Source organism: Pseudomonas sp. N40(2020), assembly GCF_014472415.1.
GTDB lineage: Bacteria > Pseudomonadota > Gammaproteobacteria > Pseudomonadales > Pseudomonadaceae > Aquipseudomonas.
This window is the reverse complement of the sequence record NZ_JACSZV010000003.1, coordinates 1-57,327: the sequence shown is the minus strand read 5'-3', so window position 1 is coordinate 57,327 and position 57,327 is coordinate 1. Positions and strand designations below refer to the sequence as shown.

55 protein-coding genes (1 of these 55 only partly in view) are annotated in these 57,327 nt (G+C 57.3%); 45 read left to right on the top strand and 10 right to left on the bottom strand.

The genetic code is table 11. The features are described from left to right. Positions 1–46: the end of a peptidoglycan DD-metalloendopeptidase family protein gene (locus tag IAI51_RS03095; RefSeq protein ID WP_187677151.1), read on the top strand. Its footprint begins 851 nt before the window's first position; the window shows 46 of its 897 coding nt (coding positions 852–897); the start codon falls outside the window, past its left edge; it ends in the stop codon at positions 44–46. 48 nt (positions 47–94) lie between these two features. On the opposite strand, the gene IAI51_RS03090 is transcribed toward IAI51_RS03095, so the two are convergent. From IAI51_RS03090 to phoB, 3 genes are all read right to left on the bottom strand, one after another. Further along, positions 95–1,435, bottom strand: coding sequence for a hemolysin family protein (locus IAI51_RS03090; RefSeq protein ID WP_150593411.1), 1,341 nt, complete (start codon positions 1,433–1,435; stop codon positions 95–97). Positions 1,436–1,558: 123 nt separating this feature from the next. Further along, the gene (phoR, locus tag IAI51_RS03085; protein WP_222944015.1) at positions 1,559–2,845 is read right to left on the bottom strand and encodes a phosphate regulon sensor histidine kinase PhoR; all 1,287 of its coding nucleotides are present in this window, start codon (positions 2,843–2,845) and stop codon (positions 1,559–1,561) included. 74 nt (positions 2,846–2,919) lie between these two features. After that, positions 2,920–3,609, bottom strand: a complete 690-nt coding sequence (gene phoB / locus IAI51_RS03080) for a phosphate regulon transcriptional regulator PhoB (protein ID WP_007896474.1) — start codon at positions 3,607–3,609, stop codon at positions 2,920–2,922. 151 nt (positions 3,610–3,760) lie between these two features. Here phoB and IAI51_RS03075 point away from each other — a divergent pair, with 151 nt between their 5' ends. Continuing rightward, positions 3,761–4,144, top strand: a complete 384-nt coding sequence (locus IAI51_RS03075) for a hypothetical protein (protein ID WP_187677149.1) — start codon at positions 3,761–3,763, stop codon at positions 4,142–4,144. Positions 4,145–4,194: 50 nt separating this feature from the next. On the opposite strand, the gene ubiA is transcribed toward IAI51_RS03075, so the two are convergent. Next, positions 4,195–5,085: a 4-hydroxybenzoate octaprenyltransferase gene (gene ubiA / locus IAI51_RS03070; RefSeq protein WP_187677148.1), complete on the bottom strand. Its 891-nt coding sequence runs from the start codon at positions 5,083–5,085 to the stop codon at positions 4,195–4,197. After that, positions 5,085–5,645 carry a chorismate--pyruvate lyase family protein gene (locus IAI51_RS03065; protein ID WP_187677147.1) on the bottom strand — a complete coding sequence of 187 codons (561 nt, stop codon included), beginning with the start codon at positions 5,643–5,645 and terminating at the stop codon, positions 5,085–5,087. Before IAI51_RS03065 ends, ubiA begins: the two co-directional genes overlap by 1 nt. A 200-nt stretch (positions 5,646–5,845) precedes the next feature. Between IAI51_RS03065 and IAI51_RS03060 the strand changes: the two genes are divergently transcribed. From IAI51_RS03060 to IAI51_RS03050, 3 genes are all read left to right on the top strand, one after another. Next, the gene (locus IAI51_RS03060) at positions 5,846–6,013 is read left to right on the top strand and encodes a rubredoxin (RefSeq protein ID WP_003437744.1); all 168 of its coding nucleotides are present in this window, start codon (positions 5,846–5,848) and stop codon (positions 6,011–6,013) included. A gap of 20 nt (positions 6,014–6,033) precedes the next feature. Next, entirely contained in the window at positions 6,034–7,182 is a 1,149-nt protein-coding gene (locus IAI51_RS03055; RefSeq protein WP_187677146.1) for an NAD(P)/FAD-dependent oxidoreductase, read from the top strand. Between the two features lie 190 nt (positions 7,183–7,372). After that, positions 7,373–7,648, top strand: coding sequence for an HU family DNA-binding protein (locus IAI51_RS03050; protein WP_003213368.1), 276 nt, complete (start codon positions 7,373–7,375; stop codon positions 7,646–7,648). A 96-nt stretch (positions 7,649–7,744) separates the two neighbouring features. Here IAI51_RS03050 and IAI51_RS03045 read toward each other — a convergent pair whose 3' ends face one another. From IAI51_RS03045 to tssI, 3 genes are read right to left on the bottom strand one after another with little or no spacing between them, the layout of a single operon-like run. Further along, positions 7,745–8,821, bottom strand: coding sequence for a hypothetical protein (locus IAI51_RS03045; RefSeq protein WP_187677308.1), 1,077 nt, complete (start codon positions 8,819–8,821; stop codon positions 7,745–7,747). Between the two features lie 13 nt (positions 8,822–8,834). Further along, positions 8,835–9,503 carry a DUF2931 family protein gene (locus IAI51_RS03040; RefSeq protein ID WP_187677145.1) on the bottom strand — a complete coding sequence of 223 codons (669 nt, stop codon included), beginning with the start codon at positions 9,501–9,503 and terminating at the stop codon, positions 8,835–8,837. Then, entirely contained in the window at positions 9,496–12,855 is a 3,360-nt protein-coding gene (gene tssI / locus IAI51_RS03035) for a type VI secretion system tip protein TssI/VgrG (protein ID WP_187677304.1), read from the bottom strand. The genes IAI51_RS03040 and tssI overlap by 8 nt, the downstream gene beginning before the upstream one ends. Positions 12,856–13,567: 712 nt before the next feature. On the opposite strand from tssI, the gene tssA reads away from it, so the two are divergent. The 30 genes from tssA (at position 13,568) to IAI51_RS02885 (ending at position 47,124) form a co-directional block, all read left to right on the top strand. Continuing rightward, positions 13,568–15,130, top strand: coding sequence for a type VI secretion system protein TssA (tssA, locus tag IAI51_RS03030; RefSeq protein ID WP_187677144.1), 1,563 nt, complete (start codon positions 13,568–13,570; stop codon positions 15,128–15,130). A gap of 32 nt (positions 15,131–15,162) precedes the next feature. Next, complete coding sequence (gene tssB / locus IAI51_RS03025; RefSeq protein WP_042561805.1) at positions 15,163–15,666, top strand: type VI secretion system contractile sheath small subunit; 504 nt, start codon at positions 15,163–15,165, stop codon at positions 15,664–15,666. A gap of 26 nt (positions 15,667–15,692) precedes the next feature. Next, complete coding sequence (tssC, locus tag IAI51_RS03020; protein ID WP_187677143.1) at positions 15,693–17,168, top strand: type VI secretion system contractile sheath large subunit; 1,476 nt, start codon at positions 15,693–15,695, stop codon at positions 17,166–17,168. Positions 17,169–17,177: 9 nt separating this feature from the next. Next, positions 17,178–17,585 carry a type VI secretion system baseplate subunit TssE gene (tssE, locus tag IAI51_RS03015; protein ID WP_187677142.1) on the top strand — a complete coding sequence of 136 codons (408 nt, stop codon included), beginning with the start codon at positions 17,178–17,180 and terminating at the stop codon, positions 17,583–17,585. A gap of 11 nt (positions 17,586–17,596) precedes the next feature. Beyond that, positions 17,597–18,097, top strand: a complete 501-nt coding sequence (locus IAI51_RS03010) for a PAAR domain-containing protein (protein ID WP_187677141.1) — start codon at positions 17,597–17,599, stop codon at positions 18,095–18,097. A 14-nt stretch (positions 18,098–18,111) separates the two neighbouring features. Next, complete coding sequence (locus tag IAI51_RS03005; protein WP_187677140.1) at positions 18,112–18,936, top strand: hypothetical protein; 825 nt, start codon at positions 18,112–18,114, stop codon at positions 18,934–18,936. After that, the gene (locus IAI51_RS03000; protein ID WP_150694286.1) at positions 18,926–19,270 is read left to right on the top strand and encodes a hypothetical protein; all 345 of its coding nucleotides are present in this window, start codon (positions 18,926–18,928) and stop codon (positions 19,268–19,270) included. The genes IAI51_RS03005 and IAI51_RS03000 overlap by 11 nt, the downstream gene beginning before the upstream one ends. A 22-nt stretch (positions 19,271–19,292) precedes the next feature. Further along, positions 19,293–19,700: a hypothetical protein gene (locus IAI51_RS02995; protein WP_262410284.1), complete on the top strand. Its 408-nt coding sequence runs from the start codon at positions 19,293–19,295 to the stop codon at positions 19,698–19,700. Between the two features lie 22 nt (positions 19,701–19,722). Further along, a complete protein-coding gene (locus tag IAI51_RS02990; protein ID WP_187677139.1) occupies positions 19,723–20,097 on the top strand; it encodes a hypothetical protein in 375 nt (124 codons plus the stop codon). Then, a complete protein-coding gene (locus IAI51_RS02985) occupies positions 20,097–20,513 on the top strand; it encodes a hypothetical protein (RefSeq protein ID WP_187677138.1) in 417 nt (138 codons plus the stop codon). The genes IAI51_RS02990 and IAI51_RS02985 overlap by 1 nt, the downstream gene beginning before the upstream one ends. Then, a complete protein-coding gene (locus IAI51_RS02980) occupies positions 20,506–20,931 on the top strand; it encodes a hypothetical protein (protein WP_187677137.1) in 426 nt (141 codons plus the stop codon). The genes IAI51_RS02985 and IAI51_RS02980 overlap by 8 nt, the downstream gene beginning before the upstream one ends. Before the next feature lie 27 nt (positions 20,932–20,958). Beyond that, complete coding sequence (gene tssF, locus IAI51_RS02975) at positions 20,959–22,746, top strand: type VI secretion system baseplate subunit TssF (RefSeq protein WP_187677136.1); 1,788 nt, start codon at positions 20,959–20,961, stop codon at positions 22,744–22,746. Then, positions 22,710–23,717, top strand: coding sequence for a type VI secretion system baseplate subunit TssG (tssG, locus tag IAI51_RS02970; RefSeq protein ID WP_187677135.1), 1,008 nt, complete (start codon positions 22,710–22,712; stop codon positions 23,715–23,717). The genes tssF and tssG overlap by 37 nt, the downstream gene beginning before the upstream one ends. Before the next feature lie 11 nt (positions 23,718–23,728). Continuing rightward, a complete protein-coding gene (gene tssH / locus IAI51_RS02965) occupies positions 23,729–26,386 on the top strand; it encodes a type VI secretion system ATPase TssH (RefSeq protein ID WP_187677134.1) in 2,658 nt (885 codons plus the stop codon). Between the two features lie 10 nt (positions 26,387–26,396). Then, entirely contained in the window at positions 26,397–27,917 is a 1,521-nt protein-coding gene (locus IAI51_RS02960) for a sigma-54 interaction domain-containing protein (protein ID WP_187677133.1), read from the top strand. 93 nt (positions 27,918–28,010) lie between these two features. Then, positions 28,011–28,151 carry a hypothetical protein gene (locus IAI51_RS02955; RefSeq protein ID WP_003229566.1) on the top strand — a complete coding sequence of 47 codons (141 nt, stop codon included), beginning with the start codon at positions 28,011–28,013 and terminating at the stop codon, positions 28,149–28,151. An 18-nt stretch (positions 28,152–28,169) separates the two neighbouring features. Then, on the top strand, positions 28,170–29,366 hold the full coding sequence (gene tagH, locus IAI51_RS02950) for a type VI secretion system-associated FHA domain protein TagH (RefSeq protein ID WP_187677132.1): 1,197 nt from the start codon (positions 28,170–28,172) through the stop codon (positions 29,364–29,366). Positions 29,367–29,371: 5 nt separating this feature from the next. After that, positions 29,372–29,872: a type VI secretion system lipoprotein TssJ gene (gene tssJ / locus IAI51_RS02945; RefSeq protein ID WP_187677131.1), complete on the top strand. Its 501-nt coding sequence runs from the start codon at positions 29,372–29,374 to the stop codon at positions 29,870–29,872. A gap of 2 nt (positions 29,873–29,874) precedes the next feature. After that, positions 29,875–31,206, top strand: a complete 1,332-nt coding sequence (gene tssK / locus IAI51_RS02940; RefSeq protein ID WP_187677130.1) for a type VI secretion system baseplate subunit TssK — start codon at positions 29,875–29,877, stop codon at positions 31,204–31,206. A gap of 5 nt (positions 31,207–31,211) precedes the next feature. After that, complete coding sequence (gene icmH / locus IAI51_RS02935) at positions 31,212–32,087, top strand: type IVB secretion system protein IcmH/DotU (RefSeq protein ID WP_095187890.1); 876 nt, start codon at positions 31,212–31,214, stop codon at positions 32,085–32,087. Between the two features lie 13 nt (positions 32,088–32,100). Further along, a complete protein-coding gene (gene tssM, locus IAI51_RS02930; RefSeq protein WP_187677129.1) occupies positions 32,101–35,640 on the top strand; it encodes a type VI secretion system membrane subunit TssM in 3,540 nt (1,179 codons plus the stop codon). After that, on the top strand, positions 35,640–36,368 hold the full coding sequence (locus IAI51_RS02925) for a PP2C family protein-serine/threonine phosphatase (protein ID WP_187677128.1): 729 nt from the start codon (positions 35,640–35,642) through the stop codon (positions 36,366–36,368). The genes tssM and IAI51_RS02925 overlap by 1 nt, the downstream gene beginning before the upstream one ends. After that, positions 36,365–37,366: a serine/threonine-protein kinase gene (locus tag IAI51_RS02920; RefSeq protein ID WP_187677127.1), complete on the top strand. Its 1,002-nt coding sequence runs from the start codon at positions 36,365–36,367 to the stop codon at positions 37,364–37,366. The genes IAI51_RS02925 and IAI51_RS02920 overlap by 4 nt, the downstream gene beginning before the upstream one ends. Before the next feature lie 28 nt (positions 37,367–37,394). After that, the gene (locus tag IAI51_RS02915; RefSeq protein WP_187677126.1) at positions 37,395–39,443 is read left to right on the top strand and encodes a type VI secretion system tip protein VgrG; all 2,049 of its coding nucleotides are present in this window, start codon (positions 37,395–37,397) and stop codon (positions 39,441–39,443) included. Between the two features lie 11 nt (positions 39,444–39,454). Then, positions 39,455–40,486: a sel1 repeat family protein gene (locus IAI51_RS02910; RefSeq protein WP_187677125.1), complete on the top strand. Its 1,032-nt coding sequence runs from the start codon at positions 39,455–39,457 to the stop codon at positions 40,484–40,486. Then, positions 40,483–43,596, top strand: coding sequence for a hypothetical protein (locus IAI51_RS02905; protein WP_187677124.1), 3,114 nt, complete (start codon positions 40,483–40,485; stop codon positions 43,594–43,596). Before IAI51_RS02910 ends, IAI51_RS02905 begins: the two co-directional genes overlap by 4 nt. Beyond that, entirely contained in the window at positions 43,571–44,158 is a 588-nt protein-coding gene (locus IAI51_RS02900; RefSeq protein ID WP_187677123.1) for a hypothetical protein, read from the top strand. The genes IAI51_RS02905 and IAI51_RS02900 overlap by 26 nt, the downstream gene beginning before the upstream one ends. Positions 44,159–44,434: 276 nt before the next feature. Continuing rightward, entirely contained in the window at positions 44,435–45,385 is a 951-nt protein-coding gene (locus tag IAI51_RS02895; protein WP_187677122.1) for a PoNe immunity protein domain-containing protein, read from the top strand. Between the two features lie 448 nt (positions 45,386–45,833). Then, positions 45,834–46,346 (top strand): hypothetical protein, encoded by a 513-nt coding sequence (locus IAI51_RS02890; RefSeq protein ID WP_187677121.1) that lies wholly within the window; start codon positions 45,834–45,836, stop codon positions 46,344–46,346. Between the two features lie 166 nt (positions 46,347–46,512). Then, positions 46,513–47,124, top strand: coding sequence for a hypothetical protein (locus tag IAI51_RS02885; RefSeq protein ID WP_187677120.1), 612 nt, complete (start codon positions 46,513–46,515; stop codon positions 47,122–47,124). A 57-nt stretch (positions 47,125–47,181) separates the two neighbouring features. Here IAI51_RS02885 and IAI51_RS02880 read toward each other — a convergent pair whose 3' ends face one another. Beyond that, positions 47,182–47,568: a DUF6124 family protein gene (locus IAI51_RS02880; RefSeq protein ID WP_187677119.1), complete on the bottom strand. Its 387-nt coding sequence runs from the start codon at positions 47,566–47,568 to the stop codon at positions 47,182–47,184. A 511-nt stretch (positions 47,569–48,079) separates the two neighbouring features. On the opposite strand from IAI51_RS02880, the gene IAI51_RS02875 reads away from it, so the two are divergent. From IAI51_RS02875 to IAI51_RS02830, 10 genes are all read left to right on the top strand, one after another. Continuing rightward, positions 48,080–48,505 carry a hypothetical protein gene (locus IAI51_RS02875; RefSeq protein WP_187677118.1) on the top strand — a complete coding sequence of 142 codons (426 nt, stop codon included), beginning with the start codon at positions 48,080–48,082 and terminating at the stop codon, positions 48,503–48,505. Between the two features lie 9 nt (positions 48,506–48,514). After that, positions 48,515–48,976, top strand: a complete 462-nt coding sequence (locus tag IAI51_RS02870) for an XAC2610-related protein (protein ID WP_187677117.1) — start codon at positions 48,515–48,517, stop codon at positions 48,974–48,976. A 20-nt stretch (positions 48,977–48,996) separates the two neighbouring features. Further along, positions 48,997–50,355 (top strand): lysozyme inhibitor LprI family protein, encoded by a 1,359-nt coding sequence (locus IAI51_RS02865; RefSeq protein WP_187677302.1) that lies wholly within the window; start codon positions 48,997–48,999, stop codon positions 50,353–50,355. Between the two features lie 67 nt (positions 50,356–50,422). Then, positions 50,423–51,817, top strand: a complete 1,395-nt coding sequence (locus IAI51_RS02860) for a TIGR01777 family oxidoreductase (RefSeq protein ID WP_187677116.1) — start codon at positions 50,423–50,425, stop codon at positions 51,815–51,817. Between the two features lie 9 nt (positions 51,818–51,826). Then, the gene (locus IAI51_RS02855) at positions 51,827–54,277 is read left to right on the top strand and encodes an alpha/beta fold hydrolase (protein ID WP_187677115.1); all 2,451 of its coding nucleotides are present in this window, start codon (positions 51,827–51,829) and stop codon (positions 54,275–54,277) included. A gap of 44 nt (positions 54,278–54,321) precedes the next feature. Then, entirely contained in the window at positions 54,322–54,819 is a 498-nt protein-coding gene (locus IAI51_RS02850; protein ID WP_187677114.1) for a hypothetical protein, read from the top strand. 259 nt (positions 54,820–55,078) lie between these two features. Beyond that, on the top strand, positions 55,079–55,678 hold the full coding sequence (locus IAI51_RS02845) for a lysozyme inhibitor LprI family protein (protein WP_187677113.1): 600 nt from the start codon (positions 55,079–55,081) through the stop codon (positions 55,676–55,678). A 4-nt stretch (positions 55,679–55,682) separates the two neighbouring features. Further along, the gene (locus tag IAI51_RS02840; protein WP_187677112.1) at positions 55,683–56,126 is read left to right on the top strand and encodes a hypothetical protein; all 444 of its coding nucleotides are present in this window, start codon (positions 55,683–55,685) and stop codon (positions 56,124–56,126) included. Between the two features lie 228 nt (positions 56,127–56,354). Next, on the top strand, positions 56,355–56,888 hold the full coding sequence (locus IAI51_RS02835; RefSeq protein ID WP_187677111.1) for an N-acetyltransferase: 534 nt from the start codon (positions 56,355–56,357) through the stop codon (positions 56,886–56,888). A gap of 37 nt (positions 56,889–56,925) precedes the next feature. Beyond that, positions 56,926–57,087 carry a hypothetical protein gene (locus IAI51_RS02830; protein WP_187677110.1) on the top strand — a complete coding sequence of 54 codons (162 nt, stop codon included), beginning with the start codon at positions 56,926–56,928 and terminating at the stop codon, positions 57,085–57,087. A 106-nt stretch (positions 57,088–57,193) separates the two neighbouring features. Here IAI51_RS02830 and IAI51_RS02825 read toward each other — a convergent pair. Then, the coding region (locus IAI51_RS02825; RefSeq protein WP_187677109.1) for an integrase core domain-containing protein at positions 57,194–57,327 on the bottom strand (134 nt) is incomplete at its 5' end.

The window sequence follows — 57,327 nt, the reverse complement described above, 5'->3', positions numbered from 1 at the left end:
CCAGCCGCTGGGGGCGTTGCCCAACTTTGCGTTGGGCAAGCAGTGAACCCTTAAAGCAAAAGATCGCAGGCAATGCGGTTTTCCCGCATTGCACTCAATCCAGCATCAACACCTTGGCCAGCACAATCTTCGGCCCTTTCATCTTCTTGATGATGATCCGCAGGCCTTCGACTTCCAGCACTTCTTCCTCTTCCGGCACCCGTTTCAGGGTTTCGTATACCAGCCCGGCCAGGGTTTCGGCTTCGATGTGGTCAAGGTCGATACCCAGCAGGCGTTCAACCTTGAACAACGGCGTGTCGCCACGCACCAGTAGCTTGCCCGGTTGATAGGCGAGGATCCCGCGTTCAGCCTTGCGGTGTTCGTCCTGAATGTCGCCGACCAGCACTTCCAGCACGTCTTCCATGGTCAGGTAGCCGATGATGTTGCCGTCAGCCTCCTCGACCACGGCGAAGTGCGAGCCGCCCTTACGGAACTGCTCCAGCAACTGCGACAGCGGCATGTGCCGCGACACGCGCTCCAGCGGACGGGTCAGTTCAGCCAGGTTGAACGACTCGGGAATGTGATCCAGCGCCGCCAGTTCCAGCAGCAGATCCTTGATGTGCAGCAGGCCGACGAACTCCTGACGTTCGCTGTCGTACACCGGATAACGGCTGAACTTGTGGCGACGGAACATCGCCAGGATTTCTTTCAGCGGGGCGTTGAATTCCAGAGTGATCAGGTCTTCCCGGGAGTTGGCCCAGTCGACCACTTCCAGTTCACCCATTTCCACCGCCGAGGCCAATACGCGCATGCCTTGGTCGCTCGGGTCCTGGCCACGGCTGGAGTGCAGGATCAGTTTCAGTTCTTCGCGGCTGTAATGGTGTTCGTGGTGCGGGCCGGGTTCACCTTGGCCTGCGATACGCAAAATGGCGTTGGCGCTGGCGTTGAGCAGGTAAATCGCCGGGTACATCGCCCAATAGAACAGATACAGCGGCACCGCTGTCCACAGCGACAGCAACTCGGGTTTGCGGATCGCCCATGACTTCGGTGCCAGCTCGCCGACGACGATGTGCAGGTACGAAATCACGAAGAACGCAGCGAAGAACGACACGCCTTTGATCACTTCGGGCGACTGCACGCCAACGCTTTCAAGCAATGGCTCGAGAATGTGCGCAAACGCCGGTTCACCAACCCAGCCCAGCCCAAGAGAGGCGAGGGTGATGCCGAGCTGGCACGCCGAGAGGTACGCATCGAGCTGACTGTGCACGGTGCGCAGGATGTGCCCGCGCCAGCCGTTCTTGTCAGCGATGGCCTCGACCCGGGTCGAGCGCAGTTTGACCATGGCGAATTCCGCCGCAACGAAAAAGCCGTTGAGCAAAACCAGGATCAGAGCAAAAAGGATCATGCCGAAATCGGCGAAAATTGTAGCGAGGGACAAGCCAGGGGAAGGGTCCATGATGGAGTTTTGCGGGTTCCGTGTGATTCGTAAGAGAGAAGAAGTCGCGCCTGAAAGGCAGGCGCAAGTCCGCCAATGTAGCGGCTGACTGGGCGATTGCCTAGTGGCGCGTGCCGGCCGGTATCACTCGGCGGCGCTGATCGCCCGTGCCTGAGCCACCTGAGCCGGGGCGAAATGGCAGGTGAACGTGCTGCCATGACCGGGCACGCTGCTGATTTCCATGCGTGCACGGTGGCGCAACAAGACGTGTTTGACGATGGCCAGGCCTAGGCCGGTGCCTCCGGTGTTGGAGTTGCGGCTGGAGTCGACGCGGTAGAAGCGCTCGGTCAGGCGCGGCAGGTGTTTGCTGTCGATGCCGATCCCCGAGTCCTGCACGCTCAGGTGCGCGCCATGTGCGTCACCCCACCAGCGAATGCGGATATTGCCCTCGGCCGGGGTGTACTTCACCGCGTTGAACACCAGATTGGAGAACGCACTGCGCAGTTCCGCCTCGCTGCCCTTGAGCAACAGGCTGGCGTCGGCTTCAAGAGTGATGCGTTGGTTTTTCGACCCGGACAATTGCTGCGCGTCGCTCGTGATCGATTGCAACAGCGTGTCGATCTGTATCGGTTGGTTGTCGGACGGATAATCGGTGGCTTCCAGCTTAGCCAGCAGCAACAAGTCATTGAGCAGCGTCTGCATGCGTCCGCCCTGTTGCTGCATCTGCTGCAAGGCGCGGCTCCAGCGCGGGTTCACTTCCTCGACGTTGTCGAGCAGGGTTTCCAGATAGCCGCAGATCACCGTCAGCGGCGTGCGCAGTTCGTGGGAGACGTTGGCGATGAAGTCTTTGCGCATCTGTTCCAACTGATGAATACGCGTGACGTCGCGCACCAGCATCAAGTGTTCATTGTTGCCGTAGCGGGTCAGGTACAGCTGAATTCGAACGCGATCGTTGGTTGGCGAGGGGATTTCCAGCGGCTCGGCATAGCTGTCCTGTTCAAAGTATTCCTTGAAGCGCGGATGCCGTACCAGGTTGGTCACCGGTTGGCCGCTGTCTTGCGGGGTCTTGAGGCCGAGCAGGGTTTCGGCGGCGCGGTTCCACCATTCCAGATTGCCGTCGCTGTCGAGCATGATCACCGCGTCTTTCAGCGCTGCGGTGGATTCCTGCACCCGGTCGATCACCGCTTGCAGGCGTCCGCGCACCCGTTGGTCGCGGCGTTGCAGGTGATAGATGCTGTCGAACACTTCGCCCCACAGGCCATAGCCATCGGGCGGAGCTTCATCGGGTTGGTGTAGGCGCAGCCATTCGTGCAGACGCAGCAATTGCTTGAGCGTCCAGGCCAGGTAAATACCCAGGCCCGCCGCGAGGCTCCAGCCGTAATAGCCGGTGATCAGGCCGATCACCAGACAGGCGGTGACCAGCAGCAGCATGTGGCGAATCAGGGTGCCATGCCAGTTTTGATTCACGGAAATTACAGTCCTTGTCAGCGAGTCTGGCGGTCGGGTCAGGCCTTGGTGGAAAACCGGTAGCCAGTGCCGCGCACGGTTTGTACCAGATTTTCGTAGGCGTCGCCGAGAGCCTTGCGCAGGCGTCGGATGTGCACGTCGACGGTGCGCTCTTCAACGTAGACGTTGCCACCCCAGACCTGATCCAGCAACTGGCCACGGGTGTAGGCGCGTTCCTGGTGGGTCATGAAGAATTGCAGCAGACGGTATTCGGTCGGGCCCATTTCGGCAGGCTTGCCGTCGATGGTCACGCGGTGGCTGATCGGGTCGAGCAGCAGGCCACCGACTTCGATCGGCGCTTCGCCATCGGTCGGACCGGCGCGGCGCAGCACGGCTTTGAGGCGTGCAACCAGTTCACGCGGGGAAAACGGTTTGGTGATGTAGTCGTCGGCGCCGACTTCCAGGCCCTGGATCTTGTTGTCCTCTTCGCCCTTGGCGGTGAGCATGATGATCGGGATATCACCGGTCAGCTCATCACGCTTCAAGCGGCGGGCCAGCTCGATGCCGGAGGTGCCGGGCAGCATCCAGTCGAGCAGGATCAGGTCCGGTTTGCGGTCGACGATGATGGCGTGCGCCTGCTGCGAGTTCTCCGCCTCGAGGCAGTCATAGCCGGCCATCTCCAACGCAACGGCGATCATTTCGCGAATGGGCGCTTCGTCGTCGACGATCAGAATGCTCCTGCCAACCATGCCTTAATCCTCTTGTCATTTAACTGTCTTGCGCCGCATTAGATAACGGAATTATTGCAGTCGTGTGACAGTATTTTAGTCGCCCGGCGGTGGGAGGGATCCTGAACTAAGCTTTAAGTCCGAATCCTGACAACCACAAAAGAAGGTTTCCATGACTCAATACACGCAGTCCCTTAAAGCCCTGATGCTGGCAACTGCCCTGTCTTTGCCGGCAATGGCCTTCGCGGCTGAGCCGGCGATGATGAAGGGCGGCATGTTCACCGATCACAAGGGCATGACCCTCTATACCTTCGCCAAAGACTCGGCCGGCAAGTCGGTGTGCTATGACAAATGCGCAACGAACTGGCCACCGTTGATGGCTGCTGCGGGTGACAAGCCCATGGGTGACTGGACGGTGATCAAGCGCGACGACGGCTCGATGCAATGGGCTTACGATGGGATGCCGCTGTACACCTTTGTGATGGATAAGGCGGTTGGTGACAAGACCGGTGACGGCAAAATGGATGGTGCCTGGAAAGTCGCCAAGGCCAAGTAAGCGCAATTCCCTGTGGGAGCGAGCCGGCTCGCTCCCACAAGTTTTGCGGATTAGCGCAACGCGTAATCCAGCACAATCCCCACAAAAATCGCCAACCCGGCCCAGTGGTTGTGCAAAAACGCCTGGAAGCAACGCATCCGGTCCTTGCTGCGGGTGTACCAGAACTCCCACGCGTAACAACCGGCGGCCACCAGCAGACCGAGATGGAACCAGATCCCCAGTTCGAAATTCGACCCCGCCAGTAACAGACAGCCCAGCGACAGCGCCTGCAAGGTCAGGATGATCACCCGATCAGCCTCGCCGAACAGAATCGCCGTGGATTTCACGCCAATCTTCAAATCGTCATCACGATCAGTCATCGCATAATAGGTGTCGTAACCCACCGTCCACAGCAGGTTGGCGATCCACAGCAACCACGCAGCGGCGGGCACTTCGCCGGTCTCGGCGGTGAACGCCATCGGCATGCCCCAGGAAAACGCCGCGCCCAGCACCACCTGCGGGTAATAGGTGTAGCGCTTCATGAACGGATAGGTGAACGCCAGCGCCAGGCCGCCCAACGACAGCCAGATCGTCGGCGCGTTGGTGCACAGCACCAGCAGGAAGCTCACGCCCATCAGGATGGCGAAGAACACCAGCGCCTCTTTCGAGCTGATCTTGCCGCTGGCCAGCGGCCGTTGCGCGGTGCGTTTGACGTGGCCGTCGACCTTGCGATCGGCCCAGTCGTTGATCACGCAGCCACCGGCACGGGTCAGCACCACGCCGAGAACGAAAATCACGATGTTGGCCAGCGACGGCGAACCTTCGCCAGCAATCCACAAGGCCCACAAGGTCGGCCATAGCAGTAGGTAAATGCCGATCGGCTTGTCCATGCGGGTCAACTGAATGAAGTCCCAGGCGCGCGGGTTCAAGCGGTTCAGGGACTTGAGCAGGCTCTGGTACATCAGCAGTTCTCCGGATGGGCGCGGGCGGCGTGCCACAGGCTCGGCAGGAAGATTTCGGCGACCAGTACGCTCAGTGCGCCTCGGTCGAAACGCGAACGACGGCCCCACAGCTCAGGGGCGCGAGAGGCTTGCGGCAGCCAGTCTTCGGGGTAGTGACAGACTTCGATGGCGCGGCGCTGGAAGGCATGATCGCAAAACAGCAGTTCACCCAGCGAGCGGCTACCCAACTCATCCATGTGCAAACCGTCGCCCTGCAAGGCGCTGCGCGAGGCCACGCTGCGGGCGAACACCCAGGCCTCGCCATGGCCACGCAAATACACCTCACGCACCCAGCCTTCACTGCCTTCGGCCAGATCCAGCGCGGCGTATTCGTCGGCGCGCAACGTGTTCCAGCCTTCGAACAGTGGCGTGACGCTGAAGCCATCGTTGGATAGACGAGTCAGGCGGCGAGTCAGGGAGCCTTCGTCGAACAACCAGTCGAGGGTCGACGAATCGGGGAGGGGCGTCAGTCGGCTTTGAGTCAGCCAGAGCGGGGCCGGGCAGGCATTTGAATGTTGCACAATGAGTCATTATTGGCCGCAAATGAGGCGGCGAGCTTACCATGGCGGGCCGCGAGATTGATTGATCCGGGACGCCGTTGCGCCGAACAGGCTTGCATCTGCCCGGCACCATCAGTACAAAACGCGCTGAGCCGGATGGCAGAGCACCACCCATCGACCGTTCGCGCCGACAAAAGCCTGAAACCTGAGGAAGTACCTGAATGAAAAAGTGGCAATGCATCGTCTGCGGCCTGATCTATAACGAAGCCGACGGCTGGCCGGATGACGGCATCGCACCGGGCACCCTGTGGCAGGACGTGCCGGAAGACTGGCTGTGCCCGGACTGCGGTGTCGGCAAGATGGACTTCGAAATGATCGAAATCAACTGAGCAAACCCAAGGAGTAAGGCATGAACGCACCTGTCGTAATCATCGGCACCGGGCTTGCGGGCTATAACCTGGCCCGGGAGTTTCGCAAGCTCGATAGCGAAACTCCGCTGCTGCTGATTACCGCCGATGACGGCCGCTCTTACTCCAAGCCAATGCTTTCCACCGGTTTCGGCAAGAACAAGGACGCCGATGGCCTGAGCATGGCCGAACCGGGCGCCATGGCCGAGCAGTTGAAGGCCGAAGTGCGCACTCATACGCGCATCAGCGGCATCGATGCCGGCCACAAGCGCCTGTGGATCGGCGAAGAAGCGGTGTACTACCGCGACCTGATCCTCGCCTGGGGCGCGGAAACCGTGCGTGTGCCGATTGAAGGCGATGGCGCGGATCTGGTGTTCCCGATCAACGATCTTGAAGACTACGCACGCTTTCGCATCGCAGCGGCCGGTAAGCGTCGTGTGCTGCTGCTCGGCGCCGGGCTAATTGGTTGTGAATTCGCCAACGACTTGATCCTCGGTGGCTACGAAGTGCAACTGGTCGCGCCGTGTGAGCAGGTCATGCCGATGTTGCTGCATCCAGCGGCCGCAGCAGCGGTGCAGTCCGGGCTGGAAAGCCTTGGCGCAAAATTCCACCTCGGCCCGGTGCTGACCCGTCTGCACAAGGTCGCCGACGGCCTGGAAGCGCATTTGTCCGACGGTCAGGTCATTCCCTGCGACGTGGTGGTCTCGGCCATCGGCCTGCGCCCACGCATCGATCTGGCGGCGGCTGCCGGCGTGCAGGTCAATCGCGGCGTCGTGGTCGACCGGCATTTGAAGACCTCACACGCCAATATCTACGCCCTGGGCGATTGCGCCGAGGTCGACGGGCTGAATTTGCTGTACGTGATGCCCCTGATGAGCTGTGCGCGAGCGCTTGCCCAAACATTGACGGGGAACCCGACAGCGGTGAGCTACGGCCCGATGCCGATCACTGTGAAAACCCCGGTGTGCCCGCTGGTGGTTTCGCCACCGCCACGGGGCAGCGAAGGTCTCTGGACGGTCGAAGGGCAGGGCGCCGACATCAAGGCGCTGTGTCATGGCACCGATGGTCAGTTGCTCGGATATGCCCTGACTGGCGCGGCCGTCATGGAAAAACTCGCCCTGAACAAACAGCTTCCTGCCCTGCTGGCGTAAATACCGGTCGTTCTGTCGGAATCACCCCGCTTTTGCCCCTACAAAGGTCGCGGGGAGACTGGCGCCGCCGGTATCCGCGTGCCATCCTCACTCCCGTCTGCCGCAGAGTAGAGCCTGCGGCGCCTTGGGCGCTGTTCCAACGAGAACAGCACGGACATAACAACAAAAAACCGTCAAAGGGGCTTCACTAATGCGTAAACCAGAACTCGCCGCTGCAATCGCTGAAAAAGCAGATCTGACCAAAGAACAGGCCAACCGCGTGCTCAACGCCGTTCTCGAAGAAATCACCGGCGCTCTGCACCGCAAGGACAGCGTCACGCTGGTGGGCTTCGGCACCTTCCTGCAACGCCACCGCGGCGCCCGCACCGGCAAAAACCCGCAAACCGGTGAACCGGTGAAAATCAAGGCCAGCAACACCGTTGCGTTCAAGCCAGGCAAATCGTTGAAAGACAGCGTTAATCCGTAATTGCGGCGAACTCCCTGAATAACGGGGAGAAGCGCAATGAAAAAATGGGCATACCGATTGCGGTCGGGTGCCCATTTTTTATGGATGTATGTCAGGTTATTTGCGGAAGCAGGCTTTGCCGTTGCCAAAGTCTACGGCCAGGCAGTTTGGCTCGATCGCCAGTTGCAGATCTTTGAACAACACAGAAAGATCGCCGTTGGCAGGGTCAGGATAGGCTTGCCAGTCCAGCGTCGCCCATCGAGTTTCCGGCATGACGGTGAACCACTCGATTTCATCAGGAGAATTTTGTGTATGTAAGCCGATTTTCGCCAATGCTTTATTTGGGGAAAACGGCAGTGTCAGCGTGTTTTGCTGCGAGTCTGTCCAAACCTCCTTCAATGTCGAACCGTCTTCGAATTGCCAATGAACTTCCACTGGACGGATCGCGGGTGGTGAGACCGGATCGAAGTGATAAAACGTCAACCAATAGTTATGGTCAACTCGTTCTCGCTCTTCTGGAGCCAGATAACGGCTGGTGGTCGCCAGATCAAATCCGATGGGTTGTTCGAACGTTAAGGGCTGGTTTTTTCGTTTCTTCCAGCCAATGTTGAAGGCTCGGCTATCCCCCGCGACATCGAACCATTGATAGGTTCCACGATTATGATCTGTGCCAAAGCCAATTTTTTTCAGAGTTCTCTGATGATCGTAAGGAAACCAGAGATCTGTTTGTTGATTCGAGTTCAAGAGCAATTGACCCGGTGGACCTGAATTGAACTCGAGACTGACCATCACGGGTTTTAGGGGCGGCGGCGGAGGTTGGTGATCGTACCGTAGCTCTAAAACGTAGCTCTCTTTAGCCAACTCATTTTTTTCTTTTTCGGCATATTCCTTGAGTTCGATCAGAGTTCTCTCGCGTGAAAGATTGTAGGAAAGCTTCTTTGCTGGTTGGGCAGCAGGCTCTTGCTCCAGCATGAGAGTGTTTTCCTCGACATACCAGTTTCCCTTGGCAACACCGCCAGCCGATCCGTAGGCGATACCAGCAGAAAAGGTGCCGTCCTTACGCAACAGCAACTCGGCGGCCATTTCCATGGCGCCAGACAGGTAGTAATGACCGTCCAGTGGCGGGTTGTCTGTGGATGCGTGGGTAACGGGAGGCCACATCAGCGCTGCGAACAACAGCGGTTTCAATTCCATGAGGTAATGCTCCTTACCAGCTCCCGAAGGGAATGCCGAATTTTTCGATGTAGGCTTTAGATACGTCGGTTAGAGGCCGATGTTTACCGCCGGATTTACTCTCGTAGGGGCCTTTGGGATTGATTGTTCCTTGAACGCGGGCAATTTCGACCGCCTTAAAGCAGGGGCCGCCCAGCCAGACCTTTGCTATGCCTCCGGGTGCCAGGCCGATACCGATGTCATTGCGGTAATCGGTGATCCATTTTCCATCAGCCCTGCAGAAAGCTTTTTCCCGCTTGCGCATGATTTCCCGGGCCGATTCGGAAATGGTGATGTAAGCCTCATAGGTTTGAGGTTCGGCCAGGGATTGCCATCGTACATAGATCAAGCGGGGCAGGTCGGCGCCGGTGATATCCCGCCCTGCGCCACTTCCGGGGTTTACTGGCCACCCTGCGGGCGTGCCTTTGTTATCAGCGGGAGCTCTTACCGAAGCAATCCCGGCTCCGGCACGTCGGAATACTCGCTCTCGAATATCCACCACATCGGCGGTTTCAATCCAGACCTCCATGTAGTCCGGTGCTCCAAAGCCAAGGAACCATGGCAGCTTGTCCGCAGCTTGGGAGACGTCTAGTCCGCAGCCGGCCAATAATATGCCTAGAAGGAAGTACATTGTTTTCCTGATAGGCCGAGTGAAGTCATTCATGGGGGTGCACCACTCGTTGGTTGTTCTTGGCTGCTCGGTTGATGAAAACAATATTCAAGTCGCTGCTGTTCAAGCCCTTGGCCGCATTCCAGTGAGCGGAAAGATGTATATAGCGGCTACGTAACAAAGCCCTTTCTTTGATAGTCAGCGCTTCGACAGATGATTTTCCAAGCGCATAAGCTTCAAGCTTGGCGTGGATCGGGATCAATTCCGCAGGCAGGGACAGTCTTGGCTCATTCTCGTCAATCTCTTCGAATGGCACTCCATGTCTGATCGCAAGCTCACGCATGATGCGCAGATACACCAGTGACAGCTCGCCATGTACAGGCCGCTCAATGCTGGCCGCCGCGTAAACCCGCTTTTGAGGATCCGGTCTGGATCTGCCCTTTTCTGTTGATTGAGTCATGGCTCTTTCCCAAAATGCCACGCGCAATTGACTGCCCGGGACGTCCTCTTCGATGACGCCTTTTGCATACCAGGCAAATGCTTCTTTCTCGGCAGCAACATAGGCTGCACTGCGGGTCGCGTCCTTGTCTCGGCTGATAGTGCTGGTGATCGGGTTGCTCAGCAGAAGTTTTTCCTTGGCTCTGGGCAAGTAGCCGCCGCCCAGATCCGAGTGAGCGCCGGGTAAAACCAGATCGATGTCGCCCAGGCTGTTGAGTGCAAAGTTCTCGCGATATTCATCCCGCGCAACCAGATGGACTACTTTGTTGGCGCAACCATCAGGCAGCTTTAAATCGAGTCCGGAGTTTCTGCTGTTAGCGCCGGTAAAATCGAACAGCCATGGGTTGGCGATTGCCGCAACGGTGTCAAACAGACCAATGAAATTAATGCTGATACTCGATTGTTGGTGCCAGTCAAAGCTGCTGGAGAGTGCCGGAGAACCCGCTGGAAGCGCATCTGCAAGAATACTGCGCTTGCCCTTGAGAACCTCATTTGCAAAGTGTCGAGCCGCGGCGGCACCTCGACTGAAGCCGAAAATATCGAACTCGATTTTTTCTATAAGTACATTGGGGTTCTTATCGATCAGTGAGCGCACTTGACCAATAATTTTTTCAGGGCTCTGCTTCACACGAGCTGATACGCCAGTCTCTCCTCGGCCTGTCGCTTGTGCGTAAAGTGAGTCACCTGCTTCAGTTGTTGTGCCAATACCTTCGATGTACACGCGCAAAGAGGCGTTTCTCGTTGTCTCCGGCAGTGTTTCGAAGGAGTGGTCCGTATACAGCTCATACAGCCGCACAATATTGCTTACATCATTCCCATAACTGTTGTCCGGCGAACTTCCGTTCCCGTCGTAACCGTAGGTGGCGCAGTGCTTCTGGATCTCTGCAGCCGCTTCCGCGAGATTGGCATCTGCGGCGTAGCACGCAGCGACCGTCTCGCTGTTGGCCTTGTTGTTCCCGGTTCCATCGAAAAACACGCCGATCCGCAAAGTAATGCCACCCGGCGTTTCATCCTCCAGATCGACTTCCTCCTCCTCTTCTTCTTCGAGTTCTTCCTCGATAAGTGCTTGTGCCGGCGCCGAGGAGGAAGCGGGTAATGCGCCCTCCAGCTCAGGCAGTAGCAAATGACTGGCACCGCTGTCGGCTGGCTTGCGGCCCGTTTCAATTTCGACGCTGCTGAAAATACCGCCAGCATCAATCACGAGGTGATGGCCGCCGGCTTTCAGCGTGATGCTGGCGCCGGCATCCAGTACGACGCTGGAACCGGCCTTGAGGTGCACCTGCTGGCCGGCTTCGATGTCGAGGATCTTGCCGACACGCGTGTGGCTGTTGCCGTTGATGGTTTCGCGGCGTTCGTTGCCGACTTCCAGTTGAAGGCTGTTACCGATTTCCTGAACCATGTCGCGTTGCGCGCGCAAGTAGATCAACTCTTGCCCGGCGCGATCTTCGATCGCCAGTTCGTTGTAGCCGCCTGTATTGGGCGAACTGTGGCTGCGCAGTACGGTTCTGGTTTTGTGCTCGGGCAAGGCGTAGGGCGGCTGCGTGACTTTGTTGGCGACGCAGCCGGTGATCAGTGGTTTATCCGGATCGCCCTCCAGAAAGGTCACCACGACTTCCATGCCTATGCGCGGGAGGGTCACCGTACCGAAATGATCTCCGGCCCAACCCGTCGCCACGCGTACCCAGCAACTGCTGCGCTCATTGTCCAGTTCAGCGCGATCCCACGGAAACTCAATCTTCACGCGCCCGAATTCGTCGCAATAGATCTCTTCGCTCGCTGGCCCGGTGACTCGCGCGGTCTGGGCCACCAGCAGTGGTCGACGTGGGGGCAGCGGTGGGCGGTAAATCACTTCGGCGGGAATCACGCTGAAGGTATTTCGATAGCCTTGGGTAAAACCATCGGTGGCTTTGGCGTCGCTGGTGACCGATTCTTCGAGCACTTGTGGCTGTCGGCCGAGGTGGGACACGCTGAGCAACAGCCACAAGTCGTTGCACTGTTGGCGTGTGTGCTCGGTCAGATCGAACAGGTGGCCGCAGCGCAGGTTCGGCTGATCGCTTTTACCTTCGCCCCGTTCATAGTCGCTGCGATGCCGTTCCAGCGCCTGACGGGCAAGTTGCTTGGCGTGCTTTTTATTATCCAGCACCAAGGGGTAACGATAGTCCTCCAGCACCGGAGTGAACTCGGCGCTGAAGCGGCTTTCGAGCAACAGGCTCGGACGCTTGAGGTCATAGTCGCGGCGGGTGGTCGTACTGGTCCGGGTGCTGGTCCGAACGCTGAACCGGCTGACTACCGGATGTTCCGCGGCCATGCCGGAATCTTGCTGATAGGGTGTTGCGCGAAGTCTGGGCAGGAATACCTGATCATCGGTGAACACCAGCAGATGCCCATCCGCCGAGTGCTGATGATGCCAGGCGATACCGTCCTCGGCGCATAACCTTTGGATGAATTCCAGATCATTTTCCGCGTACTGGACGCAGTATTCGCGTGGCACGCTGGAGCTGACATGGAAGTTAAATGCATCGGCCTGAATGCCATGTCCCTTGAGCACCTGCGCGATGATCTGTGGCACCGTGCGTTGCTGAAAGATTCGCTGATCGTGACTGAACTGCAAGTAATACAGCGCTGGGACAAGCGTCAGCTCATAGCGAGTCAGGCGTTTTCCAGACTCGGCTGCCATCACATCTTCGATGCGTCCGTGAATGCCTTCGTTATTCAAGCCGAACTGCAGAAACGCCGGGCGACTGAGCAGGCTCTCCAAATCGATCCCGGGTCGCTCGCTGACCAGTTCGATTCGGATCGAGTAAAGCTGACTCATGGCTTCGGTGCCGTTGAAGGAAAGCACTTTGAAATCGTGGCGAACAGCGGGGATTTGCAGAGTAAATAATGCGCAATTGCTCAAACTGACCATGCGCTTGTCCTTAAGCAGAATGATTCGAAGCGTGGCGTCTGATCGTCCGTGATCAGCCACGCGAGAAAGTTTGCCAAGGCACGCTAGCTGCGCAGGAAATAAATTGATGTAGGAAGTATCTCTGACATTTGTAAGGGCATTCTTGGTTGAAACGAGTTGCACGGATTGCAGGAAAAGACTGTAGGAGTCCACCTCGATAATTATTGAGTTAGCATCAACATCCAGTACTTCGGGCTTCAAGAAGTTTCAAAAGCATGAAATGCCATCAAATTGATGGCACTTTTATTGGTGGCTGTTGTCGCGGGTAATTTGTTAATAGAAGGCAGTGAATTTTCGGAAGAATCCTACTTTTATTTTTTTCAAGTCTTGTCATGATTGCCGCCGTGCAATGGGACGAGCGTTCGAGAAAAAGCGTTCTGGCTCCGCCGGATGCTCTGGATCAACGGTTTGGCAGGCGCGGTTCAAATGCGAAGCATATAAAACGGCATCAGGGAAACCCCTGCCATATATAGGGCGATCTCTTACAAGCGCCAATGAACACTTCGTCTTGTTGTTTAACCAGATGCTTGCTAGTGGCCATCATAGTGATTACGATGCGCCCACTTGTAAGAGCACAACTCAATTGGATGAGCCGCTTCACCGCTCTTCGATACTGTCCCGCGCCGCTGTACTTCCAATAGGCGCATGACGTTATCCAAATCAAAGGCCATGGATGTCCTACTCAAGCAAACTTTCCGCCCATTACCTCGAACTCGCTAAAGTCTCTGTTTCCAAAGAGAATTTTGCGGGCGAAGACGTTCGTTTTTCGAGCGAATTCGAGGCGCTGGAAAGCGAGCTGGCCAAAGCTTCGTCGATGCACGAAAGCGGGCAGATCGACTGGCTGAAAATTCGCGAAAACAGCGAAAACCTCCTGCGTACCCAATCCAAGGATTTGCGTGTCGGCGCCTGGCTGACCTGGTCGCTGTACCAGCGTGAATCCTTCCCCGGGCTGCTGGCCGGTCTTGGATTGCTGCACCATCTGTCGGAAAACAACTGGGCCGACGTTCACCCGCTCAAACCCCGCACCCGTGCTGCCGCCATTGGCTGGCTGGTGCCGCGTCTTGAGCAGGTCATCACCGAAAACATTGCGATCAAAGAGCAGTTGCCGATGTTCCGGCAGCTCTCCGAGCATCTGGCTGGCCTCGACGCTGCCTGCACCGAACATCTGGGTGATGACGCGCCGCTCCTGCTGCCGCTCTCCCGTCGCCTGAAAACCATGATCCAGCGCGCTTCCGACAACCAGCCGGCTCCCGGCGTGGTGGGCGCGGCGGTGGCGCAGGTCAAGCAGGCCGCGAGCCAGTTGCTCACCCCCGGCGCACCGATCGACAACGAAAAAGACGCCCACAAGGCACTGCGCGCCCAGCAGGAAAGCGCGCGGCCGCTGTGCGCCTGGTGGCTCAAGCAGAAAGCCACCGACCTGCGCGCCCTGCGCCTGAATCGCACGCTGCTGTGGATGACCATCGACGCGGTACCCGAACGCAACGCCGAGCAGATCACCGTGCTGCGCGGTCTGCCGGTCGACAAGCTCAAGCAATATCAGGATCGCTTCGATCAGGGCAAATACGCTGATCTGCTGGTGGAACTGGAGGCGAGCCTGGCGAAGGCGCCGTTCTGGTTCGATGGCCAGCGAATGGTCTGGGAGTGTCTCCAGAACCTCAACGCCGAGTTGGCAATGCGCGAAGTGGAAATCCACTTCGCGCTTTTGGTTCAGCGCCTGCCCGGCATCATCGAATGTCGTTTCCATGACGGCGCGCCGTTTGCCGATCCGTCCACCCGGGCGTGGATCGCCGGCAATGTCATGCCGCACCTGCAAAGCGCCAGCGCGCCGCGCAAGGTCGAAACCGAAGACGTTCAGACGCAGCCAGCTTGGGAAAAGGCCCTCGAAGAAGTCTTGCCGCTTCTGCGCAAGGAAGGCCTCAAGCCTGCCGTGCAGATCCTCAAGCAAGGGCTGCAGTCGGCCCACGGTGGACGCGAGCGCTTTTTCTGGCAGTTCGCGCTCGCCCGCCTGTGTTTCATGGCCAAGAAATACGAACTGGCCAAGAACCAGCTCGAAACACTCGATCAGACATTACAGGACTCAGGCCTGCACGCCTGGGAGCCCGATCTTGCATTGGAAGTGCTGCACCTGCTGCATAGCTGCTGCGAGTTGTTGCCGCAGAACCATGCAGTGCGTGAACGCAAGGAAGAGATTTATCGCAGGCTGTGCCACCTCGATCTCGAAGTGGTACTCGAATAGGCCCCAGGGCCACAACCGCAAGGAGAAAAGCCATGGCCAAAGAAGGCTCGGTAGCCCCCAAGGAACGCATCAACGTCACCTTTAAACCCGCCACCGGCGGTGCTCAGGAAGAGATTGAACTGCCGCTGAAACTGCTGGCAATCGGTGACTACACCCACCGCAAGGACGAGCGCAAGATCGAAGATCGCAAGCCGATCAGCATCGACAAGATGACCTTCGACGAAGTGCTGGCCAAGCAAGAGCTTAGCCTGACGATGAACGTGCCGAACCGTCTGCAGGAAGAAGGCAGCACTGAAGAGTTGGGCGTGCAACTGCGCGTCAATTCGATGAAGGACTTCAACCCGGCCAGCCTGGTCGAGCAAGTGCCTGAGCTGAAAAAGCTGATGGAACTGCGTGACGCGCTGGTAGCCCTCAAAGGCCCGCTGGGTAACGCACCTGCTTTCCGTAAAGCCATCGAAGGCGTGCTCGCCGACGACGAATCCCGCGGTCGCGTACTCGGTGAGCTGGGCCTGAACGCCGCAGCCACCGACGCCTGAACCCAGCAGCCAAGGAAGCCAACACAATGAGCACTAGTGCAGCACAAGAGAAAGGCGCCGCGAGCGGCGAGTACAGCATTCTCGACAGCATCATCGCCGAAACCCGCCTGACGCCGGACGACGAAGCCTACGACATCGCCAAGCGCGGTGTGTCGGCCTTCATCGAAGAGCTGCTCAAGCCGCAGAACAACGGTGAACCGGTCAAGAAAGCCATGGTTGACCGCATGATCGCCGAGATCGATGCCAAGCTCAGCCGTCAGATGGACGAAATCCTGCACCACCCGGACTTCCAGTCGCTGGAATCGGCATGGCGTGGTTTGCAGTTGCTGGTCGATCGCACCAACTTCCGCGAAAACATCAAGATTGAAATCCTCAACGTCTCCAAAGACGACCTGCTGGACGATTTCGAAGATTCGCCGGAAGTCATGCAGTCGGGCCTGTACAAGCACATCTACACCGCTGAATACGGCCAGTTCGGTGGTCAGCCGGTTGGCGCGATCATTGCCAACTACTACATGTCCCCAAGCTCGCCGGACGTGAAACTGATGCAGTACGTTTCCAGCGTAGCCTGCATGTCCCACGCGCCGTTCATCGCTGCGGCCGGTCCGAAGTTCTTCGGTCTGGAAAGCTTCACCGGCCTGCCGGATCTGAAAGATCTGAAAGACCACTTCGAAGGCCCGCAATTCGCCAAATGGCAGAGCTTCCGTACCTCGGAAGACTCCCGCTACGTTGGCCTGACTGTGCCACGTTTCCTGCTGCGTAACCCGTACGACCCGGAAGAAAACCCGGTCAAATCGTTCGTGTACAAGGAAACCGTTGCCAACAGCCACGAGCACTACCTGTGGGGCAACACTGCCTACGCGTTCGGCACCAAGCTGACCGACAGCTTCGCCAAATTCCGCTGGTGCCCGAACATCATCGGCCCGCAGAGCGGTGGTGCTGTTGAAGACCTGCCGTTGCACCATTTCGAAAGCATGGGCGAAATCGAAACCAAGATTCCTACGGAAGTTCTGGTTTCCGACCGTCGTGAATACGAACTGGCCGAGGAAGGTTTCATCTCCCTGACCATGCGTAAAGGCTCCGACAACGCGGCGTTCTTCTCCGCCAGCTCGGTGCAGAAGCCGAAGTTCTTCGGCATCAGTGCAGAAGGCAAGGCAGCAGAGCTGAACTACAAGCTCGGCACCCAACTGCCGTACATGATGATCGTCAACCGCCTGGCTCACTACTTGAAAGTGCTGCAGCGCGAGCAACTCGGTTCGTGGAAAGAACGTACCGACCTCGAGCTGGAACTCAACAAGTGGATCCGCCAGTACGTGGCCGACCAGGAAAACCCGAGCGCCGAAGTACGTGGCCGTCGTCCGCTGCGCGCTGCGCAAGTGATCGTCAGCGACGTTGAAGGCGAGCCGGGCTGGTACCGCGTGAGCTTGAACGTGCGTCCGCACTTCAAGTACATGGGTGCCGATTTCACCCTGTCGCTGGTTGGCAAGCTGGACAAAGAGTAAGAGCGACTCATGGACGGATACGGCAGTCTTTTCGAGCGCCTCAATGGCGACGCGGAACAGCGCAAAGGCAGGAGCCTCGAAGCTTCGGCCATGGCGTCTGTGGCTGCCCATCTGGCCAAAATGCTCAGCACCCGGGCCGGCAGCGTGCAAACGCTGTCCGACTACGGGTTGCCCGATCTCAATGACATGCGTCTGAGCCTGCACGACTCCCTGAGTCAGGCCCGCCTGGCCATCGAAAGCTTCATCGAAGCCTACGAACCGCGCCTGAGCAACGTGCGTGTCATTTCCCTGCCGCGTGACCACGATCAGCTTCGCCTGGCCTTCAGTATCGAAGGCTTGCTGGAAGTTGAAGGTTTCAAGCGTCAGGTCAGTTTTTCCGCGCGTCTGGATGGCAGCGGACAAGTGAAGGTCAACTAAGGAGAACCCCGATGTCTGGCAAACCCGCAGCACGCGTATCCGACCCCACCGCTTGCCCGCTCCCCGGCCACGGCACCAACCCGATCGCCGCCGGCTCCGGCGACGTGTTCTTCGACGGCCTCGCGGCCGCCCGCCAAGGCGATGCCTCGGCGTGTGGTGGTGCGATGTCGGGAAATTTGGCGACCACTGTGTTGATCAACGGCAAGCCTGCCGCCACTGTTGATTCGGTGGGTACGCATGGCAACAAGGTCACGGCAGGTTCCGGGACGGTGATTATCGGGAATTCGCATTCGCCAGCGTCATTTGTGCCTCCGTTGCCTTTGATCATTCCGGGCTTTGATGCTCAGTTCCAGCTCAAGAACGGTCTGGGCAATCCGCTTGCCGATACTAAATACCTACTCCGTCGAGCGGATGGTTCTCTCGAAAGTGGAATCACCAATGAGTTGGGCCTGACTCATCGCGTGAAGGCCCATACAGCTTCCGAAAAAATCGAAGTTTTTATTGAGAGCTGAGGGAGTACTCGTTCATGGCCGAGGCTGAAAAAATCAACAAGGATGGGCAGGAATATGTGCCAGCTGGCGCGGCCGCGAGCACAAAAACCTCTGAGGTTGCGCCGGTAGAGTTGCAGGTTTGCCGCTGTAACGGAAAAGAAGTCACAACGCTGGCTGGCTACGACAGCATCCCGAGCTATACCGGCGAGCTGCCTTCTCCGTTGCAAATTATGTGGTACGTGCCAAAAACCAAGGAAATGCTTAAGGCAAGTTTCTCTGATACAGAAATTCGTGTCTGGATAAAGCAGGCGGCTGAATATTATGGCGTCCCGCATATTTTGCTGGCGGTTATTCTGCAGCAGGAGAATGGACCTAAGGGCAGTAAATTTCTTCAATCCATGCAATTCGGCGAACGGTCGCTGACCACTCTGCTGGCGATTGTTGACAACTTGGCTTTCGATGCCGTCCCGGACAAGTTGGCCGGTGGCTCCAGCGGCTTTGCCAATATGAGTAGGGCAACATTGCAGAAGTCCGTTCAATACACAGAGAACTATTACTGCAAGAAACCATTGCCCGAAGACGTTCAGTACCGGATTTTCGGGTGGAACCAAGACACGCGAATCCCGGGTGATGACTGGAAGGCGGACCTCTACTATTGCGCCGGCCATCTACGTGAACTGGTTGACCGGGCTACCGGGACTCGCTGTCACTCCGGGGTGCTGTCCGCAGACCAGTTGAAAAAGGTGATTGCTTCCTACAACGGTTCGGGGCCGCTTGCCGAAAAGTATTCAACCGATGCTATGACGTTGTTAGACGCAGCGAAAGCAGGTACGGCGTGGTTGTATTTTTATGAAAGATAAACTCTCGACGTCTACCACTCTTGCGCTTGCTGCCGGCATTTTGGCTGTGGGGGTTGTCGTGTGGACAAATATTTTCTCCAATTCGCTGATGCTGTTAATGGACGGCGTTAATTTTATTCCTGCGGAATCTTCAATCCTCGCATTTGAACCTTATGAGATAAATCAAGGGTCGTCTTCTTATTGGATCTACGGTCAGGATGGGGAAAATTATTATTATTTTTCTTATGACGCGGCTGCGCCTTACATTTTTATTTCCAAAGCAAATGTTTGTCAGGGGTTTGATCGTCTGAATTTCAAAACATGGTGCAGTGCGAAACAAGGTACGAAGAAATGATCAGCGAGGCATCGATCTGCTCATGAAACAGTCAAGGATGATTTCGATGTCGGGCGGGGCAGTGTTTTTCACGTTTTTCATCCCAGTGACTACCTACGCCGCTCAGCAGGTCTACAGCAATAATGTTTTCCTGCTGAACACCTGTGGCGTGCCTCTGGAATTGTCCGTGGTGCATGACTCCAACTATGACGATAAAGCCCGCCGCTTGGTGTTGAATCCAAATCAGCGCAGAACTATCGCCAACTACAGATCGTTCGGCGAGGACGTAGCCGGTCAGATCAGCGACCAGTACAGCCTGTCGATTAAGAGCTCGACGGGGACCAAAACCATCGACGCGCAGACGTTGCGAAAGGCTGTCGCAAGCACCGAAAGAACTGAAGAAAAATCTGTTCGTTCATGGGTCATTACTGATGGGGCGTTCTGTCCATGACGCACATGTTCGGGTCGGCTCAATGAAACTCAGAGCCTGGCAATGTCTTGTCGCTTTTCTCAGCTCGGTTGGTTTGCTGGTGATTCTGGTCGGCTTCGCGCTGCTGTTGCGAATGGAAAGCTCGACCAAACCAAAGCTGTTCGCTCATCCCAACGCGTTGTGGGTTGGCGCCGAGGATGGCGGGGTATTCGTTGAAGTTACCAGGAACGAGGCGCCGGACTATTACGTCGAGATTCGCCACGAGAGTGGCGGAGTGTGGACTGAGGGCTGGGTTCGATACGGCACGCGGGACAGCTACCCATTGAGCGCTGCAGCCATTGGCGGCTATGACGGCGTCGAGCTCTATGTGTATTCGGGGATGGCGATCACGCCGAAAAAGCAGGGAGTGGCGCAGTGATGAATATCTATGCGCGTCTTGCACTCTGTCTGGCGATCCACGCGGCGGGATGTGTGGCCTACGTGTTTCTGAATAACGCAGTGGTTGTGGCCTACAAGGCTTTCAACGGCGGATTCACCACCCGTGGCGTGGCGATTGGCATCGCCCACTACATGTTCATCTACATATTTTTTGGCATAAACGCGCTGGCCGCGATCATCCCGAACCTGTGGGCCAAGCTCGGTCTGCTCGCTCTGATGGTTGCCTGGATTCTGTTCATGATGGTGCCTGACTACCCGCTACGTGCGCTGTTCTACACCGTGGCCCAAGGCGGAGTCACGTTGTTGGCGATTCTGCTCACGCAGGTCATTGAACTGCGTTGGGAGAGGCTTGCGCTGATGCGACAGACGTCGCCTGCGAGTCCTGCTCATGCTTAGCCGTGCGCAACTGAGCTTCTTCATGGCCGCCTTGTGGTGGCCATTGCTGGCGGTGTTGGCGATCAGTTCCTATGGCCTGTGGAATGGCGAGTACTCAACACCCGAGTCGTCCGGGATTTATTGGCAGTACCTGTTGTGGTGGGGAGTTCCCGGGTTTCTGGGTTTTTCGCTGTGGATATCCCGATCGGCGCAGAGCCGCAACGAGCAACAGGCACTGCGGATGGTTTGGTGGGCGCCGGTGAAGTTCATCCCGTTCTACGCCGTGCCATGGATGCTGTATGGCTTGTTCAGTCTGCTCGTCGGGCCGTCCAGTGACGCTTACATGGCGTACGGCTGGATCTCGATTGTGCCGTTTCTCCTGATTGGCGGTTACGTCTGTGCCGGCGTGACGGTCGCGGTCTACAGGATATTTTTTTGATGAGTTCCACTACCAGGCAGGTAACCCGTGTCCTTTAACCACTACTACCAAAGCGAACTCACCGCACTGCGCCAACTCGGTCGTCGTTTCGCCGAGCGTAGTCCGGCGCTGGCGCCGTATCTGGGGCAGGCCGGGCGGGATCCGGATGTGGAGCGGTTGCTGGAAGGCTTTGCGTTTCTGACCGGGCGTCTGCGCCAGAAGCTCGATGACGAGTTGCCGGAGCTCAGCCATTCCCTGATGCAATTGCTGTGGCCGAACTACATGCGCCCGCTGCCGGCGTTCAGCATTTTGCAGTTCGATCCGCTCAAGCGTTCGGGTCCGGCGCTGGTGGTCGAGCGCGATACGCCGGTGGAAAGCAAGCCGATCGAAGACGTGCGCTGCCGCTTCCGCACCTGCTATCCGACCGAGGTGTTGCCGCTGGATCTCGCTGCACTGAACTACTCGGTGAAGGGCGACGGTTCGTTGCTCAGCCTGCGTCTGGAAATGAGCGCCGACGGCCACCTCGGCGAGTTGGAGCTGAGCAAACTGCGCCTGCACTTTGCCGGTGAGCGCTACATCAGTCAGATGCTTTACCTGAGCCTGCTGCGCAACCTCGAAGGCATTGAACTGATCCCGCTCGACGGCGCCGGCAAGCCGATTGATGGCGTCAGCGGCAAACCGATGGCGTTCAAGATTCCCGGTGACCGGGTCAAACCGGTGGGCTTTGCCGAAGAAGAAGCGCTGATTCCGTATCCGCTGAACACCTTCCGGGGCTATCGCTACCTGCAGGAATACTTCGCCTTTCAGGACAAGTTCCTGTTCGTCGACGTCAACGGTCTGGACATCCTCAAGGCACTGCCGGAAGACACGCTCAAGCAGATGCGCGGTCTGGAACTGCGTTTTGATATCCGCAAGAGCGGCATCATGCGCATGCGCCCGACCCTGGATAACGTGAAGCTGTTCTGCACGCCGATTGCCAACCTGTTCGCGCACGACGCATTGCCGATTCGCCTCGACGGCAAGCAGGACGAATACCTGCTGCTGCCAGCGGAATACGATCTGGAAAACTGCGGCGTGTTCTCGGTGGAAACCGTGACTGGCTGGAAGCCCGGTGGCCTCGGTTATCAGGAGTACGTGCCGTTCGAATCCTTCGAGCATGACCCCAGTTTCGACGTGCCCAACAGCCGTCCGCATTACAGCATTCGCCAGCGTTCGTCCTTGCTGCACGACGGCCTCGACACTTACTTGAGCTTCGGCATCCGCCACACAGAAGCCCATGAAACCCTGTCGATCGAGCTGATGTGCACCAACCAGAATTTGCCGCGCAAGCTCAAGCTCGGCGACATCTGCATGGCCTGCGAAGAGACCCCGGAGTTCCTGAGTTTCCGCAACATCACCCCGGCCACTTCAAGCTTCGCGCCGCCGCTGAACCGTGACTTCCTGTGGAAGCTGATCAGCAACATGTCGCTTAACTATCTGTCGCTGGCCGACGTCAATGCGTTGAAGGTGATTCTGGAAACCTACGACCTGCCGCGCTACTACGACCAGCACGCGGAGAAGGTCAGCAAGCGCCTGCTCGGCGGCCTCAAACACATCAAGCACCACCACGTCGATCGGTTGCACCGTGGCCTGCCGGTGCGCGGTTTGCGCACCGAACTGACCATCGACCCGGAAGGGTATATCGGCGAAGGCGACCTGTTCGTTTTCGCTTCGGTTCTTAACGAGTTTTTCGCGCTTTACGCCAGTCTCAATTCATTCCATGAGCTGCGGGTAAAAAGCACACAGGGAGAGGTGTACCAATGGACACCACGTATGGGTCTGCAACCCCTGCTTTAAGCGGGTTGACCCGGGTAATACGCGAATACTCGCTGTTTCAGGCCGTGCTGCTGGTGATCGACCGGCTGCGCGAGGCACACCCGCACCTGAGCGAAGACGATTTGTACGATCACGTCGAGTTCCAGGCCAACCCGAGCCTCGGATTCCCGCGCAGCGATGTCGATCGCGTGGAGTTTTTTGAAGAGCACGGGCAGATGCGCGCGCGTATGCGGTTCAACCTGATCGGTCTGGTCGGTTCCGGCTCGCCGCTGCCGGCGTTCTACGGCGAGCAGGCACTGGGCGACAGCGAAGACGGCAACCCGACGCGCAATTTCCTCGACCTGTTCCACCATCGCCTGCAACGGCTGATGCTGCCGATCTGGCGCAAGTACCGCTACCGCGCGAGTTTCCAGAGCGGCGCGATCGACCCGTTCTCGTCGCAGCTGTTCGCGCTGATCGGTCTGGGCGGCGACGAGATCCGCAAGGCCAAGGAACTCAACTGGAAACGCCTGCTGCCGTACCTCGGCCTGCTCAGCTTGCGGGCGCACTCGGCGGCGCTGATCGAAGCCGTGCTGCGTTACTACTTCAAGCACGAAGACCTGGTCATCGAGCAGTGCATCGAGCGCCGCGTGGAAATTCTCGAAGAGCAGCGCAATCGTTTGGGGCGTGCCAACAGCATGCTCGGCGAAGACCTGGTGCTCGGCGAACACGTGCGCGACCGCAGCGGCAAATTCCGCATTCACATCACCCAACTCGACTGGCAGCGATTCCACGAATTCCTGCCGATCGGCTTCGGTTACCAGCCGCTCTGCGCGCTGGTGCGGTTCACCCTGCGTGACCCGCTCGATTACGACATTCGCCTGGTTTTGCGCCAGGAAGAAATCCGCGAACTGCGCATTGGTGAGCAGAACGCCTGTCGCCTCGGTTGGACCAGTTGGCTGGGCCGCGAGAAAGCGGACGGCGTGGTGACCCTGGGCAGCAAAATTCATTAAGGACGTGAGCCATGATCAACGTAGACCTGCAACAACTCATCCAGGCGCTGGACGCCGAAACCCGTCGTGACCTGGAGCGTTCGGCCGAGCGTTGCGTTGCCCGTGGCGGCAGCAAGATCCTCGTCGAAGACTTGATGCTCGGCCTGCTGGAGCGTCCGAACGGCTTGCTCGCACGCGCGTTGCAAGATGCTGACGTCGATGCCGGTGAGCTGAGTGCCGCGCTGCAATCGCGCGTTGAACACAGCGCTTCGCGCAACCCGGTGTTCGCACCGGAACTGGTGCAATGGCTGCAAGACGCCCTGTTGGTGGCCAACCTCGAACTGGGCCAGACCCAGGTCGAAGACGCCGCGCTGATCCTCGCCCTGCTGCGTAACCCGATGCGTTATGCCGGCAGCCGTTATCAGCCGCTGCTCGCCAAGCTGAACATCGATCGCCTGAAAGAATTTGCTCTGTCGCAACAGGAGCAACCGGCGGCCAACGGCAAACCGGCCGCGCAGGGCGAATCGCTGTTGCAGCGTTTCACCCACAACCTGACCCAACAGGCCCGTGACGGCAAACTCGACCCGGTGCTGTGCCGCGACGGCGCGATCCGTCAGATGGTCGATATCCTTGCCCGTCGCCGCAAAAACAACCCGATCGTCGTCGGTGAAGCCGGTGTCGGTAAAACCGCCATCGTCGAAGGCCTCGCCTCGCGTATCGCTGCCGGTGAAGTGCCGCAGGTACTCAAAGGCGTTGAACTGCTGTCGCTGGACATGGGCCTGTTGCAGGCTGGCGCCAGCGTCAAAGGCGAATTCGAACGCCGTCTCAAAGGCGTGATCGATGAGGTCAAAGCCTCGCCGAAGCCGATCATCCTGTTCATCGACGAAGCCCACACTCTGATCGGCGCGGGCGGCAATGCCGGTGGTTCCGACGCGGCCAACCTGCTGAAACCGGCACTGGCTCGCGGCGAACTGCGCACCATCGCCGCGACCACCTGGGCCGAGTACAAGAAATACTTCGAGAAAGACCCGGCCCTGGCCCGTCGTTTCCAACCGGTGCAACTGCACGAACCGACTGTCAGCGAAGCGGTAACCATCCTCCGTGGTCTGGCTCAGGTCTACGAGAAAAGCCACGGCATCTACCTGCGTGATGACGCGGTGGTTTCTGCCGCCGAGCTGTCTGCGCGTTATCTGGCCGGTCGGCAACTGCCGGACAAAGCCGTCGACGTCCTCGATACTGCGTGCGCCCGCGTGCGCATCAGCCTCGCCGCCGCCCCGGAAAGCCTTGAGCGTCTGCGTGGCGAACTGGCCGAAGGTGGCCGTCAGCGTCAGGCCCTGCGCCGCGATGCCGAAGCCGGTCTGCTGATCGACCACGAAGCGCTGGAAGCACTGGAAGCGCGTCTGGACGAAGCCGAAAACGAGATGGTCGCGCTGGAAACCCTGTGGACTGAGCAGAAGCAGCTGGCCGAGCGCCTGCTGGAGCTGCGTCAGCAATTGGCCAAGGCCCGCGAAGCCGCCGCCGTCGAGCCGACCGTCAACGTTGAAGAAGACGCTGAAGGCACCGTGATCGAAACCATCGTTGCCGAGGTCGAGGACGGCCAAAGCGTTGAAGCGCTGGAAGCCCAGCTCAACGAAACCCACAGTGCTCTGACCGCCGCGCAAGTCAAAGAGCGTCTGGTCAGCTTCGAAGTCTGCCCGCGTCTGGTGGCTGAAGTGATCAGCGCCTGGACTGGCGTGCCGCTGGCGCAACTGGCCCGTGAGCACAACGCCAAAGTCGCCAGTTTCGCCACCGACCTGCGCACGCGCATCCGTGGTCAGGAACAAGCCGTACACGCACTGGATCGCTCGATGCGCGCCACCGCCGCCGGCCTGAACAAGCCTGATGCACCGGTCGGCGTGTTCCTGCTGGTTGGCCCGAGCGGCGTCGGCAAGACCGAAACCGCACTGGCACTCGCCGATCTGCTGTACGGCGGTGATCGTTTCATCACCACCATCAACATGTCCGAGTTCCAGGAGAAGCACACCGTCTCGCGCCTGATCGGGGCGCCGCCGGGCTACGTCGGTTACGGCGAGGGCGGCATGCTTACCGAAGCCGTGCGCCAGAAACCGTACTCGGTGGTGCTACTCGATGAAGTCGAAAAGGCTGATCCGGACGTGCTCAACCTGTTCTACCAAATCTTCGACAAAGGCGTGGCCAACGACGGCGAAGGTCGCGAGATCGACTTCCGCAATACGTTGATCCTGATGACCTCGAACCTCGGTAGCGACAAGATCAGCGACCTCTGTGAAGACGGCGCGCGGCCAACCGCCGAACTGCTCGAAGAAACCATTCGGCCGGTACTCAGCAAACACTTCAAGCCGGCGCTGCTGGCGCGGATGAAAGTGGTGCCGTACTACCCGGTCGGTGGCCCGGTATTGCGCGAGCTGATCGAGATCAAACTCGGTCGTCTCGGCGAGCGCCTCAACCGTCGTCAGCTGGATTTCAGCTGGTGCCAGAACCTCGTCGATCACCTGTCCGAGCGCTGCACGCAAAGCGACAGCGGTGCACGCCTGATTGATCATCTGCTTGATCAGCACGTACTGCCGCTGGTGGCGGATCGTCTGCTCGACGCGATGGCCACCGGCGAAAGCCTCAAGCGTGTGCATGCCACGCTCGACGGCAACGCCAGCGTGATGTGCGAGTTCGCCTGAGGTGGGCGTGATGTTCACTCAAGTGCCGCAGCCGCTGGTCTATGCCGAAGCGTTGCTGGCGCAGTTCGCCAGTCTGTCGCGGGCGGCGGACGGTGCTGCGTTGCTGGGTGAATTCGTGCGTGGGTTGGCCGAGTTGAGTGGCTGCGAATTGACGCAGCTGTATCTGCTCGACGCCACCCACACGTGCCTCGGTATGAACGCCGAGTACCTCGACGGTGCATTGCAACCGCGTCAGGCCGCGAGCCTGCCGGCGGATTACAACGGTGAGCAACTGTTGCAATTCGCCCTGTGCCAGAACCGCGTGGTGTGCCTCGACGACCTCAGTGGCAGCCTGCACGAAACCAGTTTCCTACCCGCCGCGACGGCGCCGTGGCAGTCGCTGTTGTGCGTGCCGCTGGTCAATCATCACAAGGCTGTCGAAGGCTTGCTGCTGTGTGCCAGTCGTCATCGCACCGACCTGCAGGGCTTTGCTGATTCGCTGGGTCAGCTCGGCTCGTTTGTGCTGGGGCAATTGCATTTGCTGCAACGCCTGCGTCAGCCGCTGGATGTAATGGAACCGGCACTGCGCAGTGTGCCGAGCATCAGCGGTTACGGGTTGATCGGCAAAAGCGCGGCGATGCGTCAGACCTACTCGCTGATCAGCAAAGTCCTGCACAGCCCGTACACCGTGCTGTTGCGCGGCGAGACCGGTACCGGCAAGGAAGTCGTGGCGCGGGCGATTCATGATTGCGGCCCGCGTCGTTCTCAGGCGTTCATCGTGCAGAACTGCGCGGCGTTCCCGGAAAACCTGCTGGAAAGCGAACTGTTCGGTTATCGCAAAGGTGCCTTCACCGGTGCCGACCGCGACCGCGCCGGGCTGTTCGACGCGGCCAATGGCGGCACGCTGTTGCTCGACGAAATTGGTGACATGCCGCTGTCGTTGCAGGCCAAGATCCTGCGCGTGTTGCAGGAGGGCGAGATCCGTCCGCTGGGTTCCAACGACACGCACAAGATCGACGTGCGCATCATCGCCGCGACGCACCGCGATCTGTCGGTGCTGGTCAGCGAAGGTAAATTCCGCGAGGACTTGTACTACCGCCTCGCGCAATTCCCGATCGAACTGCCGGCCCTGCGCCAGCGCGAAGGCGACATCCTCGATCTGGCTCGGCACTTCGCCGAAAAGACCTGCACCTTCTTGCAGCGTGATCCGGTGCGCTGGTCGGACGGGGCGCTTGAGCACCTGTGCGGTTACACCTTCCCCGGCAACGTTCGCGAACTCAAGGCACTGGTCGAACGCGCGGTGCTGTTGTGCGAGGGCGGCGAGTTGCTCGCCGAGCATTTTTCCCTGCGCATGGAGCCGATGCCTGAAGACAGCAGCGGTCTGAATCTGCGCGAACGCCTGGAACAGGTCGAGCGCACTTTACTGCTCGATTGCCTGCGCAAAAACGACGGCAACCAGACCCTCGCCGCCCGCGAACTGGGCCTGCCCCGGCGCACGCTGCTGTACCGCCTCGGGCGGTTGAACATCAATCTGGGAGATTTCGATGGGTAGGCCAAAATCATCGATTTCCCCGCAAAAAAACAATTTCAGCGCCGCCCGCAAGGGTCGGCGCTTTGTGCTTTGTCTACCCCTGGAGACCCTCTGATGTCTGTTCGTCACTGGCACGCTGTCCTGCTGACCCTCGTCGTTCTATGCGGCCTTGGCGGCTGTAGCGGCAATTACAAATTCAACGACAACGACTATCGCCCGTTGGGTGATCCGCAAGCGGTCAATCGCGGCAAGTGACCGCAAGGAGCATCAAACATGGAATTGGTTTTCGAAATGCTGAACACCAAGCAGTTCGTGCCCACCGAGTTGTGCCAGAAGACCTTCAAACAGGCCGGCGGCGTGATCGGGCGGGGCGAGGACTGCGACTGGATCATCCCTGACCGCAAGCGTCATCTGTCCAATCATCACGCGATTGTCAGCTACCGCGAAGGCACGTTTTTCCTGACCGACACCAGCAGCAATGGTGTTCAGGACGGCACAAGCGGCGCACGCCTGCACAAGGGCGAACCGATGCGCATCGAGCACGGCAGCACCTACGTGCTGGGTGACTTCGAGATTCGCGCGCGACTGGTGCGTGACCCGGCAACCTTCGACGGTGAAGTCGGCCGTCCACGCGCCGCTGGCAGCATCATCCCCGATGACGCGTTCCTCGATCTCGATCCGCTTAACGCCCTCGAACAGCAAGAGCGCGTCTACTCGGAAATCGACGAACTGCTGGCGCCGAACACCAAGCCTGAAGACTCCCGTCAGCGTGCCGACTATGCGCGCATCGATATGGAAAGCCTGATGGTGCCGGAACTGATCGCCGCGCCCGCCGAACCTGAGCCTGCTCCGGCGCCTAAAGCCGTCGAGCGTCAGAGCGAAGGTTTCTGGGATCACTTCGGTGCTGCGCTGGGCGTGGATGTCAAAGGCCTCAGTCATGACGAACGCGAAGCCCTGGCACTGAACGCCGCGCGTCTGCTGCGTCAGAGCATCGGCGGTTTGCAGCAGAGCCTGCGTACACGTTCGGAGCTGAAGAACGAGCTGCGTCTGGCCCAGACCACCGTGCAAGGCACCAACAAGAACCCGCTGAAATTCGCCGTCGACCCGAGCGAAGCACTGCAGATTCTGTTGCAGCCGAGCAAGCCCGGGCATCTGCCGGCCGAGCAAGCCATCTCTCGCGCGTTCCGTGACTTGCAGGCGCATCAGGTGGCTTTGCTGACCGCCAGCCGCGCCGCTGTGCGCGGCACGCTGGAGCACTTCTCGCCGGAGCAACTGACCCTGCGTTTCGAGCGCGACAACAAGCCACTGATCGCCACGTCCGGCGGGCGCTGGAGAGCGTTCGGCCGTTATCACCAGGCGCTGCGTCAGGACGATGACTGGAGCGAGCGTCTGCTGGCCCGCGACTTCGCTCAGGCCTACGAAGAACAGATCCGCCTGATCTCCACCCTCCACACCGACCACCAAGGATGATGCGCATGTCTCGCCGCTCGACCGCTTTTTTCAAGACGCTGACTGCGCTCACCGTGCTGGTGCTGCTCGCCGGTTGCTCGTCGCTGTCGCCGTACTCGAAAGTGACCAAGGTCAACCTGAAACTGACCGGCAGCGATCAGTTGAACCCGGATCTCAACGGCCGTCCTTCGCCGATCGTGGTGCGCCTGTTCGAACTCAAGCACCCGGTGACCTTCGAGAACGCTGACTTCTTCAGTCTCTACGAACGCGCCAAAGAATCCCTCAACCCGGATCTGGTGGCCAGCGAAGAACTCGAATTGCGCCCGGGTGAAACCGTGGAGCTGAAACTCAGCGTGGAGGAGGGCAGCCGTTACGTCGGCATCCTCGCCGCCTACCGCGACCTGCCGGAAACCAAATGGCGCTACACGGTGCAGATCACTCCGCTGGAGCTCACCGACGCTGATCTGACCCTCGATCAGGCTGGTATCCGCAACACCCACGAAGTGCTCGCCAAGGCGGATGACTGAACATGAATACCCATAAAGTCATTTGGCAGGAAGGCATGCTGCTGCGTCCGCAGCACTTCCAGCACAACGATCGCTACTTCGATCACCAGATGAAAACCCGCACCCAATTGCTGGGTGGCTACACCTGGGGTTTCCTCAATCTGGAGATCGACTTGCAGTTCCTCAACATGGGTAAACTGGTGATCAGTGAAGCCTCGGGGATTCTGCCGGACGGCAGCCTGTTCGAACTCGGTGGCAACACCGAACCGCTGGCGCTCGACGTGCCGCCGAACACCGGCAACACGCCGATCTACCTGGCACTGCCGCTGGTCACCGGCAACCACATCGAGGCGCGCCGTCCGGAGCAATCCGACGTGCTCGCGCGTTACACCGCGTACGACGCCGAAGTGGCTGACTCCAACGCCGGCGACGATTCCGCCAGCCAGGTCAGCTGCGGTCGCCCGGATTTCAAACTGTTGCTCGGCGAGCAGCAGAGCGATCAGGCCTACGTGAAGCTGAAGATCTGCGACGTGCTCGACACCACGCCCGACGGCGTGATCAGCCTCGATCCGGACTTCGTGCCGACCTACATTCAGGCCCACGCCTCCAGCTACTTGCTGTCGTGCCTGAAAGAAGTCATCAGCATGCTCAGCCACCGTGGCGACACCATTGCCGAGCGGATTCGCTCCAACGGCAAGGTCGGCGGTGCGGAAGTCGGCGACTTCATGATGCTGCAACTGATCAACCGCACTGAACTGCTGCTGCGCCACTATCTGGGTCTGGAGCAGGTGCATCCGGAAGAGTTGTATCGCACGCTGCTGACCATGCTCGGCGATCTGGCGACCTTCTCCGGCGAGAGCAAACGTCCGCGTCTGGACAGCCGCTACTCCCACGCCGACCAGGGCGCGAGCTTCCGCAAACTGATGGAAGCGATTCGTCAGGTGCTGTCGATGGTGCTCGAACAGCACGCCATCGAACTGATCCTGCAAGCGCGTCAGTACGGCATCATCGTGTCGCCGTTGCACGACCACAAACTGCTCGGCTCGGCTTCGTTCGTGCTGGCGGCCAGTGCCAACTGCGACTCCGAAGAACTGCGCCACCGCTTGCCGGCGCACCTCAAGGTCGGCCCGGTGGAGCGCATCCGCCAACTGGTCAACCTGCACTTGCCGGGGATCAAGGTCAAACCGTTGCCGGTGGCCCCGCGGCAGATCGCGTTCCACTCCAACAAAACCTATTTCATCCTCGAACTCAGTTCCGAAGACCTGGCACAACTCGAGCGCTCCGGCGGCTTCGCGTTCCACGTGTCCGGCGAATTCGCCGAGCTTGAACTGAAATTCTGGGCCATCAGGAACTGACCGACATGATCAAGGAAACGGATTACAACCAGGACGACAAAACCGTCCTGCTCGATCGTCAGGGCCACGGACCGGCAGCCAGTCCGCTGACCGACTTCGCCGCGCCGCCGCGTTTCGAGCAACTGGAAGAACGCATGATCTACGCTGCGCGCCTGCGTCCGGCCGAAGCGTTCAACATCAGCCTCAATTCGCTGGTGGCGGCGTCGTCCGAACTGCTCTCGGAAGTGGTGCGCCTCAAACACAGCGAGACCCGCGAAGATTTGTACGCGCTCAACGAGCGCCTGACCGCCGGGCTCAAGCTGTTTGAAGTGCGCGCCCTGCACAATGGCGCCGAAAGCAGCCAGGTGATGGCCGCGCGTTACGTGCTCTGCACCGTGGTCGACGAAGCCGTCGTGACCACGCCGTGGGGCAACGAAAGCGAATGGTCGCAGATGAGCCTGCTCAGCAGCTTCCACAACGAAACCTTCGGTGGCGAGAAGTTCTTCCAGTTGCTCGATCGGTTGTCGAAGAACCCGGTCAAACACCTGCCGATGCTGGAGCTGATGTACCTGTGCCTGTCCCTCGGTTTCGAGGGCAAGTACCGCGTACAAGCGCGCGGCATGCTCGAACTCGAAGGCATCCGCGATGCCTTGTATCGCCAGATCCGTCAGTTGCGTGGCGACGTGCCGCGCGAGTTGTCGCCGCACTGGGAAGGCCTGAACGATCAGCGCCGCAACCTGGTGCGCATCGTGCCAGCGTGGATGGTGGTGTTGTTCACTTTCGTCTGTCTGGTGGTCATGTATTCGGGCTTCGCCTGGGTCTTGGGCGAGCAGCGCGACACCGTTCTGCAACCTTATCAGCCGCTTGATCCAGCCGCGGTTCAACCGCAGTCGCAGCCGTAAACAGGGACGTGTGATGAAAAAGTTTTTCAAGAAAGTCGGCGCCTTCCTGCGCCAGACCTGGGTCTGGACCCTGCTGCTGGTGCTGTTCGTGGCGCTGCTGGTGTGGTTCGCAGGTCCATTGTTGGCGGTAGATGACTACAAGTTCTGGGAGAGCGCGACCTCGCGCCTGCTGACCATCAGCGTGCTGTTCCTGATCTGGGGCCTGACCATGGTCTTCGTCAGCTGGCGCGCCGGTGTACGCAAGAAAGAAGTCGAAGCCACCGAAGACGGCCAGGATCGTATCCGCCGTGAAGAGCTGATCGACGACGAGCAGAAAGAGTTGAAGGCGCGCTTCAAAGACGCGCTGAAAACCCTGAAGACTTCGAGCCTGTATCGCGGCCGCAGCGAGCGCTGGCGCAGTGACTTGCCGTGGTATCTGCTGATCGGCCCACAGGCCTCGGGCAAGACCAGCCTGCTGGACTTTTCCGGTCTGGAATTCCCGATCAACAAGATCGACCGCAAGCTGACCCGCGACACCCTCGGCACCCGTCATTGCGACTGGTACTTTGCCGACCATGGTGTACTGATCGACACCGCCGGGCGCTACACCACCCAGCCGGACGCCGAAGTCGACGGCAGCGCCTGGCGCACCTTGCTGGAGCTGCTGCGCAAGCGTCGTCGCGGCCGTCCGTTGAACGGCGTGCTGGTGACCATTCCGGTGGAAACCCTCACCGGTGGCAGCGAGCAGGACATCGACACCCTGGCGCGCCAGGTACGCGGCCGTCTGCAAGATGTCTATCAGAAGCTGCACGTCGACGTACCGGTCTATCTGGTGCTGAGCAAGGCTGACAAGCTGCTGGGCTTCGACGAGTTCTTCGATCAACTGACCCGCGAAGAAAGCGATCAGGTGCTGGGCACCAGTTTCCGCAAGGATCAGCAGGGCACCGACGTGGCTGTGCTGCGCAACGAGTTCGAAGAACTGCTGCGTCGCCTCAACAGCCAGGTGATCATGCGCATGCACTCCGAGCGCGATACCCAGCGCCGTGGCCGCATCCTCGACTTCCCGCATCAACTGGGGCAGATCGGCGAGCGCCTGTGCCTGTTCGTCGACATGGCGTTCACCGGCAACCGTTATCAGCGTGCCACGCAATTGCGTGGTTTCTACCTGACCAGCGCACCGCACCTGACGCAAGAGATGGACGCAACCACCGCCGGCATCGGTGCCAGCCTCGGCATGAATGCCGGTGTGCTGCCAACGCTGCGCAGCGGTCGTTCGCGCTTCATCCATCATCTGTTCAGTCAGGTGATTTTCCCCGAGTCCGATCTCGCGGGTCTGGACAAGCGCGAACGCAGCCGCATTCATTGGGGCCAGCGCGCGCTGTACGTCGGCGCACTGGCGGCACTGGCGCTGTTTGGCATGCTTTGGGCGGGCGGTTTCTCGGCCAACTACGAGCGTCTGGAAAACCTGCGGACACTGGCGCAGAACTGGACTCAGCAACGCACGGCGCTGTCCCCGCGTGATGACGCGATGGGCGCGCTGAAAATCCTCGACACCAGCTACGCGGCGACGCAGGCGTTCCCGAAAAAGGGCGACGTTTCGTACCACGAACGTGGTGGTTTGTATCAGGGCGAAGACGTCAATCCAGTGGTCAAAGTGGCTTACGAGCGCGAGCTTGAAACGCAACTGCTGCCACGGGTTGCGACGATGCTCGAAGGGCAGATCCGCGCCAACATGAAGGACCGCGAAAAGCTGCTCAACAGCCTGCGTGCGTACCTGATGTTGAACATGAAAGATCGTCGCGACGCCGCATGGCTCAAGGACTGGGTCGCCACTGACTGGTCGCAGCGCTACACCGGCAACACCGCGGTGCAGAACGGTCTGAACACCCACCTCGAACGCCTGCTGAAGCAGCCGTTTATCTACCCGCTGAACGATCAGTTGGTGACGCAGGCACGTCAGGTTCTGCGCGCCGAATCACTGGCGACCGTGGTCTATCGCATGCTCCGCGAGCAGGCGCGCAACCTGCCGGAATACCGCTTCAGCCAACACCTCGGCCCACAGGGCTCGTTGTTTATCGGCACCGAGTACGTGATCCCGGGTTTCTACACCCAACAGGGTTATCAGCAGTACTTCTCGGTGCAGGGTTCGGCGCTGGTCACCGACATCCTGCGTGACAACTGGGTGCTGGGCGAAGGCGTCGGCATCAGCGACATGGACTTGCGTCGCCTGATGGTCGAGCTGGAGCAACTGTACTTCCGCGACTACGCCAACTACTGGAGCGAGGCCGTTGGCCAGGTGGCTTTGCCGCCGATCAGCGACGCCGGTGAAGGCGCCGAGCAATTGGCGGGCCTGACTTCGGCCAACTCGCCGGTACTGGCATTGCTGACTGAAGTCCGCGAAAACACCCGCTTCGAAGCAGCCGCCGATCCGGTGGATGAAGCCGGTGATGCCGCTGATGCGCTGGCCGGCCAGAAGGGCAAGATTGGCAAAGTCGGCAAACTGGCCTCGGCCGTGGCGGACAAGGCTTCGGCCCTGAACGTCGCGAAAAACCTGCCGGACACCGCCAAGAAGTCCCTGCAACGTCGCTTCGAACCGCTGCATCGTTTGCTCGATGACAACAACGGCCCGGCCGCTGACCTGACCCCGGCTCTCAGCGCGCTCAACGACCTGCAACTGCAACTGTCCGGTCTGGCCCGTTCCAGTACGCCGGAACAAGCCGCGTTCGAACTGGCGAAAACCCGCATGAGCGGCCAGCGTGATGCGCTGACTAACCTGCGTGCCGCCTCGGGTCGCTTGCCGCGTCCGCTGAGCGTGTGGTTCAACGTGCTGGCTGAAGATTCCTGGCGTCTGGTACTCAACGATGCTTACCAATACCTGAACGGTCGTTATCAGAACGAGCTGTACAGCGTGTATGGCAAAACCATCAGCAAGCGTTATCCGTTCAGCGCCAGCAGCACCAGCGACGTGGCGATCAGCGACTTCCGCGAGTTCTTCCGGGCTCAGGGCACCGTCGACCGCTTCTTCGACAGCTACATGCGTCCGTTCGTCAGCGGTGATCCGGGCAACTACCGGATGCGCAGCGTCGACGGTCACAGCCTGCCGGTGTCGAAGGTCTACCTCGATCAGATGGCCGCTGCGCTGACAATTCGTCAGAGCTTCTTCTCGATCAACCCGGCCGAGCCGACCGTGCAGTTCAAGCTTGAGCCGTACACCCTCGATCCGGCGGTCAGCCGTTCCGAATTCAAGTTCGGCGACAAGACCATGGAATACCGTCACGGCCCGATCCTGCCAATGTCGTTCAAGTGGCCGACCGATGCTGAAGACGGCCGCACCAGTCTGGTGATGGACAAAATGGCCGGGCGTCCGATCGGTATCGAGAAGAACTCCGGCCCATGGTCGCTGTTCCGTCTGTTCGACCTGATGCAGACCGAGTACCTGACCGGTCGCGACGTGCTGGTGCTGAAAGCCGACGTGGGTGGCCTGCGCGCCAACTACCTGCTGACCAGCCAACGCACGCCGAACCCGTTCGACATGGGCGTACTGCGCACCTTCCGTATGCCGGTGCAGCTCTGATGCTCGTGGCCAGTACCTGGCGCAGCGCGGCGCGTACCGACCCGGGCAAGGTGCGGGCGCGCAACGAAGATGCCTTCCTCGACTCGCCACAGCAGGGGCTGTGGGTGGTCGCGGACGGCATGGGCGGTCATCAGGGTGGCGACATCGCCAGCCAGTTGATCGTCGCCAGCCTGGCTGAGTTGCCGCAACACGAAGACTTCGACGAACGCCTCAAAGCCATCCGCCAGTGCCTGCACTGGCTGAACCGGCGTTTGGGGCAGGAGTTGACCGTCACTGCCGGCCGTCACGACAGCATCATGGGCAGCACCGTCGTGGCGCTGCTGGTGGAAGGCAATCGCGCGGCCTGCATCTGGGCCGGCGACAGCCGTTGCTACATGTGGCGCGGGCAGCGTCTGTATCAGCTGTCCAAAGACCACTCGCTGCAACAGCAATTGATCGACGAACAGCAAATGAGCGTCGAACAGGCGGCAGCGCATCCGGCGGCTCAGGCATTGACCCGAGCTGTTGGCGCGGCCGAAACACTGACCCTGGATGTACTGGAACTTGAGGTGTATCCGGGCGATGCGTTTTTGCTGTGCAGCGATGGTTTGTACCAAGGCCTGAGCAGCGATGCCCTCGGCAACGCCCTCAGCCTCAGCGCGCCACACGTGGCGCTGGAACGCTTGTTCGACGGCGCCCTGCGGGGCTCCGCTCGCGACAACCTGACTGCCGTGGTGATCCGCCAATGACCAATATCGAATCGCCAATCGATGACTTGCTGATGAGCGAAGAACAGGCCAACAACCTGACCTACTTCGCCTTCGCCAAGTCCAACAACGCAGAGCCTGCGCTGGCCCCGACCAAGGCCAGCATCGGTGCGCTGCCGGACGTGCTCGCCGGTCGCTACCACCTCGAGCGTCTGCTCGGGGCGGGCGGCATGGGTGCTGTCTACCGGGCAAGGGATCTGCTGCACGAACAGTTCGGCGATCCCGACCCTTACATTGCGCTGAAAATCCTCAGCGAAGAATTTGCCGAATCGCCGGACGCCAGTGCCTTGCTCTACAGCGAGTTCGCCCTGACCCGACGCCTGCGCCACGACAACGTTGTGCGCGCACACACCTTTGAAGTCGACACTGACTGCCAGCGGGCCTTCATCACCATGGAATACATGCGTGGCCTGACCCTGGACAAATTGCTCTGCGAGCGGCCCCTCGGCCTGCCGTGGAAAGAACTGCGCGACATCGTCCTGCCGCTGCTCGACACGTTGGCTTATGCCCACCGTCGCGGCGTGCTGCACGGTGACATGAAACCGAGCAACGTCATGCTCAGCGAAGACGGCCTGCGCCTCTTCGACTTCGGTTTGGGCCAGGCAGAAGAGGGCACCTTGCCCGGCCTGCCGCACCTGAGCCGCGAGCGTTTCAACGCCTGGACCCCGGGCTACGCCGCCCCCGAACTGCTTGAGGGCCAACCATTGTCGGCCAGCGCGGACGTGTACGGCGTGGCCTGCGTGATCTATGAACTGGCGAGCGGCAAACACCCGTTCCGCCGCTTGCCCTCGACCCAGGCCCGCGACGAGCACCTGGAGCGCGAACTGCAAGCACCGCAAAACCTACCGAAACACTGTTGGCCAGCGCTGCAAACCGCGCTGAGCTTTGATCCGGCAGCACGCACCATCACTGCCGACCAACTGCGTGACGCCATGGGCGCCACTTCGTCCTGGCTACAACGTCTGCGACTTCGGGCGTAACGGATGACATTCGAACAGGGAGCACACGATGTTCAACTCAGCTAACGAAACCCACTTCAGCCTCAAGGTCGAAGACTACGTGGGCGACCTGCAAGTGCTGTCGTTTGTCGGCACCGAAGGCATCAGCCAGCCGTATCGCTTCGACCTCGAACTGGTCAGCGAAAACCCCGATCTCGACCTGGAAAAGCTCCTGCACAAGCAGGCCTTTCTCGCCTTCGACCCGCAAGGCTCAGGCATCCACGGCCAGATCTACCGCGTAGCCCAAGGCGATGCCGGCAAACGCCTGACCCGCTACAAAGTGTCGCTGGTGCCGCAACTGCAATACCTGCATCACCGCACCAACCAACGCATCTACCAGCAGATGTCGGCGCCGAAAATCATCGCGCTGATCCTCGAAGAACACGGCATCAAGGGCAACGCCTACAGCTTCCAGCTGAGCCAGCCGTGCCCGGATCGCGACTACTGCGTGCAGTACGACGAAACCGACCTGCACTTCGTCCAGCGCCTGTGCGAAGAAGAAGGCATTCACTACCACTTCCAGCACAGCGACAAAGGCCACCTGCTGGTATTCGGCGACGACCAGACCGTGTTCCCCGACCTCGGCCAGCCGACCGCGTATGTGCAAGGCAGCGGCATGGTCGCCGACGAACCGGTGATCAAAGGCTTCAAGCTGCGCCTGGAAACCCGCACCAGCCGCACCACGCGCCGCGACTACGACTTCGAAAAGCCGCGCCTGCAAATGGAAGCGGCGTACAAACCTGAAGGCGCTCTCGATAGCAAAGACGCCGAACCGGATCTCGAAGACTACGACTACCCGGGCCGCTTCATCGACCGCGCGCGCGGCAAATTCCTCAGCCAACGCGCCCTCGAACGCCACCGCGCCGACTACCGCCAGGCCGAAGGTCGCGGCGACCAGACCAAACTGGTCAGCGGCCACTTCATGGCCATGTCCGACCACCCGCGCAGCGAGTGGAACGACCTCTGGCTGCTCACCGAAATCGTCCACGAAGGCAAACAGCCGCAAGTCCTCGAAGAAGGCGTGACCAGCGACACCACCGACAACAAGGACGACTTCCACCAGGGCTACCGCAACACCTTCCTCGCCACCCCGTGGGACGTGTTCTACCGCCCGGCCCTCGAACACCCGAAACCCCGCGTCCTCGGCAGCCAGACCGCCCACGTCACCGGCCCCAAAGGCGAAGAAATCCACTGCGACCAATACGGCCGCATCAAAGTCCAATTCCACTGGGACCGCGAAGGCCTGGCCGACGACAAAACCAGCTGCTGGCTGCGCGTCTCCAGCTCCTGGGCCGGCGACCGCTACGGTGCCATCAGCATCCCGCGCATCGGCATGGAAGTCCTCGTCACCTTCCTCGAAGGCGACCCCGACCAACCACTGGTGACCGGCTGCCTGTACCACAAGGAAAACCCGGTGCCCTACGCACTGCCGGCGAACAAGACTCGCAGCGTGTTCAAAACACTCAGCTCACCGGGTGGCGGTGGCTACAACGAACTGCGCATTGAAGACAAGAAAGGCGCTGAGCAGATCTACATTCATGCGCAGCGCGATTGGGATGAAAGCGTTGAGCACGACCAGAAGATTCGGGTCGGGAATGAACGTCATGACACGGTGGTGAAGAACACCTACACCGAGCTCAAGGCTGAAGAACATCGCACCACGATTTCCGATCGCAAGATTGAAGCGAAGCTGGACGATCACCTCACGGTTGGGCAGAACCAGCATGTGAAGCTTGGGACAGCGCAACTGACTAGCGTGGGGAAAGAGATACACCTCAAGGCTGGGGACAAGATTGTTATCGAGGCGGGGACGGAGCTGACCATTCTTGGGGGTGGGAGCTTTATCAAGCTGGATGCTGGCGGCGTGACGGTGGTTGGGCCAGTGGTGAAGATTAATGCCGGTGGCTCGGCTGGCTCCGGCACAGGGATTGGCATTAAACCGCCGGTGCTGCCGGGGGCGGCGGATAAGGATAAGGCGGGGAGTTTGATGGATCAGGCGTTGGCAAATTCGCCGCCTGAGAAGGTTAAGCCGAAGGCTTTTTTTGTGTTTTCTGAGTGATGAGTTTCGTGATGACAACAAACAAGTACGTAAGGCAGATGAAGAGGCTTTCCATTGCATTGTTATGCTGGGGGATGACTTCGGGTGCCTTTGCCTCTTCGTCCAGCACCGCCCAATGCCCAAGCAGCAATTTTGGTGAATTCGTCAAAGCCTTTTCATCTGGGCCAGAGATACGGAAAGCCTTTATTGCGTCTCCTGTGAAATATGTTCACGTAACAGCTGATGGGAAAATACCGAAGGTTGTCGAGCGGAGCTTAGGCGTGATTGCCGCCGATGAGTTGAAGGTATTGCTTCCGGAAAATGCTGCCGAATCTGTTCTCACTATTGAAATCAAAGAGCCTAACAGAGTAGTCGTCCGTGATGAGGCGGGCCATTTTTTGAAGATTTTCGTCTTCAAACACAGTGATTGCTGGGCTCTGAGTCGAGTGGAGGACTGGGCAATCGATGCGGTGATGGAAGAGATCACTCAGTCTGAGAAACTAACGCCCGGTGAGCTGGAACTCAAAAAAGGCGTCATATTCGACAGGTTGGTCAACAAGGCGTCTCCCGAATCAGGTATCTATTTATACGCCGCAGCATTGGATAGCTATTTAGATGGTGCCCGGAAAGGTTCGGCCCAGGCTGCAGTTTCTGCTGCCGGGATCAGTCTTTCCGGGCAAGCGCCGCGCTTGGAGAATTCTAAGATCCTGGATCTTTTTATTCAGGCATCAACAAGCATTCCAGATGCAGGCTTGGCGCTCTCAAGGTTCTATTGCGATGAGGGTGATTACGACTATGAACGTCCGTGTATCAACCCAGAAAAATCAATAGCTACGCTGGAAAGTTCTGCGCAGCGTGGCTCAACCAAAGCACTTCTTCGACTGGGTGAAGTGTACGAAACGGGCACCGTCGTCCCATCGGATCGACCACGAGCATTGGCGTGTTATCAAGAAGCTCAAAAAAAAGAGCCTGAGTCCAGCAAGCCCTCTGTTGAACGCTTGGCGACCGAAGGCGTCGTCACGAATCATTCAATTCAATGTATTAAAGCAGGAAGCTTCCGATGAGTACTGGGCTACTTGAGCATCTGAATCCATATCGCAGCGGCTACGAGTACGGTCCGCACAAGGGCGAAACGGATGTAAATAACAACGGCAAGAAGGAAATCGACTGTTCGGGTCTTGTTTACCGAATCATGAAGGACGCCGGATATACAATTCCTTACCGCACAACATCGATGCTTAATACTGATCGGGAGCATTTCGATGAGATTCCGGTCGCGAGCGCCCAGCCGGGTGATATTGCACTTTGGATTAATTTTCACGGGCATACTGGGGTTATTGAGAGTCTCAGTACTACGTTGACGCCAGGAAAATTTTTTGGTTCCCAATCTGCAGGTCCGAAAACAGCCCTTTATGGCCCGGACAGCGGTTATTGGCCAATGCCAGAGAAGGTGCTGCGGCCGAAAGCTCAATTTAGAGGGGCGCAACCAGCACCTGCGGCTGCGCCGGCCCCCGCCCCTGCAGCCGCACCAACAGCTCCCGCGTCTTTGATGAATTTTCAATATCCGTTTCGAAAGGCTGATGGGACACAGTTCAAAGATTCGGAGGAAGTTTTTAAAGCCTTGGAGAGCGAAAGTTCAGGAAATTTCTTATTAGGGAATCACGGCTTTTGGCATGGTGGTATTCATATTTCCCATAAAACTGCTCCGCAGTGTATGCGAGATGAGCCTATTCGCTGTATTGGCGACGGTGTCGTCGTCGCCTACCGCCTGAATGAGGATTACCTAGCGACTGCATTTGAAACTTCAAGTACTACAGAAACATTAAAGTACTCAAATTCATTTTGCCTTGTAAGGCATGACTATAAATCACCTCCAAATAAGGAGGTAACTCCCAATGCTAGCAATGAGCTTACATTTTATAGTCTGTATATGCATTTGTTACCTTACAAGCGATACGCGGATGATCCCGAGCAGCCGGGCACTCCGAAAATAAAAATGGTGGCCAGCGGGTTTAAGGCGCGTAGCGATATTAACGGTGCAGTCGGCTGCGTCGAATATGGTTCAATCTCCGCAGGAACTGAAATAGAAATACTGGAAGAACACCCTGATCATGTTCATGCAAAAGGTAAACTTATTAAGGGTAGTGTTGGAGGGCGTACACCAGGGCAAGATTTTTGGTTCGCCTACAAACAAAACGGCATTGCTTACCCAAGAGGTGATGGAAGTGCGAGCTGGAAAGCAATAACTGCACCAGAGCGAAAAAAGCCAGATTATTGGAAGGGCAAAGTCAGAGCTATAGTTTCCGGTACGGGGCTGACCTTGCGGGCAGCCCCTTCGCCGCAAAGTCACGGCGCCTTAGCCGGGGCTGCAATTAGACAAGTAAATAGCCTTGGGCAAAATGAAGACTTAGTACTTTGTACAAATAGCGTAATAGAATTTGATAGTGGGAAAGTTTTTAGCCTGAAGATTGGCTCTAAGCTTTACAAAATGGCGGAATGTTCCTTCGTACTAAGTACTATCGGTGCTGCAACCGGTTTGAAAAGTCATTCTACTCCCGTGCCCGCTACTTTTTGGGCTTGTGTTGAAAAGCCTTATGTTCAAGTGCAAGGATTGGTTCCGGCGGAATTTGATAAAGTTGTGTCGATGGATGCGGCTATTAAAGCCGGTGATACAATCGGTTTCCTTGGTTTAAATGAGACGCTGGCAGGCCCGGAGGGCGGAGTTTCGAGAAATTTTCAAGTTCATGTAGAGATTTTTTCGGCTGATCCGAAGATTGAGGATTTTCTAAAAAATAAAGCTGCTGTTAAGCAGGGGAAACAATATCTGCACCTGCCTGCAAATACGGCTTTAAAAAGTAAGCCTCCGCTAACAGAAGTGGTCACGATCTCAAATGAAAGTTTCGTGGAACTCGGAAAGGCTATTCCGTTTAAGGATGCTGAAGAGTGGTACGAAGTAACCATTGTCGATAACGCAGAAAGCAAAACAGGATTGCTCAAAAAGGAAGGCGCTAAAATTCTCAGTCAACACGATTGGGATAAATTAGGTTTTCGAGTAGTAAAAGAGTCGAATTCAAATGCCGATGGATTTTTAGATCCAAATGATATGCCGGAATTTTTTCAATTGTTATACAAAGACTTGGATAAATTCGGCAATGGAGATAACAAGGTCACTCCTGAAGACTTTCCCATCGCGCTTAGAAATATAGAGTTCAGAGATCATTGGTCCAAACTAATTGCGTATCATCCTACAGAATGGAAAGCTAAGTCGGATTCTGCTAAGTGGTCTCGGTTAGATACACTGCTTGAAGATTCGCCGTCCGCGCTGAAGCACGAGAAAGAGCGCATAGATAGTCTGGTGTTTTGGGAAGATTCCGCTTTGCAATCCAATGGGTTGGGTGATGGAGTTGTTTGGCATTTTCATCCAGTGGCGTTTATTAGTAATAAAATTGGTGCTCGTGGGAAAATAAAAATCACGGTTGAGATGCTGAAAAAGGTATTTGAGGGGATTAAGAACTCTACAGAGCAGGACGTGTTGTTGGAAGAAGTTGCATCTCAATTAAATGAAAACTGTGAGAGATATAAGCTTGATACGCCATTAAGGCTGAGTCATTTTTTTGCTCAGGTAAGGCAGGAAATAGGTTCGAAGTGCGCGGTGGTGGAGGACTTTACATATGGCGTCGAGGGGCTTAAGGGTACTTTCGGGTACTTTAGGGATAATCCAAGTGAAGCAACGCTTTATGGGTATCCAGGCACTACAAAATACGTTTCACACTCTAATCAAGTGGCAATTGCCAACCGAGCATATGGCGGAAGACTAGGAAACGATAGTATCGCCTCTGGTGAGGGCTGGAAATATAGGGGGAGAGGGCTTAAACATTTGACGGGGAAAGCAAACTACAAAGCTTTTAAAGATTATCATAAGAATTTTTGGGGGGAAGAGGTCGACTTTGTTGGCGAACCAGATATTTTACACACTAAATTCAAATACTCCGTCCGGTCGGGGGTTTATTTCTGGCTAAAGAATAATTTGTTTGTGGAGGCAGATAAGGGCGATGCAGAGGCCAATGTCAATGCAATAACCGCTATTATTAACCTAGGCACCGATAGTTATGATAAGCGTAGGGCTCATTTCAAAAGGATATATCACGTTGAAAAAATATTTGACTCTATTTAAGCGGCATTTTATTCCGTTTGTAGCTTTTGGCTTCGTAGCGCCCAATGTGTTTGCGGATGCCGCACCCACAATAAGTGAATTTCATCCTACGGTGGTAGCTTCTTTAGGCGAAGAAAAGATCGCTGTATTTTTTTTGAAAAATAGTCTGAAGGCGGTAGCTAAAGAAGAGCATGTTGCCGATGCTGAGATATATTACTCATCATTGAGCTCCGGTAAACCCTCTCTAAACTATGTTTGGAAGGTTGAGGGGGATCAGATCGCTTCTGTATTTTTCTACGAGTGGAAGTCTCCTGCGAGAGCCGGAAAGTCTATGTTTGTATTGACGAAAAGAAAATTGTCTAACTCGGCATTTGACGGTTTTGCTTATTCGGTTATGGAACTCCCAATAAGGAGAGGTGGTGGAAGTGTATCCTTGCTTCATTTTAGTGGCGACTTGCCTGACCCAGCTTTAGATAATTGTATGGAGGGGGCAGATCTGGTTACGGGAAATAAAGTGGTCTGTGCTTATAAAGATGCGGCGAGCATTAAAAAATACTTTAGCTTGCAGGACAAAAAAAATTAAAAGTTGTGCGCGGCAATAGAGAAGACGGGGCGGTTCATTTTTAGATGAATCCGTCACGTGAATCCTCTAGCGGTTTTACTTTCTGCTTTACCGCCATCTAATCTTCCAGATGAGCCAGCGCATACTTCACCACATTGGCAATTTAAGTCAGGTGGTAAAGGGGACTGGTAAAGGGGACGGATTTAATTATCCGATGGTTTTATCGTTGAGCCTAAATAAAACTGTCCCCTTTTTGCTGTCCCCTTTTTGCTTTTGCGGCTTGAGGTTTAAATAAAAATGAATAGAAGGCAGCCGTTTATTACAGAGGCGTATTATAAAAACCTTGTGGGCTTTTATGATTCTTCGGAATCGTATTGGAGTACGCACAATCTGGAAGAGGATTTTTCAGGCCAGGAAGCATCTTTGAAAGCCTTTGAGATTAAACAGGATTCTCTCGGTGCTTTTATCATCAGGTATACAGCTGGCGAACCTATTTCAGAGTTGTTTGAACCGCTTGAAAGAGTCGTGCGAAATTTTGAGGTGTATCAAAATGCCTTGGCTGAGTATGAGGGGGTGCCGAATATATCGCCACTAGATCTTGAAGATTCTCCAGCAGATTTTGAGGAGTTTGTTCAGGTGGCCAGCCTGTGCATCCTGTTGCATCGGAATGATCTATTGGCCAGGTTTGTAAGTTTGACAGATGCGGCAGGCTTTAATAGTGAGGATACGCTGTACGAAGATTTGCTACGTAAAAACTTGGCAGGTAGGGCTGATATAGATGAGTGGTTTCATCCAGTATATACGAAGCTGATCAGATCAATTTATACCTCTAGCAAAACCGAGGCATCTAAGCTTTTGAATGAATATTGCGGTCAGTGGTATGAATCTTTTGGTGAACTCCAGGCGAGTTGGCACGACTCGCATTTAAGTATTGATGGTGATGATGGTAGCTACGTTGGTTACTGGGCCTTTGAAGCAGGTGCTATTGCATTTCTTTATGGGATTGATGATAGCAAAATAGATCATATGGTTTATCCGAAGGACTTGGTTGAGTATGCTAGAAACTATACCGGCTCCAGCATCTCACAAGTTGGTCGTGTTGACTCGGGGCAACCATGTAGTAAACAAGGTTATTGGTTTACTCCCGCGCAAGCTAACTCTCGGCGATACTTCAAGCAGGGCGAAATTATGCCGAATGTAGATGATTCGCGATGGGGCGATACAATTTGGTATTGGTCAGGGGAGTAGAGGTTTAATAAATTAAATGGGCACAGACCACTTTTCAGTAATTGTCAAAAAACGTGGTCTGTCCCCGGTGTCTTCAAAATCCTGAAGAGCTTCCGTCTGCAACCTGGCATGGACAAGCTGACCGGTAAGTGAAAGCAATCTTGCGGTGCGCAAATAGAGCAGATCTGTTCAATGCCTGACTTGGATAATCTGCTCAGCACCGCAGCAATTTAGCAGTCGAACGAATACGCTATACAAGCCCCGTTAATGGTGATCAGCAACTGGATACGGAAGCCCCTGAGGCATGCCACTCACTTCTTATATGCCTTATTTACGTCAGCGCTAGGTAAAGGGACGGTAAAGGGGACGGATTTATTTGTTGCGCTTACAAATGCGATTTTGTACGGAACTAACCTTCCTCAAGGTGCCGTAAGGCCTGGCAGAAACACCTTTATTATGGATGTTTGATATGAAATATCTAAGTTTTTTTCTGATTGGTATTCTTCCAGGTTTAACTTGGGCTTCTGAGGGTGAGATATGCGATGTTCAGAAAGATTCAATAAGCTTTATTTCTGATTGGAAGGTTGGCGAAAGTAAGGTTAAGGTTTTGTCGACACAAGACGGCAAGGAGCTGTTAGTTGATCACGGAAGGATCGTTTTTGTAGGCGATCTGAATAACGATAATATCGATGACTTTATATTTGAGGCGTCGACGGGTGTCGGATCTAGCGGCGATCGGGTTTTTAGTTTTTTACTTCAATGTCACGGATATTTAAAGTTGATTGGCGCTGACTATTTTGCGAAGGTGGAAGTGCAGGAGTCGGGAGGTGGGCAGGGAGGCGTTTTTAAGGATATCAAAATTTTTTCTTGCAAGCGGGAATCAAACGGCAGAATCAAATACGAAGGCGGAGAGCCGTTGACTACTGCGCATGTTTGGCGATTTAACTCTGAGACTCAGAAGTATGAAGGGGAGTCAGAGTAGCTGGAGTCGACAAGCGGGGGTGAAATGGGGACAGGCCACGGTTTTAGTAGATACCCGAAAAGCGTGGTCTGTCCCCTTTTTTTCCCTGAAACAAAAAGGGACCAGGTTTATTGTGCTCTGAGTTAGCGTCTTCCCCGTCGAGTGCTTTTCATAAAAGGTCTTTGTAATGAAAAAATTATTAATTCCTCTCATGGGATTGTCTTTAGCCGCAGTTTTGTCGGTGGCTCAGTCACATCCGGTGGTTATGTGTGGAGTTTCAATTCCAGATATCCCAGGCTTTAAATTGAATGTAAAACTTGAAGATGGTATTTGCTACGGAGAACTGGTCTCGAACGTAAGCTTAAAGCCAGATATTTTGACAGAAGAGAATGTTTTTTTAATTGAGCCTGTGGCGTTTGAGAAAAGCCTGGCTGCATCTGGCCGCTTTGATAGTAATGGTAAATATAAATACAGCTACGCTGCTGATGAAGCTTTGCAACAAGGGTCAGACACGGGAGAGGTGGATCTTGCTCATTTGTCAGCGTCGGGCTCCGCCGCAGTCAGAGTATTAATGTCCCCTTTTATGCTGTGGGACTCTGAAAAAGACAGAGCTGCAGCTGAGAGTAAATACTCGGTGAGAAAAAAGGGGCTGTGGTTCGACTGTTTCTATGGGTTAAAAGGCGTGAAAGAAGCAACAGTCAAGTTTTCTGCATGTGTACCTAGGTCGAACCTGAAAAGTGATCCTAAGTTATCTGATATTAGATCTTCATTTGAGGCTATGACACCGAGCAAAAATTAGTAGATACAGCGGGGTAGGGGGACGGGCTGTTAACTTAATCCGTCCCCCTCGTTCCGCTTACGTTTTCGCTTCCAGCCTTGCCGCGATCAATTCTTCTAAGTGATCCAACGCACGTTCCACCATGAGCTGCGCGCCATCGGCAATTCGACTCAGTGCCAATGCCACCGAGCGGTTTGAGCCTTCGACATCGTCCGCTAGTTTGGCGGCGATGGCGCTGATGGAAAGCATGTCTTCGGAGGCGTTGGCCAGGAGGGCTTCCGGATCAATGCCGGTGGAGATGGTGAAGAGTCTGCCTTTGCGGCGTTTGGACGGTTTGTCGATGGTAGGCGGGAAGTAGTGGGCGAAGGCGCGGTCGGCGGCTTCTTTGTCGAGCTGTTCAGTGTCGAGGGATTGTTCGGCGGGGGTGCCAGCGTTTTCTGGCGGGTTGGGCGTCACCTTGAACATGGGTGTATCTCCGTCTGTAGGTAAGGAGCGACCACCGTTCGCTTGCACGCAAATAAGGTGGCAGCTGTGCGCAGGTGTGCAAGACCGGGCAGACGGACCCGGCAGATCGCTCTCGAAAGAAGGATCTCCCGCGCACAGCCGCCATACAGTCGATAACGCGAGCAGGGATATGCCCGATCAGCGGCCAATGACGTTGCGCGTCGTCTTTTACCCGGACTTGCACGTCCGTGTCACCGTTTTTTGCGGTGACAAATCAAGGTTAGCGGCGAATGGGAAGGTCGGATAGTTCATGGAGGGCTCGGCGTCTTGCGGGAAATGTCCGACGAACATGACATCCGTTTAGCAGTAGATCGAAAGATCGTGACTTCTGTTTAAGTGGTTGCGACACAGTTAGGATTGGTCTGACAACAACGGCTTATCCAAGTAACCGACGCCTACCGATGACAGATTTTTTGCTGGAGAAAGCCGGGAGTTAAAGAGCAGTGAACCCGACTCTCATAAGGAAATGAACATGAAAAAAATACTTCTGTTGCTCTGCTGCCTCTTCCCGCTGATGGCCCACAGCGCAGTCACCAGCGAATCACTCTGCTTCGAACTCTCCGAAACCAGCCCGGTAAAGTTCGAACTCCGCACTTATTACGACGAAGCCAGCAAATGGTCTGGTGGCTTTGTGAAATACGCCAAATCCAATGAGCCCATTTCCATTGTTCTAACGGATTCCGAGAACGAAATTCTCGACCCGGACGCCCCTTGGCAGCACACCAGAACCTGGTCTGAAGTCGTCAACGGCAAGGTCACGGGTAGCTATGAGTTGATGACTCAAGGCTCACAGATCGTCTCGATGTCTTACACAAAGCAGTCCAACAGCAAGGTGTACAGCTTCGGATTCAATACCAGCATCGACTCCTCCCTGGAGTCCGGATGCAAGTGGGAGTAAAGCGAGCACATGCAATTCAAAACTCTAGCGGTATCACTGCTTGGCCTAATGTGGACGATCCCGGCGTTAGCCGAAACCACCACGTTCAGCCCAACCAAAGGCGCCGAAGCGACGCTGGTTCTCGAAGGCTCCAAGCTGAACATCGCGGTTAAAAGCGAAACGCACAGCGAGTCGCGAACAATCGATTTTGAAGCCGAAAACGAACTCCACATGCAGTTCGACGATTTCAATTTCGACGGCACCCAGGATTTCGCGATCTGGCAGCTGGATGACGGCATGGGTACTTACGATTACTACCGGGTGTTCGTTTACCAAACCAGAACCGGAATGTTCGAAGAGTTGCAGCCGGACTGCGGCGATGGCTTCGTTAACCTGCGCGTCGACAAAAAACGTAAGACGTTGCTCAGCACTTACTGGGGCATGAACGGACCAGATCAATGCATCACCCGATTCACCAAACGCAAAACCTGAATGACTCAAGGATGAACACAGTGAACCGTTTTGTTTTTACCCTGCTGGCCGTGCTGCTGCCGGTTTCAGCGGCCTATGCGCAGGATGACTGCAGCCAGGTCACCTCAAGTCTGGAAATGGTGCCCTGCTCGGAGGCGGCGAAGAAGGCTGCCGATGCGCAGTTGAATGTCAGTTACAAGCAGTTGATGACGCGGCTTGAGTCTGACTATCGAGCAGATCCGGGGTTGGGCGCGGAGTACGCGGCGAAGGTTAAAGAGTCGCAACGTGCGTGGTTGAAATTGCGCGATGCGAACTGCCCTTTGGAGGCGTTCGAGATCGAGACGGGGATGCCGGCGCATGTGTTCGCCGTCAACTCGTGCATCGCCAGAATGAGTCGCGAGCGTTCGGCGTATCTGGACAAGATTGCGCCGGAACAGTCCGCGCATCTATCCGATAAAGGCAATGCCAGCGACGCTTGTCCATCCGAGGATTTCTTACCGTTCCTGGCAGTGTTTTCTGCCGATATCGAAGCACAGCGCCGGCTCACTGCGTTTACCGTCAAATCGCTGGTATTAAAGCCAAAGGCCGAACCGGGTCGTTTCGAACCGGTGACCACGGGCGAGAAGGGGGCTGGGTTGGCCTATCCGTTGATGGCGCCTATCGAATCTCGCAAAACCCCGGGTGTTGTGATTTGGGAATACGACGACAGCCATTCCACTGTTGTGGATCGACGCGCCGGTTGGAGCAACGTCAAAGCCTTCAACTTTTCCCGGCAGGCGTGTTGGGTGCTCGAGGGTGTTGAAGACTGGTCGATTCGGGAAAAAGATCTGGTAGCGGCGAGCACGCCGACGATGAGCAAGAAAGAAAGTTTCTGTTTCCAGCGTGCCGAGGCGTTCGAAGCATTGGGTGCGCCGGAAGACCAGCCTCGCACCGTTGAGTTGTTTGAGGCCACGCTAGAAAACTTGTTATGTGCAGCGCACTCCGGAGACCCACTCGCCAGTTATAAAGCAGCCATTCTGAGTCTCTCTGGCATGGCGCCGCAGGTGCCGACGAATACTTTGGAGTCACTATTCAAAGCAGCGGCCACCACTTTGCCGAACGGTGCGATGGGGCTTTCCGAGTTTTACTGCGACGGCAACGAGCTAACTTTTGACGGTCCCTGCAAAAATCCTGCGCTTGCAGAGCAAGCACTGATGGGCGCCGTGAAAATGGGCAATGCCACCGCGATCAGCAAGTTGGGATCTACCTTCGCGAGCGGCGAATGGGGTACCAAAGATCCATCCCGAGCCATGGCCTGTTATCAACTGGCTCTCGCGAAGGGTAGCGAAGGCGCGAGTTTCGGTTTGGAACACTTGAAGAAAAACTCCACCACGCCAATCAAACCCAGCTACTGCTACTGACAACCCCCGAAACCCCAAGCTTTTCCTTTAAACTCCCCACCCCCAAGGAATGCGCTCAGGACACGGAATGCCAGCCCCCTCGACCTCGCTTCGCCCAGCGCTAGTGCTCTGGCTATACGCCGCCGCGATCGTGCACATACTCGCCGGTCTCACCCTGACCTGGGCCGGGCATTCCGGGTTACTCGACGGCTATCTTCAAGTTCTCGAACTGGCATTCTGGGGCACCAACGCAGTACCCGCCGCCGGCCACGAACAACAGGTCTGGTGGCTCGCGCTGTTCGGCGCGACGCTGCAAAGTTATTCGCTGTACATGCTTGCGCTGGTGCACATCGGCAATCGTTCGAAAGCGTCGAGTGTGTGGGGCTGGTTGATCGCCGGCATCCTGTTATGGGCACCGCAGGACATGTGGCTGTCAGCGCAACAACAGGTCTGGTCGCACCTGTGGCTCGACGGTTTTGCCCTGTTGTTGCTGTTGCCGCCGCTGATCTGGCTGTATCGCTATGACCGTCGGAAATCCCCTCCAGAAAAATCTCTGAACAAGTCCAACCCCTTTGCCGGCGGCGCCTACAAACGCGTGCTAATAACCGGCGGCACCGGGTTTATCGGCGAAGCCGTGGTCAACCAATTACTCGACGCCGGCCACACCGTGAGTGTGCTGGCACGTGATCCATTGAAAGCAGCCAATCTGTTCGACGGTCGCGTTCGCTGCGTGCAGTCACTGAGCGAACTCAGCCACGATGAAACCTTCGACGTAGTGATCAATCTCGCAGGCGCCCCCGTCGCCGGGCCGCGCTGGAGCCCCAAGCGTCAGACGCAACTGCTCGCCAGCCGAGTCGGCACAACCGAAGCACTGATTACCTGGTTGAAGAACACCAAGCACAAACCAGCGCTGTGGATTCAGGCCTCGGCCATCGGCTTCTACGGCGTGCGCGACGCCAGCGAAAACCGCGACGAACGCGCCAGCAAGGGCGACGGCTTCATGGCCGAACTCTGCGCGCGCTGGGAAGCCGCCGCGCAACCGGCCACCGAGTTTGGCGTGCGTCAGGTGGTGTTGCGCCTCGGCGTGGTGTTCGGCCCGGGCGGTGCGTTGTTGCCGCTGCTGATGCCGTTCCGCCTGGGCTTCGGCGCGCGTATGGGCGACGGTCAGCAGATCATGAGCTGGGTGCATCGCGACGATGTGCTTCAGGTGATCGCCCGGGCCTTCAACGACGACAGTCTGCGCGGCACCTACAACATGGTGGCGCCCGAAACGGTCAGTCAAGCCGCGTTCGCCGAGCAGGCCGGCAAGGTTCTCAAGCGCCCGGTGTGGTTCCACATTCCCGCCGCGCCAGTGCGTGCATTGGCAGGGGAGATGGCGCAGTTGTTCTTCGACGGTCAGCGCGTTGTACCGCAGCGTTTGACTGAGGCCGGTTACACATTCCGCTATCCCACCCTCGACGCCGCTCTGCGCGATCTGACCTGAGGATCGTCCATGAGCAAGCCGTTGATGTACCTGCTGGCCGGCAACGGCAGCGCCGCTGATTGGTGGGACGACGCGTTGCCGCACTTTCAGCGCTACGACGTGGTGCCGCTGGAATTGCCGGGCTTCGGTGCCAATCCCCAGCCGCCCTGCGAGCATCTCGCGGACTACGCGCAGACCTTGCTGGCGATGACGAAGCAGGGCAGCGCGATCATGGCGGTCGGGGTTAACGCGTTGCTGGTGCTGCACGCGTTGCAACGGCGGCCGGGACACTTTTCTCGCAGTGTTTTGCTTGCGCCGGTCGGAGCGTTTTTGTGGCAGCGTCGCTTGCCGGCACTGATGTCGCCGCTGCCGATCCGCAAGACCATCCATTGGCTGCTGTCGAACAAACCTACGCTGTTCGCGCGCAAGTTCTCCAACCAGACCTGGACACGCGCGCAGTACCAGCGCATGGGCGCCGGATATGCGCGCTGCCGGGCGTTTGTGCCGCATTGGGATCTGGTGCGGGCCGACACCGCGCTGCCGCTGCTGGAGTGGATCACCGATCCGGTCGAGCTGGTTTGGGGCGATCAGGACAACGTGCTGGGCATCGAGCAAGCGGCGGCATGGTCGGCGATTCTCGCTCGCGCTGATCTGACCATCAGCCTTAAACCGGGATGGGGTCATTACCCGTGGATCGACGCGCCCGCGAAGTTTGCGCAATGGCTGGAGTCCGGCGAGCGCGGGTTTGTCGCGCACACCAAGGGCGGGCGTTTGCGTTTGGCCGAACTGGCCCGGCAACCGGTGCCGGCAGCGCTGACACTCAACTATTGCAACGACACGCGTCTGACGGCATTTCTCGCTGCCCAACCTGATGTGACCTGGGCGGTGCGCTCCTCCAGTTATGGCGAAGATCAGGCCGATTCGGCGAATGCCGGTTTGAGCACGACCTATCTGCGCGAGCCGTCCGCCAATGTGCCAAACCGCATTGCCGAATTGACCGCCGAAGGCGTTGAGGAAGTGGTGGTGCAGCGCTTCATCACGCCGGTCGTTTCCGGGATCGCGTTTGTGCGGCATCTGTCGGTAGAACTGGAATGGGTTGAAGGCCACCTGGAGTCGTTGGCCGACGGTCACGTCAGCCCTTCGCGGGCAACGCTTTCGCGGGTTGGCGAGGCCTGGCGCAGCGGCGCGCTCACGCCATCCCACGGCTTGACCGAAGAGCGGCTATGGCAATTTCTGCAAGACGTGTTGCGGGTGTTCCACTACGTGCCCGGCGACGTCGAATGGGCCTGGGACGGCGCGCAACTGTGGCTGCTGCAATACCGACCGATCAGCGATTACGGCTGGCGCCGGCACCTCACCGCCGCGAACATCGCCGAGATCCTGCCGCCGCAACCGAGCGTTTTTGTGGAGTACGCCCAGCGCCGGGCAGCGGCAAGTATTCCGGCGATCATGGCGCGGTGGGATGCGCGAGTGTTGCAGGACAACGAGCCGTTCACCGCCGTGTTCGGCGGCGCGTCCTACATCAACAACGACCTGTTCCTCGCCCGGTTGGCCGACTGGGGCATCAGCGCCAGCAACTACGCCGGTGAAGTCGGCGGCGCGACCCCGCATCTGCCGTGGCAACCGCTGAAGATGCTGCGCTCGTTGCCGCTGTTTTTGCGTATGCAACGCAAGGCTCGCGGCCATTTGCTGAACCTTGAAAGCGGCTTGCAGCGCTTCGATCAAGAGCTGGCTGAACTCGTCGCCCAAGGTGCCGACGGCCAACAACTGGCGGACTGGTTCACCCGGTTTTATGTGTTCGTGGTGCAAGGCAACCTGTGCATCGCCACGGCGCTGGCCAGCAGTGGCGGCGATTGGCTGGGGCGTCCGCCGACCGCTTACGACAACCTCGAAAACAGCCCGCATCGATTGCCGTGGGAGACCGATCCGGCCACCCCTAGAACGGCGGCGAGCGAGCTGCCACTCCAGGCCTTCCCGCAATGGTCGGGGCTGATCTGCCTCGCAAACGCGACCGGTCTGCCGGGCCTGCGCGGTTACTACCTGCAAGTGCGCGAGTGGTATCGCGACAACCTGATGCGCATCTTCTTCCGCCTGCACCACGCTATGCCACTGGCGGACCGCGAGCACTGGTTCGCGCCGCATCCCGACGCGCGCACCCGTGACGGAAGCTTCTGGCAGGACGGTCGTGAAGGCTCGGAGCAGGCCACTGGGTTCATGATTTATCCGGGGCAGGTGCGGGGTGTTCTCGGGGAGGACATTTTGCTGGAGGACACGCTCGATCCGGGGCGGCATGCGCACTATCAAGCCGCGCGGGCGGTGATTGCGCGGATGGGTGGGCGGTTGTCTCACGGCTCGACTTTGCTGCGTGAGTTGCGCAAACCGTCGGCGGTGATGCCGCAGGTTGATCCGGCGTGGGTGGGGTGTGAGGTGTTGTACCGCGATGGTGAGTTGAGTCTGGTCAATCCGGGTAACAAGGGATGAGCCGGGAACCGTCGGTTTTAGGTCTTCCATTAAGGAGTTACTACATGAAAGGATTTCCGGCTCTTCTCGGCAGCTTAATATTGGCGGCCACATCCATGGCATTCGCCGCCGACCCCGCCTTCAAAGATTACCCCGTCACGCCAGTTTTCACCGGCACCCACCACGCACTGGTGCCACAGGAAAACAGCAACCCGGTGATGGACAGTGCGCGATCAAAAGCCTTGAAAGGCAAGGTCAACTTCGCCGGCCATTACATCCTGCACCAGCTCGGTTGCGGCGGCGGTGCCATCTGCGCCGAAGTGCTCGATGCCCGCACCGGTGAAGTGGTCGGCGGCTTGCCGAATGCTTACGACGGCAGCACATTCGCCATGGCCTACCAACCCGACAGCCGCTTGATCTTCATCACCGGCATCACCCTCGACGGCGAAGAAGATGCCCAGGGGAATTCGCTGGAAAGCGTCAACCGGGATCGCTACTACGAGTTTGTGGACAACGAGTTTCGGCTGCTGAGCGTGACAGACGCGGAATCGTCGCCCCTTTGATTAAGGATGATGGGATGAACCGTTTTTTCATTCAGCCTGTGCCCAGCGCGCTTCTGCTTATGCCTTTCGCAATGCCCGCGAGCGCCAGTGACGGGAGTTGCTACGGCTACCTGAATCTCGCTGATAGCTATTGGGCCGTGAACGATAAAGATCGGGCAGAGGCGGCTTACAAGCAATACGCCTCACGAATGTCTGAGGCACGAAACACCTTGAAGATTCCGTCTAGGGTAGGTGAGCGTAGCGTTGGAGTGCCTAGATCATGATCAGGCTCAAAGCGCTCATTAAATGGGGTCTAGGTACTTGTCTCGCTGCCTTTTTGATCACTGCGCATGCTCAAGAAACCTGCAATCCAGACAGCTTTACCAATCCCGACTTGATCATTTGCGGCCAGCAAACCTACGAGAAAGTCGACGCCGTGTTGAATGAGCAATACAAGAAAGCATTGGCCAGTTTGGCTCCTGCGGAGCAGAAAAATCTAAAAGACGTGCAAAAGAAATGGGTGCGCTTCAAAGAGTCGTTTTGTGAGGAACTCTATCAATCCACTTTGCCCGGTGCCGAAGCCCCAATCGACAGGCTCGGGTGCCTGGTGCAAACGACCAATGCTCGATTGGGGGAGTTGATTGCTCTACAGACGGGCCTACCGCTGGATGGTTTTTACAAAGCGGCATCTGCGATTGCCGGAAAGGATCGTGAGAGAAATTTAGCGGCCTCAATTGAGCGGCTGGGAGGGGATGAGTTCGATGATCCGCTTTGGAAGAAATACGCGGATGGGCACTGCGAGATGACTGATCGTTTGTTGCGTGAAGACGTTGCTTATTGCTCCGTGCGGATGCGCTTTCAGTTACCCATGAATCGCTAGAGGAATGATCGGTTTGAAATCTTCGTCTGCGTTTACTTCTGCACTTCTACTGCTAATTCCGCTCACAGCCCACAGTGAGGTTTCTACGCAGGTAAGATGTTTCCACTCGCTGGAAGGCAAAAACATCAATTTTGAATTCAGGACCTATTACGACGTGGCCGCCAAATGGAGCGGCGCAAGTGTCAGGTACAGCAAGTCGAAGAAGGCCATTGCTCTGGTTTATCAACGAACCGAAGAATACGTCATGACGGAGGACGGGCCCTACGAATTCACAACGACTTGGGTGGAAGTTTCAGACGGTGCGGTGACGGGGCAGTATGTCATTGCGACGCAAGGCGCTCGGGTGAACTCGATGCGCTACACGAATTACAAATCCGGCAAACAGTATTCGTTCGATGAAGACTTCAGCATCGAGGCCTCCCCAGAGACGGGTTGTCAGTGGGGATGAAATCTTCAAGAAAGGGGACTTAACGTCCCCTTTTTATCATCCGCAAATCTCGCTACGGCGTGACTCAATCTCACCCCGTCCTGCCGATGAGCGATGGCGTAAGTGGCTGAGGCTGGCGGGCCGCGGATTGCTCGGACCAGATAATCAATGTCAGGGTATTTCTGTTGATGTTCAAAAGCTTTCAAGCGCCGCTACTCTCTCGACCTTGAAAATTGCCAGTGGTTGTCCATGTCCAAGAGTCGAGGGAACGGGTATCGCTACCAGATCTGGCGATCTGAAGCGCGCAAGGCAGCGGAAGATCTGTCGCGCGGGAACCAGAACCTCATAACCAGAGGTATTGATACAACTCGAATTCAATACGAGCCCATTACTCCCGTTGCCATCGAAGCGGCCGATCTTTGGGGAGATGAGGCTACCTTGTACCCGTGGCACGATGTGCATCAATGGAAGCAAGCAGACACTCGTGGTTTTGACGTCTCGCTTTGGTTCGACCAAGAATTATGTGGGTTATGTTATGCGTCGCCTCGCAAGAGCAAGCTGTGCATCAAGATTGTGATTCTGGAGGGCAAGCGGGACAGATCTCATCCGTTGCGAGGTGCCGTGGCCGCTTTGGCATTAACCGCGATTGAAAACTACGCGATCTTGATAGGTTGTACGGAAATTGAAGTTCAAGAACCAGCAGCCGCTGCTATACCGTTGTATGAGAGTTTAGGGTTTGGCTTTGATCCGACGGGCCGGCTTGTTATTGGGGTTGAGCGGTAATACTATCCAGTCAAATTTCGAGACCCGAGAGGTTTCCATGAAAAAGTCCAAACATGAACCAAAGCCTCTGATGGCTGCCCGGTTCCAGGCTGAAGCTCGTGAAGTTTTGGCCAAGCGCTCTGGTAAGCGCAGCCGCTTTCTGGATGTTGCTCTGTCCAACGGCAGTGATTTCGAGCCTGTTGGTCGACTGGCCGGTTGAAGGTTTCGGATTCTCAAAAAAGCTGCCTGATTGGCAGCTTTTTTGTGTCCGGATTTTTTACAGACAGACTGTCTAGTCCTGAAATAGGTTTACACCTGTTTCAGCCTCAAAACGCCCGATGCACCGCATCGGGCGTTTTGTATTTCAGCGACAGATGAGGCCGCTCGTTGTTATAGATCTGCACCGACTCGTCCACCATCCGGATGGCCTCTGCAAAATCTTTGGGGCGATGCAGCAATA

Bases quoted from the DNA above. Each gene is read 5' to 3' on its own strand.
- IAI51_RS03090 (WP_150593411.1), bottom strand. From the start codon at position 1,435: ATGGACCCTTCCCCTGGCTTGTCCCTCGCTACAATTTTCGCCGATTTC.
- phoR (WP_222944015.1), bottom strand. From the start codon at position 2,845: ATGCTGCTGCTGGTCACCGCCTGTCTGGTGATCGGCCTGATCACCGGC.
- phoB (WP_007896474.1), bottom strand. From the start codon at position 3,609: ATGGTTGGCAGGAGCATTCTGATCGTCGACGACGAAGCGCCCATTCGC.
- IAI51_RS03075 (WP_187677149.1), top strand. From the start codon at position 3,761: ATGACTCAATACACGCAGTCCCTTAAAGCCCTGATGCTGGCAACTGCC.
- ubiA (WP_187677148.1), bottom strand. From the start codon at position 5,085: ATGTACCAGAGCCTGCTCAAGTCCCTGAACCGCTTGAACCCGCGCGCC.
- IAI51_RS03060 (WP_003437744.1), top strand. From the start codon at position 5,846: ATGAAAAAGTGGCAATGCATCGTCTGCGGCCTGATCTATAACGAAGCC.
- IAI51_RS03055 (WP_187677146.1), top strand. From the start codon at position 6,034: ATGAACGCACCTGTCGTAATCATCGGCACCGGGCTTGCGGGCTATAAC.
- IAI51_RS03050 (WP_003213368.1), top strand. From the start codon at position 7,373: ATGCGTAAACCAGAACTCGCCGCTGCAATCGCTGAAAAAGCAGATCTG.
- IAI51_RS03045 (WP_187677308.1), bottom strand. From the start codon at position 8,821: ATGGAATTGAAACCGCTGTTGTTCGCAGCGCTGATGTGGCCTCCCGTT.
- IAI51_RS03040 (WP_187677145.1), bottom strand. From the start codon at position 9,503: ATGAATGACTTCACTCGGCCTATCAGGAAAACAATGTACTTCCTTCTA.
- tssI (WP_187677304.1), bottom strand. From the start codon at position 12,855: ATGGTCAGTTTGAGCAATTGCGCATTATTTACTCTGCAAATCCCCGCT.
- tssA (WP_187677144.1), top strand. From the start codon at position 13,568: ATGTCCTACTCAAGCAAACTTTCCGCCCATTACCTCGAACTCGCTAAA.
- tssB (WP_042561805.1), top strand. From the start codon at position 15,163: ATGGCCAAAGAAGGCTCGGTAGCCCCCAAGGAACGCATCAACGTCACC.
- tssC (WP_187677143.1), top strand. From the start codon at position 15,693: ATGAGCACTAGTGCAGCACAAGAGAAAGGCGCCGCGAGCGGCGAGTAC.
- tssE (WP_187677142.1), top strand. From the start codon at position 17,178: ATGGACGGATACGGCAGTCTTTTCGAGCGCCTCAATGGCGACGCGGAA.
- IAI51_RS03010 (WP_187677141.1), top strand. From the start codon at position 17,597: ATGTCTGGCAAACCCGCAGCACGCGTATCCGACCCCACCGCTTGCCCG.
- IAI51_RS03005 (WP_187677140.1), top strand. From the start codon at position 18,112: ATGGCCGAGGCTGAAAAAATCAACAAGGATGGGCAGGAATATGTGCCA.
- IAI51_RS03000 (WP_150694286.1), top strand. From the start codon at position 18,926: ATGAAAGATAAACTCTCGACGTCTACCACTCTTGCGCTTGCTGCCGGC.
- IAI51_RS02995 (WP_262410284.1), top strand. From the start codon at position 19,293: ATGAAACAGTCAAGGATGATTTCGATGTCGGGCGGGGCAGTGTTTTTC.
- IAI51_RS02990 (WP_187677139.1), top strand. From the start codon at position 19,723: ATGAAACTCAGAGCCTGGCAATGTCTTGTCGCTTTTCTCAGCTCGGTT.
- IAI51_RS02985 (WP_187677138.1), top strand. From the start codon at position 20,097: ATGAATATCTATGCGCGTCTTGCACTCTGTCTGGCGATCCACGCGGCG.
- IAI51_RS02980 (WP_187677137.1), top strand. From the start codon at position 20,506: ATGCTTAGCCGTGCGCAACTGAGCTTCTTCATGGCCGCCTTGTGGTGG.
- tssG (WP_187677135.1), top strand. From the start codon at position 22,710: ATGGACACCACGTATGGGTCTGCAACCCCTGCTTTAAGCGGGTTGACC.
- tssH (WP_187677134.1), top strand. From the start codon at position 23,729: ATGATCAACGTAGACCTGCAACAACTCATCCAGGCGCTGGACGCCGAA.
- IAI51_RS02960 (WP_187677133.1), top strand. From the start codon at position 26,397: ATGTTCACTCAAGTGCCGCAGCCGCTGGTCTATGCCGAAGCGTTGCTG.
- IAI51_RS02955 (WP_003229566.1), top strand. From the start codon at position 28,011: ATGTCTGTTCGTCACTGGCACGCTGTCCTGCTGACCCTCGTCGTTCTA.
- tagH (WP_187677132.1), top strand. From the start codon at position 28,170: ATGGAATTGGTTTTCGAAATGCTGAACACCAAGCAGTTCGTGCCCACC.
- tssJ (WP_187677131.1), top strand. From the start codon at position 29,372: ATGTCTCGCCGCTCGACCGCTTTTTTCAAGACGCTGACTGCGCTCACC.
- tssK (WP_187677130.1), top strand. From the start codon at position 29,875: ATGAATACCCATAAAGTCATTTGGCAGGAAGGCATGCTGCTGCGTCCG.
- icmH (WP_095187890.1), top strand. From the start codon at position 31,212: ATGATCAAGGAAACGGATTACAACCAGGACGACAAAACCGTCCTGCTC.
- tssM (WP_187677129.1), top strand. From the start codon at position 32,101: ATGAAAAAGTTTTTCAAGAAAGTCGGCGCCTTCCTGCGCCAGACCTGG.
- IAI51_RS02925 (WP_187677128.1), top strand. From the start codon at position 35,640: ATGCTCGTGGCCAGTACCTGGCGCAGCGCGGCGCGTACCGACCCGGGC.
- IAI51_RS02920 (WP_187677127.1), top strand. From the start codon at position 36,365: ATGACCAATATCGAATCGCCAATCGATGACTTGCTGATGAGCGAAGAA.
- IAI51_RS02915 (WP_187677126.1), top strand. From the start codon at position 37,395: ATGTTCAACTCAGCTAACGAAACCCACTTCAGCCTCAAGGTCGAAGAC.
- IAI51_RS02910 (WP_187677125.1), top strand. From the start codon at position 39,455: ATGACAACAAACAAGTACGTAAGGCAGATGAAGAGGCTTTCCATTGCA.
- IAI51_RS02905 (WP_187677124.1), top strand. From the start codon at position 40,483: ATGAGTACTGGGCTACTTGAGCATCTGAATCCATATCGCAGCGGCTAC.
- IAI51_RS02895 (WP_187677122.1), top strand. From the start codon at position 44,435: ATGAATAGAAGGCAGCCGTTTATTACAGAGGCGTATTATAAAAACCTT.
- IAI51_RS02890 (WP_187677121.1), top strand. From the start codon at position 45,834: ATGAAATATCTAAGTTTTTTTCTGATTGGTATTCTTCCAGGTTTAACT.
- IAI51_RS02885 (WP_187677120.1), top strand. From the start codon at position 46,513: ATGAAAAAATTATTAATTCCTCTCATGGGATTGTCTTTAGCCGCAGTT.
- IAI51_RS02880 (WP_187677119.1), bottom strand. From the start codon at position 47,568: ATGTTCAAGGTGACGCCCAACCCGCCAGAAAACGCTGGCACCCCCGCC.
- IAI51_RS02875 (WP_187677118.1), top strand. From the start codon at position 48,080: ATGAAAAAAATACTTCTGTTGCTCTGCTGCCTCTTCCCGCTGATGGCC.
- IAI51_RS02870 (WP_187677117.1), top strand. From the start codon at position 48,515: ATGCAATTCAAAACTCTAGCGGTATCACTGCTTGGCCTAATGTGGACG.
- IAI51_RS02860 (WP_187677116.1), top strand. From the start codon at position 50,423: ATGCCAGCCCCCTCGACCTCGCTTCGCCCAGCGCTAGTGCTCTGGCTA.
- IAI51_RS02855 (WP_187677115.1), top strand. From the start codon at position 51,827: ATGAGCAAGCCGTTGATGTACCTGCTGGCCGGCAACGGCAGCGCCGCT.
- IAI51_RS02850 (WP_187677114.1), top strand. From the start codon at position 54,322: ATGAAAGGATTTCCGGCTCTTCTCGGCAGCTTAATATTGGCGGCCACA.
- IAI51_RS02845 (WP_187677113.1), top strand. From the start codon at position 55,079: ATGATCAGGCTCAAAGCGCTCATTAAATGGGGTCTAGGTACTTGTCTC.
- IAI51_RS02840 (WP_187677112.1), top strand. From the start codon at position 55,683: ATGATCGGTTTGAAATCTTCGTCTGCGTTTACTTCTGCACTTCTACTG.
- IAI51_RS02835 (WP_187677111.1), top strand. From the start codon at position 56,355: ATGTCCAAGAGTCGAGGGAACGGGTATCGCTACCAGATCTGGCGATCT.
- IAI51_RS02830 (WP_187677110.1), top strand. From the start codon at position 56,926: ATGAAAAAGTCCAAACATGAACCAAAGCCTCTGATGGCTGCCCGGTTC.